This is a genomic window from Flavobacterium sp. 316 (assembly GCF_000967805.1).
Taxonomy (GTDB): Bacteria; Bacteroidota; Bacteroidia; order Flavobacteriales; family Flavobacteriaceae; genus Flavobacterium; species Flavobacterium sediminilitoris.
The window spans coordinates 115,344-173,014 of record NZ_JYGZ01000002.1 but is presented as its reverse complement, the minus strand read 5'-3'; the positions used below and the strand labels follow the sequence as shown (position 1 = coordinate 173,014).

General features: G+C 29.6%; 54 protein-coding genes and 1 tRNA gene (2 of these 55 cut by a window edge). 24 read left to right on the top strand and 31 right to left on the bottom strand.

Annotated features, from left to right (window positions below):
* Nucleotides 1-238, top strand: the final stretch of a protein-coding gene (locus SY27_RS04475) for a ketopantoate reductase family protein (RefSeq protein WP_045967625.1). It extends 698 nt beyond the left edge of the window; only the last 238 of its 936 coding nucleotides appear in the window; its start codon lies off the left edge, out of view; its stop codon occupies nucleotides 236-238.
* A 255-nt stretch (nucleotides 239-493) separates the two neighbouring features.
* Here SY27_RS04475 and alaS read toward each other — a convergent pair whose 3' ends face one another.
* Nucleotides 494-3,106, bottom strand: a complete 2,613-nt coding sequence (gene alaS, locus SY27_RS04470) for an alanine--tRNA ligase (RefSeq protein ID WP_045967624.1) — start codon at nucleotides 3,104-3,106, stop codon at nucleotides 494-496.
* Nucleotides 3,107-3,391: 285 nt separating this feature from the next.
* Here alaS and SY27_RS04465 point away from each other — a divergent pair, with 285 nt between their 5' ends.
* The 5 genes from SY27_RS04465 to SY27_RS04445 are packed head-to-tail and all read left to right on the top strand — an operon-like array spanning nucleotide 3,392 to nucleotide 6,558.
* Nucleotides 3,392-4,369 carry a M23 family metallopeptidase gene (locus SY27_RS04465; RefSeq protein ID WP_045967622.1) on the top strand — a complete coding sequence of 326 codons (978 nt, stop codon included), beginning with the start codon at nucleotides 3,392-3,394 and terminating at the stop codon, nucleotides 4,367-4,369.
* Nucleotides 4,369-4,698, top strand: coding sequence for a MerR family transcriptional regulator (locus SY27_RS04460; RefSeq protein ID WP_045967621.1), 330 nt, complete (start codon nucleotides 4,369-4,371; stop codon nucleotides 4,696-4,698). The genes SY27_RS04465 and SY27_RS04460 overlap by 1 nt, the downstream gene beginning before the upstream one ends.
* 11 nt (nucleotides 4,699-4,709) lie before the next feature.
* A complete protein-coding gene (locus SY27_RS04455; protein ID WP_045967620.1) occupies nucleotides 4,710-5,309 on the top strand; it encodes a LemA family protein in 600 nt (199 codons plus the stop codon).
* Entirely contained in the window at nucleotides 5,309-5,746 is a 438-nt protein-coding gene (locus SY27_RS04450; protein WP_045967619.1) for a TPM domain-containing protein, read from the top strand. Before SY27_RS04455 ends, SY27_RS04450 begins: the two co-directional genes overlap by 1 nt.
* Nucleotides 5,746-6,558: a YgcG family protein gene (locus SY27_RS04445; protein WP_082084304.1), complete on the top strand. Its 813-nt coding sequence runs from the start codon at nucleotides 5,746-5,748 to the stop codon at nucleotides 6,556-6,558. The genes SY27_RS04450 and SY27_RS04445 overlap by 1 nt, the downstream gene beginning before the upstream one ends.
* Before the next feature lie 276 nt (nucleotides 6,559-6,834).
* On the opposite strand, the gene SY27_RS04440 is transcribed toward SY27_RS04445, so the two are convergent.
* The 5 genes from SY27_RS04440 to SY27_RS04420 form a co-directional block, all read right to left on the bottom strand.
* Entirely contained in the window at nucleotides 6,835-9,618 is a 2,784-nt protein-coding gene (locus tag SY27_RS04440; protein ID WP_045967618.1) for an outer membrane beta-barrel protein, read from the bottom strand.
* Nucleotides 9,619-9,711: 93 nt separating this feature from the next.
* Nucleotides 9,712-10,833, bottom strand: coding sequence for a 3-isopropylmalate dehydrogenase (gene leuB / locus SY27_RS04435; protein ID WP_045967617.1), 1,122 nt, complete (start codon nucleotides 10,831-10,833; stop codon nucleotides 9,712-9,714).
* 13 nt (nucleotides 10,834-10,846) lie between these two features.
* Nucleotides 10,847-11,449 (bottom strand): 3-isopropylmalate dehydratase small subunit, encoded by a 603-nt coding sequence (gene leuD / locus SY27_RS04430; RefSeq protein ID WP_045967616.1) that lies wholly within the window; start codon nucleotides 11,447-11,449, stop codon nucleotides 10,847-10,849.
* A complete protein-coding gene (leuC, locus tag SY27_RS04425) occupies nucleotides 11,450-12,835 on the bottom strand; it encodes a 3-isopropylmalate dehydratase large subunit (protein ID WP_045967615.1) in 1,386 nt (461 codons plus the stop codon).
* 6 nt (nucleotides 12,836-12,841) lie between these two features.
* Nucleotides 12,842-14,008: a 2-isopropylmalate synthase gene (locus SY27_RS04420; protein WP_045968266.1), complete on the bottom strand. Its 1,167-nt coding sequence runs from the start codon at nucleotides 14,006-14,008 to the stop codon at nucleotides 12,842-12,844.
* A gap of 156 nt (nucleotides 14,009-14,164) precedes the next feature.
* Between SY27_RS04420 and SY27_RS04415 the strand changes: the two genes are divergently transcribed.
* The 3 genes from SY27_RS04415 to SY27_RS04405 all read left to right on the top strand — a co-directional run bounded on the left by SY27_RS04415 (nucleotide 14,165) and on the right by SY27_RS04405 (nucleotide 18,777).
* Nucleotides 14,165-15,709 carry a hypothetical protein gene (locus tag SY27_RS04415; protein WP_045967614.1) on the top strand — a complete coding sequence of 515 codons (1,545 nt, stop codon included), beginning with the start codon at nucleotides 14,165-14,167 and terminating at the stop codon, nucleotides 15,707-15,709.
* 137 nt (nucleotides 15,710-15,846) lie between these two features.
* A complete protein-coding gene (locus tag SY27_RS04410) occupies nucleotides 15,847-17,727 on the top strand; it encodes a T9SS type A sorting domain-containing protein (protein ID WP_045967613.1) in 1,881 nt (626 codons plus the stop codon).
* 186 nt (nucleotides 17,728-17,913) lie between these two features.
* Nucleotides 17,914-18,777 carry a T9SS type A sorting domain-containing protein gene (locus SY27_RS04405; RefSeq protein WP_045967612.1) on the top strand — a complete coding sequence of 288 codons (864 nt, stop codon included), beginning with the start codon at nucleotides 17,914-17,916 and terminating at the stop codon, nucleotides 18,775-18,777.
* A 53-nt stretch (nucleotides 18,778-18,830) separates the two neighbouring features.
* On the opposite strand, the gene der is transcribed toward SY27_RS04405, so the two are convergent.
* Nucleotides 18,831-20,141 carry a ribosome biogenesis GTPase Der gene (gene der / locus SY27_RS04400; RefSeq protein WP_045967611.1) on the bottom strand — a complete coding sequence of 437 codons (1,311 nt, stop codon included), beginning with the start codon at nucleotides 20,139-20,141 and terminating at the stop codon, nucleotides 18,831-18,833.
* A gap of 207 nt (nucleotides 20,142-20,348) precedes the next feature.
* Here der and SY27_RS04395 point away from each other — a divergent pair, with 207 nt between their 5' ends.
* Nucleotides 20,349-20,840 carry a hypothetical protein gene (locus SY27_RS04395; protein WP_045967610.1) on the top strand — a complete coding sequence of 164 codons (492 nt, stop codon included), beginning with the start codon at nucleotides 20,349-20,351 and terminating at the stop codon, nucleotides 20,838-20,840.
* 2 nt (nucleotides 20,841-20,842) lie between these two features.
* On the opposite strand, the gene era is transcribed toward SY27_RS04395, so the two are convergent.
* Entirely contained in the window at nucleotides 20,843-21,727 is an 885-nt protein-coding gene (gene era, locus SY27_RS04390) for a GTPase Era (RefSeq protein WP_045967609.1), read from the bottom strand.
* A 115-nt stretch (nucleotides 21,728-21,842) separates the two neighbouring features.
* Here era and SY27_RS04385 point away from each other — a divergent pair.
* The 3 genes from SY27_RS04385 to SY27_RS04375 all read left to right on the top strand — a co-directional run bounded on the left by SY27_RS04385 (nucleotide 21,843) and on the right by SY27_RS04375 (nucleotide 24,094).
* A tRNA-Met gene (locus SY27_RS04385) sits at nucleotides 21,843-21,915 on the top strand.
* Nucleotides 21,916-22,084: 169 nt separating this feature from the next.
* Nucleotides 22,085-22,282 (top strand): hypothetical protein, encoded by a 198-nt coding sequence (locus SY27_RS04380; protein ID WP_045967608.1) that lies wholly within the window; start codon nucleotides 22,085-22,087, stop codon nucleotides 22,280-22,282.
* Between the two features lie 429 nt (nucleotides 22,283-22,711).
* A complete protein-coding gene (locus SY27_RS04375) occupies nucleotides 22,712-24,094 on the top strand; it encodes an SPFH domain-containing protein (RefSeq protein ID WP_045967607.1) in 1,383 nt (460 codons plus the stop codon).
* A 297-nt stretch (nucleotides 24,095-24,391) separates the two neighbouring features.
* Here SY27_RS04375 and SY27_RS04370 read toward each other — a convergent pair whose 3' ends face one another.
* The 4 genes from SY27_RS04370 to SY27_RS04350 form a co-directional block, all read right to left on the bottom strand.
* On the bottom strand, nucleotides 24,392-25,063 hold the full coding sequence (locus SY27_RS04370; protein WP_045967606.1) for a response regulator transcription factor: 672 nt from the start codon (nucleotides 25,061-25,063) through the stop codon (nucleotides 24,392-24,394).
* Nucleotide 25,064: 1 nt separating this feature from the next.
* Complete coding sequence (locus SY27_RS04365) at nucleotides 25,065-25,829, bottom strand: sensor histidine kinase (protein ID WP_045967605.1); 765 nt, start codon at nucleotides 25,827-25,829, stop codon at nucleotides 25,065-25,067.
* Nucleotides 25,830-26,504: 675 nt separating this feature from the next.
* Entirely contained in the window at nucleotides 26,505-26,825 is a 321-nt protein-coding gene (locus tag SY27_RS04355; RefSeq protein WP_045967603.1) for a hypothetical protein, read from the bottom strand.
* 118 nt (nucleotides 26,826-26,943) lie between these two features.
* The gene (locus SY27_RS04350; protein ID WP_045967602.1) at nucleotides 26,944-27,435 is read right to left on the bottom strand and encodes a hypothetical protein; all 492 of its coding nucleotides are present in this window, start codon (nucleotides 27,433-27,435) and stop codon (nucleotides 26,944-26,946) included.
* A gap of 231 nt (nucleotides 27,436-27,666) precedes the next feature.
* Between SY27_RS04350 and SY27_RS04345 the strand changes: the two genes are divergently transcribed.
* Nucleotides 27,667-28,137: a DUF1761 domain-containing protein gene (locus SY27_RS04345; protein ID WP_045967601.1), complete on the top strand. Its 471-nt coding sequence runs from the start codon at nucleotides 27,667-27,669 to the stop codon at nucleotides 28,135-28,137.
* A gap of 76 nt (nucleotides 28,138-28,213) precedes the next feature.
* Complete coding sequence (locus SY27_RS04340; protein ID WP_045967600.1) at nucleotides 28,214-29,359, top strand: GNAT family N-acetyltransferase; 1,146 nt, start codon at nucleotides 28,214-28,216, stop codon at nucleotides 29,357-29,359.
* 41 nt (nucleotides 29,360-29,400) lie between these two features.
* Here the strand turns inward: SY27_RS04340 and SY27_RS04335 are convergent, their stop codons facing one another.
* Nucleotides 29,401-31,320, bottom strand: coding sequence for an ABC-F family ATP-binding cassette domain-containing protein (locus SY27_RS04335; protein WP_045968264.1), 1,920 nt, complete (start codon nucleotides 31,318-31,320; stop codon nucleotides 29,401-29,403).
* 68 nt (nucleotides 31,321-31,388) lie between these two features.
* On the opposite strand from SY27_RS04335, the gene SY27_RS04330 reads away from it, so the two are divergent.
* Nucleotides 31,389-31,772, top strand: coding sequence for a DUF983 domain-containing protein (locus tag SY27_RS04330; RefSeq protein WP_045967599.1), 384 nt, complete (start codon nucleotides 31,389-31,391; stop codon nucleotides 31,770-31,772).
* A 14-nt stretch (nucleotides 31,773-31,786) separates the two neighbouring features.
* Here SY27_RS04330 and SY27_RS04325 read toward each other — a convergent pair whose 3' ends face one another.
* The 9 genes from SY27_RS04325 to SY27_RS18775 all read right to left on the bottom strand — a co-directional run bounded on the left by SY27_RS04325 (nucleotide 31,787) and on the right by SY27_RS18775 (nucleotide 41,906).
* On the bottom strand, nucleotides 31,787-32,842 hold the full coding sequence (locus SY27_RS04325) for an FAD-binding oxidoreductase (RefSeq protein WP_045967598.1): 1,056 nt from the start codon (nucleotides 32,840-32,842) through the stop codon (nucleotides 31,787-31,789).
* Between the two features lie 69 nt (nucleotides 32,843-32,911).
* On the bottom strand, nucleotides 32,912-33,805 hold the full coding sequence (gene gldN / locus SY27_RS04320) for a gliding motility protein GldN (RefSeq protein ID WP_045967597.1): 894 nt from the start codon (nucleotides 33,803-33,805) through the stop codon (nucleotides 32,912-32,914).
* Nucleotides 33,806-33,849: 44 nt separating this feature from the next.
* The gene (gene gldM / locus SY27_RS04315; protein ID WP_045967596.1) at nucleotides 33,850-35,409 is read right to left on the bottom strand and encodes a gliding motility protein GldM; all 1,560 of its coding nucleotides are present in this window, start codon (nucleotides 35,407-35,409) and stop codon (nucleotides 33,850-33,852) included.
* 57 nt (nucleotides 35,410-35,466) lie between these two features.
* On the bottom strand, nucleotides 35,467-36,099 hold the full coding sequence (gldL, locus tag SY27_RS04310) for a gliding motility protein GldL (protein ID WP_045967595.1): 633 nt from the start codon (nucleotides 36,097-36,099) through the stop codon (nucleotides 35,467-35,469).
* A gap of 50 nt (nucleotides 36,100-36,149) precedes the next feature.
* Entirely contained in the window at nucleotides 36,150-37,523 is a 1,374-nt protein-coding gene (gene gldK / locus SY27_RS04305) for a gliding motility lipoprotein GldK (protein ID WP_045967594.1), read from the bottom strand.
* 145 nt (nucleotides 37,524-37,668) lie between these two features.
* Nucleotides 37,669-38,820, bottom strand: a complete 1,152-nt coding sequence (locus SY27_RS04300; protein ID WP_045967593.1) for a formimidoylglutamase — start codon at nucleotides 38,818-38,820, stop codon at nucleotides 37,669-37,671.
* Between the two features lie 3 nt (nucleotides 38,821-38,823).
* On the bottom strand, nucleotides 38,824-41,319 hold the full coding sequence (gene topA / locus SY27_RS04295; protein WP_045967592.1) for a type I DNA topoisomerase: 2,496 nt from the start codon (nucleotides 41,317-41,319) through the stop codon (nucleotides 38,824-38,826).
* A gap of 79 nt (nucleotides 41,320-41,398) precedes the next feature.
* Nucleotides 41,399-41,551 (bottom strand): hypothetical protein, encoded by a 153-nt coding sequence (locus SY27_RS18780; protein ID WP_161794122.1) that lies wholly within the window; start codon nucleotides 41,549-41,551, stop codon nucleotides 41,399-41,401.
* 160 nt (nucleotides 41,552-41,711) lie between these two features.
* Nucleotides 41,712-41,906, bottom strand: a complete 195-nt coding sequence (locus SY27_RS18775) for a hypothetical protein (RefSeq protein WP_161794121.1) — start codon at nucleotides 41,904-41,906, stop codon at nucleotides 41,712-41,714.
* 363 nt (nucleotides 41,907-42,269) lie between these two features.
* Here SY27_RS18775 and miaB point away from each other — a divergent pair, with 363 nt between their 5' ends.
* From miaB to groL, 7 genes are all read left to right on the top strand, one after another.
* A complete protein-coding gene (gene miaB, locus SY27_RS04285) occupies nucleotides 42,270-43,718 on the top strand; it encodes a tRNA (N6-isopentenyl adenosine(37)-C2)-methylthiotransferase MiaB (protein WP_045967590.1) in 1,449 nt (482 codons plus the stop codon).
* A 30-nt stretch (nucleotides 43,719-43,748) separates the two neighbouring features.
* Complete coding sequence (locus SY27_RS04280; protein ID WP_045967589.1) at nucleotides 43,749-45,014, top strand: sigma-54-dependent Fis family transcriptional regulator; 1,266 nt, start codon at nucleotides 43,749-43,751, stop codon at nucleotides 45,012-45,014.
* On the top strand, nucleotides 45,015-45,518 hold the full coding sequence (gene lptE / locus SY27_RS04275) for an LPS assembly lipoprotein LptE (protein WP_045967588.1): 504 nt from the start codon (nucleotides 45,015-45,017) through the stop codon (nucleotides 45,516-45,518).
* Nucleotides 45,519-45,543: 25 nt separating this feature from the next.
* Nucleotides 45,544-46,386, top strand: a complete 843-nt coding sequence (locus SY27_RS04270; RefSeq protein WP_052705134.1) for a hypothetical protein — start codon at nucleotides 45,544-45,546, stop codon at nucleotides 46,384-46,386.
* Nucleotides 46,387-46,755 carry a preprotein translocase subunit SecG gene (secG, locus tag SY27_RS04265; protein WP_161794127.1) on the top strand — a complete coding sequence of 123 codons (369 nt, stop codon included), beginning with the start codon at nucleotides 46,387-46,389 and terminating at the stop codon, nucleotides 46,753-46,755.
* A 140-nt stretch (nucleotides 46,756-46,895) separates the two neighbouring features.
* Nucleotides 46,896-47,171, top strand: coding sequence for a co-chaperone GroES (groES, locus tag SY27_RS04260; protein WP_045967586.1), 276 nt, complete (start codon nucleotides 46,896-46,898; stop codon nucleotides 47,169-47,171).
* A gap of 46 nt (nucleotides 47,172-47,217) precedes the next feature.
* Nucleotides 47,218-48,843 (top strand): chaperonin GroEL, encoded by a 1,626-nt coding sequence (gene groL, locus SY27_RS04255; RefSeq protein WP_045967585.1) that lies wholly within the window; start codon nucleotides 47,218-47,220, stop codon nucleotides 48,841-48,843.
* Between the two features lie 85 nt (nucleotides 48,844-48,928).
* Here the strand turns inward: groL and SY27_RS04250 are convergent, their stop codons facing one another.
* The 8 genes from SY27_RS04250 to xrtF form a co-directional block, all read right to left on the bottom strand.
* Complete coding sequence (locus tag SY27_RS04250) at nucleotides 48,929-49,678, bottom strand: DUF2490 domain-containing protein (protein ID WP_045967584.1); 750 nt, start codon at nucleotides 49,676-49,678, stop codon at nucleotides 48,929-48,931.
* Between the two features lie 320 nt (nucleotides 49,679-49,998).
* Nucleotides 49,999-50,340 (bottom strand): heavy-metal-associated domain-containing protein, encoded by a 342-nt coding sequence (locus SY27_RS04245; RefSeq protein ID WP_045967583.1) that lies wholly within the window; start codon nucleotides 50,338-50,340, stop codon nucleotides 49,999-50,001.
* Nucleotides 50,341-50,360: 20 nt separating this feature from the next.
* Nucleotides 50,361-52,601, bottom strand: a complete 2,241-nt coding sequence (locus SY27_RS04240; protein WP_045967582.1) for a TonB-dependent receptor — start codon at nucleotides 52,599-52,601, stop codon at nucleotides 50,361-50,363.
* Between the two features lie 53 nt (nucleotides 52,602-52,654).
* The gene (locus SY27_RS04235) at nucleotides 52,655-53,062 is read right to left on the bottom strand and encodes a hypothetical protein (RefSeq protein ID WP_045967581.1); all 408 of its coding nucleotides are present in this window, start codon (nucleotides 53,060-53,062) and stop codon (nucleotides 52,655-52,657) included.
* Between the two features lie 45 nt (nucleotides 53,063-53,107).
* Nucleotides 53,108-54,463 (bottom strand): MBL fold metallo-hydrolase RNA specificity domain-containing protein, encoded by a 1,356-nt coding sequence (locus SY27_RS04230; protein WP_045967580.1) that lies wholly within the window; start codon nucleotides 54,461-54,463, stop codon nucleotides 53,108-53,110.
* A gap of 6 nt (nucleotides 54,464-54,469) precedes the next feature.
* Nucleotides 54,470-55,294 carry a restriction endonuclease gene (locus SY27_RS04225; RefSeq protein ID WP_045967579.1) on the bottom strand — a complete coding sequence of 275 codons (825 nt, stop codon included), beginning with the start codon at nucleotides 55,292-55,294 and terminating at the stop codon, nucleotides 54,470-54,472.
* Between the two features lie 31 nt (nucleotides 55,295-55,325).
* Nucleotides 55,326-55,769, bottom strand: coding sequence for an exosortase F system-associated protein (locus SY27_RS04220; RefSeq protein ID WP_045967578.1), 444 nt, complete (start codon nucleotides 55,767-55,769; stop codon nucleotides 55,326-55,328).
* On the bottom strand, nucleotides 55,750-56,301 hold the full coding sequence (gene xrtF, locus SY27_RS04215; protein WP_045968260.1) for an exosortase family protein XrtF: 552 nt from the start codon (nucleotides 56,299-56,301) through the stop codon (nucleotides 55,750-55,752). The genes SY27_RS04220 and xrtF overlap by 20 nt, the downstream gene beginning before the upstream one ends.
* Nucleotides 56,302-56,372: 71 nt before the next feature.
* On the opposite strand from xrtF, the gene SY27_RS04210 reads away from it, so the two are divergent.
* A complete protein-coding gene (locus SY27_RS04210; RefSeq protein ID WP_045967577.1) occupies nucleotides 56,373-56,828 on the top strand; it encodes a GAF domain-containing protein in 456 nt (151 codons plus the stop codon).
* Between the two features lie 39 nt (nucleotides 56,829-56,867).
* Here SY27_RS04210 and SY27_RS04205 read toward each other — a convergent pair whose 3' ends face one another.
* Nucleotides 56,868-57,671 carry the 3' end of a T9SS type A sorting domain-containing protein gene (locus tag SY27_RS04205; RefSeq protein ID WP_045967576.1) on the bottom strand. 879 nt of this gene lie beyond the right edge of the window, so the window shows 804 of its 1,683 coding nt (coding positions 880-1,683); its start codon lies off the right edge, out of view — the gene reads right to left on this strand; it ends in the stop codon at nucleotides 56,868-56,870.

The window sequence follows — 57,671 nt, the reverse complement described above, 5'->3', positions numbered from 1 at the left end:
AAAAATTGCTAAAATGAAAAACATTCCTTTAGCTAATGATGTTATAGCAGCTACTTTTGTAAAAGCTAAAACATTCCCACCTTCTACGCCTACTTCACTTCAATTGGATGTGAACACAAACAAAGAAAATAACGAACTCAATTTGTTCGCTGGTGCCATTATTAACTATGGTAAAACATATAATATAAACACCCAGCATACACAAACTATTTATAATGAAATTATAGAGAAATTATAAATTTCACTAATTCATTTTAACAAATAAATTTAAGTTTCCTCAACTCCATCAACAAGAAGAAAAGATATAATCACCTTTTAATTACCTTATTTGTTTAAAGAAAAATCTAAGAATGATTAGTATTCAAGAATTAAACATTGTTATTTTAACTTTCTTACCAAAATAGCAATAAAATAATATTTTATTGCTATAAAAAAACCACTTTGATTGCTCAAAATGGTTTTTTAGTTTTTTAAGAATATAGGTTACAATTTCTTACTTCACAAAATCAACTGCTTTTTCCAAAGCTTCTGCAATTCCATTTACATTTTTACCTCCAGCAGTTGCAAAGAAAGGCTGTCCTCCTCCTCCTCCTTGAATGTATTTTCCTAATTCGCGAACTACCTGACCTGCATTTAAACCTTTATTTGCTACTAATTCTTTAGAAATATAGCAAGTTAACATAGGCTTATCTTCATTTGCTGTAGCTAAAACTAAGAATAAATTGATTTCATTATTTCCTAATTCATAAGCTAAATCTTTTGCTCCATTAGCATCTAAATCAACTTGTGTAGCTAAGAATTTAACTCCATTTATTTCTTGAATTTGTGCTTCTAATTCTCCTTTTAAGCCTTTTGCTTTATCTTTCAACAATTGCTCCACTTGTTTTTTTAATTTTGTATTTTCATCTTGCAATGAACCTACTGCTTTTAAAACATCTTGCGGATTTTTCAACACTTCTTTAACTTCTCCTAATAAATGGTTTTGTTCCATTAAATGGTTTTTAGCAAAATCATTTGAAATAGCTTCAATTCTTCTTATACCTGCTGCTACTGCACTTTCAGATGTTATCATAAAATGCCAAATATCGGAAGTATTTTGCACGTGAATACCTCCACAAAGCTCCATACTTTTACCAAATTTAATTGCTCTTACCGTATCGCCATATTTTTCCCCAAACAATGCCATTGCTCCTTCATCTACTGCTTGTTGAAATGGAATATTTCTTCGCTCAATTAATGGCAATTGATCTTGAATTCTTGCATTTACAAAATCTTCAACAGCTTCTAATTCTTCTGCTGTTACTTTAGTAAAATGAGAAAAATCAAAACGTAAATATTTATTACTTACTAATGATCCTTTTTGCTCTACATGTGTCCCTAAAATGGTACGTAATGCCTGATGTAATAGATGAGTTGCTGTATGGTTACTCGATACATTTTTTCTGAAATTATTATCAACTACTGCATTGTATATAGCATCTAATTTTCGAGGTAATGTTTTAGTAAAATGAATAATTACATTGTTTTCTTTTTTTGTATCCTCAATATATACTACTTCTCCATTTGCTCCTTCAATATATCCTATATCTCCTATTTGCCCTCCTCCTTCAGGATAAAAAGGGGTTAAATTGAAAACCAATTGGTACATTTCTCCTAATTTTTGATTTTCTACTTTTCTATATCGTGTTATTTTTACATTAGTTGTAATTGTATCGTATCCAACAAATTCTTCTACATCATCATCATATAACACTTCCCAGTCTCCTGTTTTTACTTTTGAAGCAGCTCTAGAACGATCTTTTTGCTTTTGAAGTTCTACATCAAATTCTTTTTCATTTAATGTATAGCCTTTTTCTCTAAGAATAAGCGCTGTTAAATCTATCGGAAAACCAAAGGTATCATATAATTCAAATGCTTTTCTTCCTGAAACTTCAGTCCCTTTAGTAGTATTGATTACATTATCCAATAAGATTAAACCTTGATCTAGTGTTCTTAAGAAAGATGCTTCTTCTTCTTTGATTACATTCCTAACTAAATTGCGTTGTAATTGAATCTCTGGGAAAAATTCACCCATTTGATTGCTCAATATTTCCACTAATTTATAGATAAAAGGCTGTTTTGTGTCTAAAAATGTAAAACCATAACGAATAGCTCTTCGTAAAATTCTACGAATTACATAACCAGCTCCATTATTTGAAGGTAATTGTCCGTCAGCAATAGCAAATGCAACTGCACGAACGTGATCGACAATAACACGAATAGCTACATCTTGTTTTTCATTTGAACCATATTTTGTATTAGTAATGGTTTCAACTTCTCTAATAAGCGGTGTAAAAACATCAGTATCATAGTTTGATTGAACACCTTGCATAGCCATACATAAACGTTCAAATCCCATTCCTGTATCTACGTGTTGTGCTGGTAATTTTTCTAAAGAACCATCTGCTTTACGGTTAAACTCCATAAATACATTGTTCCAAATTTCCACAACTTGAGGATGATCTTCATTTACTAACTCACGACCCGATTTTTTAGCTCTTTCCTCATCTGAACGCAAATCGATATGAATTTCAGAACATGGTCCGCATGGTCCTTGATCTCCCATTTCCCAGAAATTATCTTTTTTATTTCCTAAGATAATTCGGTCTTCTGGTACATATTTTTTCCAAATATCAAATGCTTCTTGATCAAATGGTACATTTTCTGATGGGTTTCCTTCAAAAACAGAAACATATAAACGATCTTTATCTAGCTTTAAAACTTCGGTTAAAAATTCCCAAGCCCAATCTAATGCTTCTTTCTTGAAATAATCCCCAAAAGACCAATTTCCTAGCATTTCAAACATAGTATGATGATAAGTATCAAAACCTACGTCTTCTAAATCGTTATGCTTTCCAGAAACACGAAGACATTTTTGTGTATCGGCTATACGCTTACTTTTAGGGATTCCGTTTCCTAAAAAATATTCTTTGAATTGAGCCATTCCTGAGTTATTAAACATCAAGGTAGGATCATCTTTTAGCACAATAGGTGCAGAAGGAACAATTAAATGTCCTTTGCTTTCAAAGAATTGTAAGTACGCTTTTCTAATGTCTTGTGATTTCATTATTACTATTTATTTTTTTCTGATATGTTTTTTAAATTCTTGATAAGACTAATGGACTTTTTTTACTTATACTTATATATTCCAACTATTTCCGTTGTTTTTCTATTAACTTCATTTAATTTATTATGTCTCAAATTTATTTCTATATCAATTAGATTCATCTGTAAAAAATTAAATATTTAAGTTTTAAAGATAAAAAATAGATTTGAATGAAACATTTTTTAAATTTGTCCGTATAATCAATAAACACCATCCAGTTTGGTGCAAAAATAGTAATTTTAAAACATGTCTAAAGTAAAATATTATTACGATTCTGAAAATTTAGCATATAAACGTATTAAACCTCAACGTCGTAAAAAATTTGGTTATCTTTTTTTATTCTTACTATCGTCTGCATTATTTGGTTTTTTGTGTTTAATTCTATTGATAAACACTCCTTATTTTGAGACTCCAAAAGATAAGTTATTAACAAGTGAACTTGAGTACATGAAGCTTAATTATACACTTTTGAATAAGAAAATGGATTTAATGAGTGAAGGTATAAATGCTATAGGAGAGCGCGATAACAATATTTATCGTATTTATTTTAACACTACACCTATAAGTGAGGAAGAACGCAAGGCAGGATTTGGTGGCGTAAATAGATATAAATCATTAGAAGGCTATAACAATTCTGAATTAGTAATTAATACTACTAAACGAGTAGATCAATTAACAAAAGAGTTAGTTATTCAATCTAGATCACTTGATGAAATTGTAACTTTAGCAAAACAAAAAGAAAAATTATTAGCTGCAATCCCTGCAATTCAGCCTGTAAAAAATGAAGATTTAAAAAGAATGGCTTCTGGTTATGGTTATAGAAGTGACCCTTTTACAAAAATTAGAAAATTTCATTACGGAATGGATTTTACTTCTCCTTCTGGAACGCCTATATATGCAACTGGTGATGGTGTAGTATTAAAAGCAGATAATTCACTTTCTGGCTATGGAAATCATATAGAAATAAATCACGGATATGGTTATGTAACTTTGTATGCCCATTTAAGCAAATACAATTGTCGTCCTGGTCAAAAAGTAAAACGTGGTGACATTATAGGTTATGTAGGAAGCACAGGGCGAAGTGAAGCTCCTCACCTCCATTATGAAGTAATAAAGAATGGTGAAAAAGTAAATCCTATTAATTTTTATTATGGCAGTATTTCAGCCGAAGAATATGTAGCTATTTCAAAATTAGCAACTCAAGAAAATCAATCTTTAGACTAATGCATATTAATTTACCTGATAAATTATATTATAGTATTGGCGAACTTGCTGTCGCTTTTGATGTAAATGCATCTTTAATTCGTTTTTGGGAAAAAGAATTTGATATTTTAAAACCTAAAAAAAATGCAAAAGGAAATAGAAAATTCACACCCGAAGACGTGAAAAATTTACAATTAATTTTTCACTTAGTAAAAGAAAGAGGTTTCACTCTGGAAGGAGCTAAAATACACCTTAAAGAAGGTCAAAAGAAAACCTTAGACAAATTTGAAATTATTAGAAAATTAGAATCAATAAGAACACAATTATTAAATATTAAAAATCAACTTTAAAAACAACAATTATGAAAAAATTCTTACCGTGGATAATTATTGGAGTATTAGTTATAATTGGATATAGCTACTTCAAAGGAATAAATAACACAGCCGTAAAACTAAACCAAAACATTCAGGAATCTTGGGGAAATGTTGAAACGTCTTATCAAAGAAGAAATGATTTAATTGGAAATCTTGTTAAAACAGTAAAAGGAGCTGCTGATTTTGAAAAATCGACATTAGAAGCAGTAGTAAATGCTAGAGCTAAAGCAACAGCAACTACAATAGACCCAACAAACATTACACCTGAGCAATTAGATGCTTTTAATCAAGCACAAGGTGGATTAAATTCTGCTCTTTCTCGTTTATTAGTTACTGTTGAAAAATATCCTGATTTAAAAGCGAATCAAAATTTCTTAAAATTACAAGATGAACTATCTAGTACAGAAAATCAAATTCTAACAGCTAGAACTCGTTTTAATGAAGCTGTAAAACCATATAACAATCATGTTACTGTTTTCCCAAACAATATTTTTGCAGGATGGTTCGGCTTTAAAGAGAAAGCATATTTCAAAGCTGTTGAAGGTGCTGAAAAACCAGTAGATGTTGAATTTGATTTTGGTAAATAATGTCTAAAACAGAAGATTTCTTAACAGCAAGTGAAGAACAAGAAATTGTTCAAGCTATTGTTGAAGCAGAAAAAGACACTTCAGGAGAAATTCGTGTACATATAGAAGAACATTCAGAAAAACCTCCGCTCGAAAGAGCTCAGGAGGTTTTTTTTACTCTTAACATGCAAAATACCAAAGATAGAAATGGTGTTCTTTTTTACGTAGGAGTTGCAGACAAGCACTTTGCCATAATAGGTGATGAAGGAATTAATAAAGTTGTAGATGCTAATTTTTGGAACTCTACTAAAGATATTGTAATTGACAACTTTAAAAACAAAAACAATAAAGACGGTTTAGTAAATGGCATTAGAGAAGCGGGAAAACGCTTAAAAGAGTTTTTTCCTTACCAATCTGATGATATTGATGAACTGTCAAATGAAATATCAAAAGGATAATGGCAAACTTAATTTTTAAAATAATGAAATTTTTGTTGGTTCTTACCACATTACTTTTACATTATATAGGATTTTCACAATTTGACATTCCAAAAAAACCTACTTTCCAAACCTCTATATACGATTATGCAGATGTTTTAAATGAATCTGAAGAAAAATCACTAGAAAACAAATTAGTAACCTATTCTGATTCTACAACTACACAAATTGTTATTATTACTGTTGAAAGTTTAAAAGGAGATGATATTGGTATTTTAACACCTAGATGGGCACAAGAATGGGGAATTGGCCAAGCTGATACTGATAATGGAATTCTAATTTTACTTTCAAAAAATGATCGAAAAATCTGGATTTCTCCTGGTTATGGATTAGAGCATAAATTAACTGCTGGTATAAATGGAGAGCTAATAAGAAATGTAATCCTTCCTGAATTTAAAGCAGGTAGTTATTACAATGGTTTAGACAAAGGAACAACAGCTATTTTTGATGTTATAAAAGGAACTTATAAAGGAGAGAGAAAAGGAAATAAAAGTAAAGGAAGTGGTTTACCTATTTTTATTTTTATCTTATTCTTTATTATCCTAATTATACTGATTTCTAAAAACAAAAACAACCGTGGTAACAATGGCGGATCTGGAAGAACTGGAGGTGTCGATTTAATGGACATTATCATATTAAGCAGTCTTGGTCGCGGTAACGGTGGAGGAAGTTTTGGTGGTGGCTCATCTGGAGGCGGATTTGGTGGTGGTGGCTTCGGTGGAGGATTTGGCGGAGGAGGCTTCTCTGGTGGAGGAGCTGGCGGAAGTTGGTAATTCTTATCTTATAATAATACTAAAACAATATAACTTAAAAAAAAGATGAACAATTATGTTCATCTTTTTTATTTTCACAATACCTATTTTAACATTAAAAAACAAAAACACTCTATATAAAGAATATCTTTCTATATTCAAAAAAGAAAATCATCAAAATAGTTCCCAATACTTATAGAGAACTTTGTGTGATTTTAATCTCTTAACAACTAACCATTAGAAACTACAGCAAAACATTTAAAAAAATGTAGAGAATCATAAAATAAATCATTCTATTTAATCCATCATGAAATGAGTTTTCTTCTTATCTTTTCCTCCAAATTTTTCTAGTTTATACGTTAAAGAAAACATTACATATTGTTGTAAAACTGTATTTTCTGTATCTGTAATAGCAGTAGGAGTAATTGTTCGGGTTGCATTTACATTCTGATTTAATAAATCATATACTTTTACTTTTGCTAGTAATTGATCTTTAAAGAAATTATATCCTAAACTAGCATTCCATAAATAAAAATCTTTTTGGAAACCATCTGCTATATTAGAATTATATGTATATCCAAAATCATTTCCTAGAACAATGTTTTTTGGCCAATATGTTGTGGCTTCAATTTTAAAAATATGTCTGTAGTTATTTGAATTATCAATCACATAGTTCTTAAATGAAGTAGTATTATAACTGTATTTATATGTAGGCGAAATGGTTATAAGATCTTCTATTGAATATGAAAAGTTAACTCTTGGATTTAATTGTATTCCTCTAGCTTCATACAATGCTGCGTTTGTTAATCCTTGATTTAGATTATAATTCACCCCTATTCCTAAACCATATTTTATGATTCTCTTTTCTTTCTTATAAGATTTATTTAAATTAAATCCTGTGTAAAAATTATAAGTCTGATCTATATTTTGATAAGTTGTATTTGCTTTAAAATCGCTATCATAAACTGTTGAACTTACTATTTGATTTTTGTTTAAACTTCCTCCAAAATAACTATAAAAACCAGAACGTGTAGCATAATTATAATTATTAAAATTAAAGTACAAATTATGATTTTCTACAGGTTTTAAGAAAGCATTACCAGTAATAGTATTTAATGGATTGGCTAAATTTTCAAAAGGTAATAATTGCTCCGCGGAAGGCAGATTTACATTATAAGTATAGCGACTGTAAATTGACTTGGATTTGGCTACCTTATAATTCAAATAGGCTCTTATATTAGGATACATATAATTATTCTTTAATATAGTAACTGCACCTAAATAAATGGATTGATTGTCATAATTTAAAAAATCGGTACCAAAATCCATATTCAATTGGTATTTACTTTTTTTGATAGTAATTCCTACCGTACCATTAAAGGTATTGGTTCTTGAAAAAATTTGATTGGATAACAAATCATTATAATCAGTATAAGTATTTGTGGAGGCATCAAAATCAAAAGTAGCTTTATCATTTCTAAAGCGTTGGGTTTTAAAAGAAGTTTCAAAACTCAATTTTAAAGAATCAGTAATCGGTTCTGAATAGCCAACTTCAAACTCTAACATGTCCATTTTATCTGTATCCAATCGATTCTGATTTCTACTATCATCAGGATTTCCTGATTGATAAAAAACGGTATTGGTATTCGTATTTAAATTCGTTTCATTATTACTATATTCATTATTCATAGTAAAACTCATCCCTCTACCCTTACGTTTCAGTTTTTTATAGAGATACAAGTTATTGGTAAAACTAGAACGTTCCACATCTTGGAAATTATTCGTTGTATTTTCGTTCAACAAGACATTCTCACTGTCAAAAGAACTTGAAAAACTGGAGTATTGATCTAAAGTTTTATTTTTAGACACATAGGGAGACAAATACAGTGTTGTTGTAGAATCTATTTTAACTTCTATATCGAAGTTGATTGCATGACCAGTATTGTCTGTTTTTGTATTCGATTCTGAATTAGTACTTGTATTACCAGTAGGTAAAAGATTAATTCTTCCTGTTCGATTTCTGTTTTCTGTGATGGAGTTTGTATAATAATAACTTCCATTTGGGTCTACTTTTTTATTAAACCATTCGTCAGAAAAGTTTACACCAAGCATATTCGATTTTGTAATCCCTGAATTGCCACCAAAACGCATTCCATTAATTCCGAAACTTCCATTACTATTAATATATACCGATTGATTTCTCCCACCACCCATATTATCAAAAATCTCATCCATGGAAAAGCCTACAGAGTTAATATTATTAGAAGAACCTAAAACACTTATCTTTTGAGTGTCTTTAAAATAATTAAATAACACACTGGATTCATAGCGATCATCGGTTCCGTAACCTGCTGTTGCTTTTCCAAACATTCCTTTATTTTTATCTTCCTGAATGGTAAGATTTATGGTACTTGCATTTTCACTTGCTACGGTTCCTGATAGTTCTTCTTCTTTTGTTTTAGTATCTGTTACTTGAACTTTATCTATTATTTCTGCTGGAAGATTTTGTGTTGCAATTTTACCATCTTTTCCAAAAAAGGGTTTACCGTTTACAAGTATATTATTAACTTCTTTTCCATTTACAGTAATCTTCCCTTCTTCATCTATTTCAACACCTGGTAATTGTTTCAATAACTTTTCTACATTAGCATCTGGAGTTACTTTAAATGATGAAGCGTTAAATTCTAATGTATCTGTTTTTATTACAATAGGTGGAATTTCTGATTGTACTACAACTTCATTTAATGAAGATACATTTTCTTCTAAATAAAGATTTCCTAAATCATGGTCCTTTGATAATGTTTCAAATTGTTTTTTATATTCTTTATAGCCATTATAAGAGATCTTTAAAAAAACAGGATAATTGATTCCTTTTAATTTAAAATTAAAATTTCCGTTTTTATCAGAAATTGTATAATCTACTACTGTTGAATCACTTACTCTTGAAAAATAGATTGTTGCCGACTCTAGTGGTAATTTTAAACTTTCATCTAATAATTTTCCTGATACTGAAAAAGAATTTTGACTAAAACTAAAAAAAGAACATAACAATGCTAATAAGAAATAGCAAATTTTAAGCATAAAACAATATTTAGGTTAATTTATCTAATTAACTGCGAAATAAAGACTTTATTCCTAAAATAAGAAAAAACTCATAAAATTTAACTTTTTATTTTATATATATACTGATTTTCCTAATTTGATATTTTCAAAATGTGATTCGCTAATGGTTTCATCTGGTTTTAACAACATTTGAACAATTACATCTCCTATTTGCGATGTTGATGAAGGTGTTTCTTTGTTTATATCTACTGAAACAATATTTCTTTTTAATGTTTTATCTACAGCTATTCGAATTTGTTTCGCTTCATTATTTAATCCGAAATGTTCCAAAAGCATAGACGCGCTTAAAATGGAAGCAATAGGGTTTGCGATATTTTTTCCTGTTGCTTGTGGGTATGATCCATGAATAGGTTCAAACAAAGCAGTTCCGTTTCCTACTGAAGCAGATGCTAAAAGACCTATTGATCCTCCTATTACACTTCCTTCATCTGAAATGATATCGCCAAACATATTTTCAGTTAAAATAACATCAAACTGACTTGGATTTAAAATCATTTGCATAGCAGCATTATCTACAAATAAAAAATCTAAAGTTACATCTGAATATTCTCTTGAAATAGATGTAACAATTCTTCTCCATAATCTTGATGTTTCTAAGACATTAGCTTTATCAATTAGTGTTACTTTCTTTTTTCTAGTTTGCGCTGCTTTGAAAGCTAAATGTGTAATTCTTTCTATTTCTAACTTAGAATACTCACACAAATCGGAAGCAACTGTTCCATCTTCACTTATTTTTTTCTGTCCGAAATAAATTCCACCTGTTAATTCTCTATAAATAACCATGTCTGTTCCTTGAATAATTTCTCGTTTCAATGGAGATTTATCTAGCAATGAATCATAAGCATTAATTGGACGAATATTGGCAAACAACCCTAACTCTTTACGCAATTTCAATAATCCTTGTTCTGGTCTCACTTTAGCATCTGGATTATTGTCATATTTTGGATCACCAATGGCTCCAAATAAAACAGCATCACTCTCTCTACAAAGATTTAACGTTTTCTCGGGTAATGGATTCTCTGTTTCGTCTATTGCAATAGCACCAACTAAGGCTTCTTGAAACTCAAAATTATGTCCATATATTTCAGCTATTGTTTTTAACACTTTTATGGATTCTTGTGTTACTTCAGGTCCTATTCCATCACCTGATAAAACTGCTATTTTTAAATTCATATTTTCTCTGTTTTTAAATAATTGTAGTTGCTATTCTATTTTTTTCAAAAGTTTCAATCTTTTCTTTATTACTGATTAAGAAATCAATATCATCATAACCATTTATCATGCATAGTTTTTTATATGTATCGATTTCAAATGTCTCTTTCAAGGCTGTGTTTTCAACTTCTAAAGTTTGGGCTTCTAAATCAACAACTAATTTAATATCTGGAGTATTTTGTATTACTTCCAAAACATCTTTCAAAAACTCTGGAGAAACTTGTATAGGTAATAATCCATTATTTAGCGCGTTTCCTTTAAATATATCTGCAAAATAACTCGATACAATTACTTTAAATCCGTAATCTGTTAATGCCCAAGCTGCATGTTCCCTACTACTTCCACAACCAAAATTATCTCCTGCTACTAGTATTTTTCCTGAATATTTTGGGTTATTCAAAACAAATGATGTTATCGATTGATTATTATCATTATATCTCCAATCTCTAAAAAGGTTATTTCCAAAACCTATTTTATTCGTCACTTTTAGAAACCGAGCAGGAATTATTTGATCTGTATCTATATTTTCAACTGGTAAAGGAACTGCTGTTGAATATAGTCTTGTAAACTTTTCCATTTAGTTTAAATATTGGGTTATATCAATAATTTTTCCTTCTACAGCAATTGCTGCTGCTAATAAAGGACTTGAAAGTAATGTTTTTGAGCCTTGTCCTTGCCTTCCTTCAAAATTTCTGTTTGACGTAGATACACAATATTCTCCTGCTGGAATTTTATCATCATTCATAGCTAAACATGCTGAACATCCTGGCTGGCGAATTTCAAAACCTGCTGTTTCAAAAATAGTTTTCAACCCTTCCTCTTCTATTTGTTTTGCCACTTGTTGTGAACCAGGAACTATTAAAGCGTTTACATTCTTTGCTTTTTGCTTTCCCTCAATATATTGTGCCGCAATCCTAAAATCTTCAATACGAGAGTTTGTACAACTTCCTATAAAGACATAATTAATAGGTTTATCTATTAAAGATTCTCCTTTTTTAAATCCCATATAGTCTAGCGCTTTTTGAAATGATACATCTTCTAAATCTGGAATAGTTTCATTTACTTTTATTCCCATTCCTGGATTTGTACCATACGTAATCATTGGAGCTATAGATTCTGCATTAAAGTGATATTCTTTATCAAAAATAGCGTCTTCATCTGTAGGCAATGTTTTCCAATAAGAGATTTTTTCTTCTAATTCAATTCCTTTTGGTGCAAATTCTCGACCTCTTATGTAGTCAAAAGTAACCTCATCAGGAGCAATCATTCCGCCACGAGCTCCCATTTCGATGCTCATATTACAAACTGTCATTCTTCCTTCCATTGACATTTCTTCAAAGACGTTTCCTGCATATTCACAAAAATATCCTGTTCCAGAATTAGTCCCGATTTGTGATATAATATATAGAATAACATCTTTTGGTGTTACTCCTTTTCCTAATTTTCCATTTACATTGACACGTAAGCTTTTAGGCTTATTTAATAATAAACATTGACTTGCAAAAACCTGTGCTACTTGACTAGTACCTATTCCAAAAGCGATTGTTCCAAAAGCTCCATGAGTTGATGTATGACTGTCTCCGCAAACCATAGTCATTCCAGGTAATGTTATACCTAATTCTGGAGCTATAACATGAACTATTCCTTGATATTTATGACCTAATTCATAAAGTGTAATATTATTTTTCTTGCAATTTTTAGTTAATTGTTCTAATTGATTCTTAGACAGTTCATCTTTTATAGGTAAATGTTGATTTTTTGTAGGCACATTGTGATCTGCTGTAGCAACGATTTGATTAGGGCGAAAAACAGGAATTCCTCTCTCTTCTAACTCCTCAAATGCCTGAGGGCTTGTTACTTCATGAATTAAATGTTTGTCTATATATAATATTTGTGGTCCATTTGGCACTTCACTAACTACATGACTATCCCAAACTTTATCAAACAAGGTTTTCTTTTTCATTTTTATTTATGCTAAAATTCCTATTTTACTAGTTTCAATAATAAAATGTACATCATCATCTATTATCTCTTTCTTCCTATCCGCTACTTTTAAAAACTCTCTGTATACCACATCTAGCTGAAGCTTAGTTAATTCATATCCTATTTTTTTTGCTCTATAAGCTAATGCTGCTCTTCCACTTCTCGCTGTTAAAATAATTGATGATTCATTTACTCCTACATCTGCTGGGTTGATAATTTCATAGGTTTCTCTGTTTTTTATCACGCCATCTTGGTGAATTCCTGAACTATGAGCAAAGGCATTTGCTCCTACAATAGCTTTATTGGGCTGAACAATCATTCCCATACTATCTGAAACTAAGTGACTTATTTCGTTTAACAGTCTTGAGTTTATATGAGTATCTAGTCCTAATGCTGGATGTTGTCTTAGGATCATCACCACTTCTTCTAATGAAGTATTTCCTGCTCTTTCACCTATTCCGTTAATTGTGCATTCAACTTGCCTTGCTCCATTTATTACACCTGCAATAGAATTAGCTGTTGCTAATCCTAAATCGTTATGACAATGACAAGAAAGAATAGCTTTTTCAATGCCTACAACATTCTCACTTAGGTATTTCATTTTTGCGCCATATTCTTCTGGTAAACAATAACCCGTTGTATCTGGAATATTCAATACTGTAGCTCCTGCTTTAATCACTTCACTACATACTTCTGCTAAAAAATCATTATCTGTTCTTCCAGCATCTTCTGCATAGAATTCTACATCATCTACAAATGTTTTTGCATAAGTTACCGCATTTACTGCTCGTTCAATAATTTCTTCTTTTGAAGCATTAAACTTATACTTCATGTGAGAATCTGAAGTTCCAATTCCTGTATGAATTCTAGGGTTTTTAGCGTATTTTAATGCTTTTGCTGCTACTTCTATATCGTTTTTCACAGCTCTTGTGAGTGCACAAACTGTTGCATTTTTAACTATTTTAGCAATAGATTGAACAGATTCAAAATCGCCTGGACTGGAAACTGGAAATCCTGCTTCAATAACATCTACTCCTAATTCATCTAAATGCTGAGCAATAATCAATTTTTGCTCTTTATTTAATTTACAACCTGGAACTTGTTCTCCATCTCGCAAAGTAGTATCGAAAATTTGTACTTTCTGATTCTCCATAAAAAGAATTATTAAACTTAATTTTAATTTATGAATACAAATTTATACTTTGCTTCTTCTGAGAAGACTATTTAAAAATTCCTTTTACGGTATTAAAAGCAACTAAACAAAAAATAAATTATTGATTTTCAATTATATACATTTAAAAATTTTACAATGGCAAACGGATCTAAAGACAATCTTTTTATATTAATAAAGTCTCTTTCTAGGTCAGAAAAAAGACAATTTAAGCTTTATGCAAACAGGCTTGATGTAAATGAAAATGCGAAATTTTTATTATTATTTAATCTTCTAGATAAAATAGATGAATACAACGAAACTATTATATTAAAGAGTAAAATTGTCACTAAACTTCAATTATCAAACTTAAAAGCACATTTATATAAACAAATATTAATTAGTTTACGAATGAATCCGGTAAATCAAAATATCCGTATTCTAATAAGGGAACAACTTGATTTCGCTACTATTTTATATCATAAAGGGTTATATAAACAAAGTTTAAAAATTTTAGAAAAAGCCAAAATAATGGCACTTGAAAATGAAGAAAAAAATATTGCCTATGAAATTGTTGAATTAGAAAAAGTTATTGAATCTCAATATATAACAAGAAGCATAATAGGAAGAGCAGATGAATTAACCATTCAAGCAAAAGAATTGAGTCAACAGAATGTGATTACTAGTAAATTATCTAATTTATCACTGCAATTATATGGTATCATGCTAAAAAGTGGTTATGCGAAAAGCGATGCTGAAATGAAATTAATAACTGATTATTTTAATAATAGTTTACCAAAATATACCATTTCAGATTTAGGTTTTAGAGAGAAACTTTGGCTTTACAAAGCTCATTTATGGCATAGTTTTTTAATTCAAGATTTTTTATCTTGTTATAAGTACTCTAAAAAATGGGTTGATTTATTTTATTCTAATTCTAAAATGATTTCTTTAAATCCGGTTTGGTATATTAAAGGAATTAATTATTTATTAGAGTGTTTATACTTGATAAAACACAAAACTTTTTTTAAAGAAACTTTAGAAAAATTTGAAGAAACCATCAATCATGAATCATTTCCTAAAAATGATAATATTAACATCTTAACTTTTTTATGTATTTATAATAGTAAGTTTAATTTACACTTTTTAGAAGGCAATTTTGAAGAAGGTTTATATTTGGTAAATGAGGTTTTAAAAGATCTGAAAAGCAAACAAGATAAAATTGATGAACATCACGTTATGGTTTTTTACTATAAAATTGCTTGTCTATATTTTGGAATAGGAAATAATTTAAAATGTATTGAATTTCTTCAAAAAATTATTGACAATCGAAATTTATCAATGAGAGAAGATTTGATGTGTTTTGCTAGGGTTTTAAATCTTGTTGCGCATTATGAAGCTTGTTTAGATTATAAATTAGAAATTCAATTAAAAAGTACTTATAAATTTTTAATAAAAATGAATGATCTTCATGAAGTTCAACGAGAAATGATTAAATTCCTAAAAGGATTAGGCTCCATTTATCCACATCAATTAAAAGGTGAGTTTAAAAAACTTCATACTTGTTTAAAACAATATGAAAATCATCCTTATGAAAAAAGAGCCTTCCTTTACTTAGATATTATATCATGGTTAGAAAGTAAGATTGACAACAAACCATTAATTAATATCATCAAAGAAAAAGCTGCAAATACTATTCGATAAACCTAAAAATCTTTTAATTAAGGTCGTTTAACCCTAAAAAAAGGGGGAATTCATCTTGAATTGTTTTTTAAATATTTCCAAAATTTGCACTGTGTACACAACAGAACAAATAATAAATAATTTAATTCAATTTTAAAATGAAAAATCTATTTACTAAAATTTTATTCCTCATTTGGGGAGTTACAAATGCGCAATGCATTACAAATGGAACTTTAAATAGTACTTGTCAAGGTGATGGATACAACTCCTCATCATGTGTTCAAGGTTGGCAAGCTAGTCATGGAAGCCCTAGTGTTTTTGGAACTGTAAATGCAAACACTTGGGTTTGGTTATGGTCTCACTCAAACATAGGTGAAGGAATTTTCACTAATTATAACTTTGTAGCTGGTAGAACGTATCAAATTTCCTTTAGAGTAAGGACAAGTACTAACGTTAGCAATCCAAATAACACAGTATTAAATTCTACTGCAAATGTAAGAGCTGTAAGTGGTTTAACAACAACTACATCAACAACCATTCCTGGAGCGCTAAGCGGAGGACAACTTGTATGGCAAAACACAATAGGCTCAAATATTAATAATTGGTCTACAGTAAATGTTAGTTACACACCTTCTCAAAACAACACTCAACTTTGTTTCTATCCATTAATGACAGCCAATTCTGGTTCAAACGGAAGAGCACAAATTCAAATGGAAGTAGATGATATTACAATTACACCACCTGTAACTTCTGTATTTCACTTTGAAGATGCTAATAACAATATGAAAACAGACTTTTGTTTTGGAGAATCTATCTTTTTAGACGGAACAGCTTCGTTTGGTGAAAATCAATACTATTTAGATGTATGGAGAAGACCTATTGGTTCAACAGGCGCTTTTCAATGGCAAGCTCAATTAGGAGGAAATGGTTGGACACAAGGGCAATTAGGCACTTTAAACTTAACCTCTATTTTTAATGGTCAAGGCTATTCTTTTGTGGCTGGATATGAATATCAAATAAAAGTAGCAACATCTTCTTCTCCGTGTGTAGGTTGGGTTCCTACTACTCATGAATTTAGAGTTTTAAATTCAGATGCTTCTTCTAACTTTACTTTTAATTCATTTTGCGCACCAGACGGGACGATTACTGTAACAGTAACAGCAAGTGATACATCTGCAGGTTTAAATCACTGGTGGGGATTAATTGAAACATCAATTCCAAATTCTACAACTGATCCTAACAGTTCACAAGTAGGTGCTACACAAAGTGGAAACACAACTACTTTTACAGGATTATCAAAAGACAAAAACTATTATATAAAACATGGTGTCTATAATAGTTGTGTTGCTTGGAGAGAATCTAGAACAGCACTACCGAAAACAGCTTCTTGGTCTGGTTATACAACTAATTTCACAATTAACGCATCAAATGTTGGAAATAATGTATCTGTCACAGCGATTGCTAATTCAAATCCTGTTTTTGTAAATCATCATTGGTCTATTTCATACGCTCCAAATGGGAATACATCAGGAAACAACCCTGTTCCAGGAAATCCTATTATATGTTGTAACTCTTCTTCTGCTACATTTAATACAAACTTAATTATAAATGAATGGTATTATATTAAGCATGGCATTTGGAATGATTGTGCTGAATGGGGAGAAACAAGAAAAGCTTTTAGAATTGTTGTTCAAAAATTATCTACAAATGGAACACCTAATTATGTTGTAGAAACAAAAGATGTAAAAGAAGTTTCTATAGAAAATTTAAACAAGAAATCAGATAATACTATTATTGAACAACTTTCACCTAATCCTACTACAAAAGGGAGTACTTGCTCTTTTACAACAGACTCTAAAAATGTAGATGAAGTTATTATAATGGATTTATTAGGGAAAACAAGTTCAGTAAAATTTTCTATTAAAGATTCAAATACAATTACATTTTCATTAAACGATTCTTTTACAAAAGGAATTTATGTAATAAAAGTGGTTAAAAAAGATAATACTGTATCTACTAAAAAATTGATTATAGAATAATTACTTCTTATTAACTTTCAAAAATAAGAGCTGGCTAAATAGTCAGCTCTTATACTTTCATATAAAGACAATCCTATTAAAAAAAGGGTGTTTTTCCCCTTTTAAATAGGTCATTTCCATTGGTATTCTCTCATTAAAAGTCACAATATTTGTAATGTCAAACGAAAAAACTAAAATTCCAATAAAATGAAAAAAATAATCTTTACTTCAATCTTCTTTATTTTCTTTATAACAAGTAATTCCCAACAATTAACAAACGGAACCCTTAGTGGGACTTGTACCGGTAATGGCTTTAGTATACCTAGTTGTATTAAAGGTTGGTCTGCAAGTCATGGAACACCTACTGTCTTAGGAAATTTAGAAAATAATACTTGGGCATTATTAAGTGCGCATAAGAATAAAAGCGAAGGAATATTTACAAATTACAACTTCATTGCTGGAAAAACATATTATATTTCTTTAAAAATGAAAACTTATTCAAATATTAAAGAATACGACGGAAAGAATAACAGTATTATGGCAAACATAATTGCTACACATAAATTAGTGGCTTCATCTAATGAAAAAAAGCCTATAGCTTCTTCAAATAGTGAGATCATTTGGTCTAAAGCTATTACAAACGGGAAAGAAAATTGGGAAATTATAGAAATTGTTTTTAAACCTACAAAAAACAATACACAACTATGGTTTTTTCCTTCTATTAAAAACAACACTAAATTAAATGAAGAAGTAAAAGCTCAAATGGAAATTGATAATATTGCGATTAAAACTAATGAAAATCAAGAAATAACTATTAATACTAATGACGATTTTATCTTTCCAAATCCGATTCATAAAGGACAAACACTTCGCTTTTTAACAAATACAAAAACCATTAATGAGATTGTATTATTTAACTTCACAGGAGAAAAGCAAAATATAAATTTCAACACTGATGATGAAAAAACGATAAGTTTCTTAATTGATGATACTATTAAAAAAGGAATTTACACTCTTAATATTACTAGAAAAGATAATACAACTAGTAGAAAAAAATTAATTATTGAATAACTTAATGATTTCCCAATAAAAGAAAGGGCTTCCAAATTTGGAAGCCCTTTCTTTTATTTTTGTCTAAAATAAATATCAATTGGTACACCTGAAAAATTATAATTTTCACGCAATTTATTTTCAATAAACCTTTTATATGGATCTTTTACATACTGAGGCAAATTAGCAAAAAACACAAATTGAGGTGTTGGAGTTGGTAATTGCATACAATATTTAATTTTAACATATTTCCCTTTTAGTGCAGGAGGAGGAGTTGCTTCAATAATTGGCAACATTAAATCATTAAATTTAGAAGTTGCAATACGTTGTTTTCTATTTTCATATACTTCAACTGCTGCTTCTAATGCTTTCAATAAACGTTGTTTTGTAAGTGCTGAAACAAATAAAATAGGAACATCTGTAAAAGGCTGTAATTCTTCACGAATTTTTCTTTCATAATCACGTGTAGACATAGTATCTTTTTCAATTAAATCCCATTTATTAACTAAGATAACAATCCCTTTTCTGTTTTTTTCAGCTAACCAAAATATACTTTGATCTTGCCCTTCAAATCCTCTTGTGGCATCTATCATTAAAATACAAACATCGCTATGTTCTATAGCTCTTACTGATCGCATTACAGAATAAAACTCTAAATCTTCTTTTACTTTTGCTTTTCTACGAATTCCAGCAGTATCAACTAATTTAAATTCAAACCCAAAACGATTATAAGTAGTATCAATAGCATCACGAGTTGTTCCTGCTATATCAGTTACTACAAAACGATCTTCACCTATTAAAGCATTTATAAATGATGATTTTCCAGCGTTTGGTCTTCCTACAACTGTGAATCTTGGTAATGGATTTTCTTCTTCTACTACTTCTGGCAATTCTGGTAAAACTCTGACTAACTCATCTAACAGCTCACCTGTTCCACTACCATTCATTCCTGCAATAGTAAAATATTCCCCTAACCCTAATGAATAAAACTCTACAGCATCTTTCTCACGAGCTCCATTATCAACTTTATTTACTGCTAATATAATTGGTTTTGTTACTTTACGAAGTAACTTTGCTACTTCTGCATCCATTGGAGTTACACCTTCTTCAACATCAACGACAAAGATAATTGCATCTGCTTCATCTATTGCTAATTCAACTTGACGGCGAATTTCTCCTTCAAAAACGTCATCAGAACCTTTAATATAACCACCTGTATCAATTACAGAAAACTCTTTTCCATTCCACTCACTTTTTCCATAATTTCTATCACGAGTAACTCCACTTACAGAATCAACAATAGCATCTCTTCGTTTAATTAAACGATTGAAAAATGTTGATTTACCCACATTTGGTCTTCCTACTATGGCTACAATATTGTTCATATATTTATTTTTGAATGTGCAAAGATAATGATTAGAAATTATAAATTTGATGTTAGAATTATAAGTTTACATTATAACTCTGATAATTATTAGAAGTAGATGGTTATTTTTGATTTTAAAAAGATCACTTGAAAATATTCTAAGAAATATTAGTTTAGAAAATATTTTTGTAATTTAGTATCATGGATTAATCCTATTAACATATTTATGGATAAGAGCCTTAAACTTCGTTTTCGTTTTTACAATGTAACTAATAAGTCTATCGATATCATTAAAAAAGAGTTTGAGGATTTAAAAACTACTATTGAACCTGACTTTAAGATTAAAATAATAGACAATCATATTTGGCTAAGTATTGGTGTTTTAAAACGAGAAAAACATTCTCCACAACTACATCTTGAACTTGAAGAAATGGAAGACGGAAACACTGCAATAACTGGACTATATGGTCCTGATCCTGTTTTATGGACTTTCTTTATGTTCTTACATTTTATTATTGCAGGTGTTTTTATTATTTTTTCTATAATAGCTTATTCCAAATGGAAATTAAACCAAAAATTTATTCTAGATATAACAATAATGACATCTATGATTATTTTATGGATTTTTCTTTATTTTTTCGCAAGATTAAATAGAAAAAAAGGGATTCCGCAAATGGAAAAGCTAAAAGTTTTAATGGAAAAAGTAATTACTCCTTAAAATTATTTTTGATTGTAGCCAAATCTACGTAATTGGTATGCACTACTTCTCCAGTCTTTATTCACTTTAACATAAGTTTCAAGAAAAATTTGTTTTCCAAAGAATTTCTCTAAATCTTCACGAGCTTGAATTCCTACTTTTTTCAAAGCTCCTCCTTTATGACCAATTATAATTCCTTTTTGAGTTTCTCTTTCTACCATTATTACAGCACGAATTCTAATAATGTTATCATCTTCTTTAAACTCTTCTGTTTCTATCTCAACTGCATAGGGAATCTCTTTATCATAATTCAATAAGATTTTTTCACGAATTGTTTCATTAACAAAAAAACGTTCTGGTTTATCTGTTAAAGTATCTTTTGGATAAAAAGGTGGTGAAACAGGCAACAAAGCTATTATTCTATCAAAAACACCTTGGACATTGAAATTTTCAAGTGCCGAGATAGGGAAAATTTCTGCATTCGGTACTTTTTCAGTCCACAATGCTACTTGTTCTTCTAATTGTTCTTGATTCGATTTATCAATTTTATTCAGTAATAGTAATACTGGAATCTTAGAATGAACTATTTTATTAAAAAAAGCTTCATCTTTAAGTTCCTTCTCTCCTATTTCAACCATATAGATTAACACATCTGCATCTTCAAATGCGTTTTTCACAAACCCCATCATTGAACTTTGTAATTCATAAGCAGGTTTTATTATTCCAGGAGTATCAGATAATATCATTTGAAAATCATCTCCGTTCACAATTCCTAAGATTCTATGACGAGTTGTCTGTGCTTTACTTGTAATAATAGACAAACGCTCTCCTACTAATGCATTCATCAATGTAGATTTCCCAACATTTGGATTCCCGATAATATTTACAAATCCTGCTTTATGTTCCATGTGATAAAATTTATTTTACAAAGGTAGTCATATCAACTGAATAGAAGAAATTTTAAATTTTTATAGTCAAATATTTGTTTTTAAATATAATCGTTGTACTTTTGCACTCACAAATCGCGGGATAGAGCAGTAGGCAGCTCGTCGGGCTCATAACCCGAAGGTCACAGGTTCGAGTCCTGTTCCCGCTACTAAGAAACTCCAATTGAAAAATCGGAGTTTTTTTTATTTAAAAATATCTTCAATCCTACTCTCTTTTTGTGTTTTAACAAAATTTAACGTATTATTAAAAGAACGAATAAATTTACAATTCATTTTTTTATTATATTTATGTAATATAAATCTTAAATTTTTTAAATTATGTTACAAAAAATTTCAAAACTAGGTACTACATTAAACAGAGTAGAACAAAAAGCAATTCTTGGAGGAAATGGTCCAATTTGTCCAATAGAAGGAAACTATTGTCCTAATGATGCTGCAACTAGACCAATTAATTGTATTCCTCCAATTGCATTGTGTTGTCAAAACAACATTTGGGTTCCTTGCTATAATGTTTAGTTTATTTTTTTACTGCTCAATTAACCAAAAAAATTAAAATAAATATAAAGCTTCATATTTTTATGAAGCTTTTTTTATACAACATATCTATATTATCACTATTATTTATCATTTATTTCAACTAAACAACCATTACATATATTACTAAAAAACAAATACTTAATGTATTATTCAAAAATATTTCGCCTCTTATTGTAACTTTTTTATAAAACTTAACGTACAATATATACAAACCATTCTTTAATTTTTTTCAACACAAAAAATACTTAACCACTAGAAATTAATTTCTAAATCATACCAAAATCTCAATAAAAAAACAAAATCAAATATAAGTTTGACATGCTTTATATTGTCCAAAATTAACCAATATCAAAATTTCAACTAACACATTTTAATACAATCATTTATTAACCAATTAATTTATTTTATATGCTAACATTTTTAGGCTTTTTATTTGTAATTTTTGCAATTACTTTAACTTTTATGTATCCTTATTTCCGTAAGAAACATGAAGAGTTAAGCAAGAATAATATGAAAATCCCTCCTCATTTAACCTTCTTAACAATATGGGATTTTAAGTTAAGAGCTAGCCTTTTCGGTTTTGGTGTATTCATGCTATTATTAAGCGAATCTGTTATTTTCGCAAAAGAAGGTCACCAATATTATATCTTAAGTCCTACTGGTGCTAGATCGACAATTATGTCTCCAGGTATTAAATTTATTGTTCCTTTTAGTAAAATTCAAGAATGGGAAAAATTCATTGACATAAAGTGTGTTGCTTTAGACAAAAAAGGAAATTATAAACAAGATGTAACAGGGATTGAAGGTGTAATTCCAAATGGAATTAATGTCCGTTTTATTGACAAAGTAGATGCTAATGTTTATGCCTCTGTACGATTTGAAATGCCTAGTGATGATGAATCTTTTATTAAACTTGTTGAAACTTATAGACAACCTTCAAACTTAATAAATAACACTCTACTTCCTACTGTTTCAGAACAATTAAAAAATGTAACATTCATGTATTCTGCTGAAGATTATGTTTCAGGTTCTGCAACTGACTATAGAATGACGATTGAAGACGCTTTAAAGAACGGTGGGTTTGTTGTTAAAAAAGTAGAAGTTAGAGACACGATATATAATGAAATCGGTGTTGATTCTATTCTTAAAAAGAAAAGAGGAATAAAGGAAATCAATAAGTTTATCAGAAATGAAAAGATTTTTGTAAATGGTATTCCGAAACGAATCCCACATGAGATTAATGTAAATAAAATTATCACAGCTCAAGTAATCATTGATGATGTTGATTTAAACAAAGCTTTTGAAGATAAATTAAAACAACAACGTGATATTTCTGCTGAAAAAATCATTGAAATTCAGAAAGTTGAAACCGCAAGAGCTGCTCAACAACGTATTGTAGCAGAAGGAGAACGCGACAAAGCTGCTGAACGCGTAAAACAAGAAAAAATGCAAGTAAACACATTGATTGCAATTGAAACGAGAGTAAAAGAAGAAGAATCGAATAGACAATTAGCTGAAATTGCAGTAAAAACGGCAGAATTAGAGGCTAAAGCATTATTGATTAAAGAAAAAGCAGAAGCAGATGCTAATCGACTTAAAGTTAATGCAGGTTTAACACCTCAAGAAAGAGCTCAAATTGAAAAAGAAACACGCATTGGTGTTGCTCATGAATTGTCTAACATGCAAGTTCCTACAAATATGATTATAAATGGGAATAATGGAAACTCAAATTCAACTGAATCTTTATTACAAATAAAATTATTAAATGATATTACTAAAAAGCAGCAGTAATATTCTAGAAAATAATTATCCTTAATTTTAACACAGAAAAGCTTCATTTTATAAATGAAGCTTTTTAGTTTGTATAGGAAATCTTTTCTATTAAAAACAAAAAGCCCAACTCAAAAATGAGTTGGGACTTTGTAGCAGCTTGTATTTATAAAACATCTTAAACCACTGCTAAAAAACACTTAACTATCACTCCAAAGGTAAGTAGTATTATTATACTATGCAATACGTATAAATACGTATTTTTGGTGTTTTTTTGTACGTATAAATACGTACTTTTAGCAAAAAGGCGCTTTTTTTTCAAATTTCATCAATTGTAATTAACTGATGTCTTAAAGCAAAAATTACAACTCCAATAAAATTTTTTGCAGATGTTTTATCAATAATATGTTTTCTATGTGTTTCAACCGTTCTCACATTTATCCCTAAAACTTTAGAAATTTCTTTACTACTACTTCCCTTTGAAACTAACTTTATAATTTCAATTTCTCTTGTTGTTAAACAATTTTCATCAATTTCTACTAAATCCGTTTCTTCTCCATTGATTTTTTTATTATCCCAAAGCATAATTTCTCTAATTATACTTCCTAATTCTTGTCCAAAATAATAACCATTATCTTTAATACTAATAATTGCGGTTTGCAATTGATCTGGATCTGAATTTTTGGTGAAAAAGCCATGAGCACCTAATTCCATTACTTTATGAATACTTTCTTTTGTTGTTAATTGAGAAATAATGAGAACATAGATATTTGGATACTTCTCTCTCAAAACTTTACATGTTTGAAATCCATTCATTTCTGGCATTTGTATATCGAGTAATACTAAATCAATATCAATATCTTTTAAACTATCTAAGAATTCCTTCCCGTTGTTTGCCTGAAAGACAACTTGAATATCTTCAAATGAGTTTAACAAATGTGCTAAACTCTTTCTAAAAAGCTGGTGATCGTCTACAATTGCTACTTTCATTTTATTTCTTTTTTATGGAAATTAAAAATTGATTCCCTGTACTCACACTACTCTGTTTTAAACTAGCCTCAATAACTTTAAGCCTTGAACTTATATTCTTTAATCCTGTTCCTTTTGAAGTAGTATAAAGTGTTTTGAAATCATAAGGCTTACCATCTTCTGTAATTATAAGGTTATAAAAATCATCTATTAAATTTAGTTCAACATTACATTTTGTAATATCTCCATATTTAATCATATTTGTTGTAAACTCTTGTATAACTCTAAAAAGTTCATATGATACTTCATTAGACATTTCAAAAAAACTTACTTCAGAATGTATAAGGAAACAAGCACTTGTTTTTTTATTTATTCTATCAAAATAATCTTGAATTGCAACAATAAATCCTGCTGATTCTAACAACGGAGGCATTAATTTATATGAAACTAATCGTGTGTTTTCTAAAGCAGCTTCTACTCCTATCTTAATTTCTTCAAACAATGCTTTCTTTTCATCATCTTTCTCGCTTTTATACAGAACAGATAGAAAGTTACGAATTGCATTTAAATCACCTGAAACTCCATCATGAATATCTGCTGCAATTCTCTTTCGTTCTAATTTTTCGGATTCTAATGAAGTTTTAAGTAATAACTCAGCCTCTTTTCGTTTCATTTTCATAACATGTGTTTGATAGAAAACCGCTAAAAATAAAACAATTAGAACTAATAATGTAATTAATCCTGTGCCTATAAATATTAATGTATCGATTTGATTTGTGCCTTCCAAACTGCAAAAATTAATGTAACCCTAAGAATGAGGTTAAAAATAACGATTAAAACCCAATAATCAAGCAATTTTATTGAATCATCATTTATAATATAATCAGTCATGAGAAAAACCCAAAAGGTTCCTGTAAAATAAATCAATAGAGCAGAAACATAATAAAATTCAGGTCGAAGATACAAAGGTTTATCATCCCCTTTTTTGAAGACATCTAAAAACCACAAAAAACTGCTAACTAAAACCAGTAAAGTAATCGCAATATTCAAAGGTAAATCGTTCATTTCTCTTGACGAAGGAGACCAATTTATAAGTAAAAAACAAAATAGAGCCAAATAAATTATACCGTAAAAGATATATGTCTTTTTATATTGAAGAAATTTAAAATAAAAATACCAAATTGTGCAAAACTCAAGCAAAGAATATAATCTAAACCAATAGCTTGTATTTATTTTAAAAATATCTGTTCCTAAAAATTCATAAAAACTAGCAAATGCTAATAAAAAAATAAAAGGCAAAAAACACTTTGTTTCAATACTTACTTTTCTATTTAATAAATAAATAACAAAAGGAATAATTCCTAAAACACATACAAAATTTACAAAAACCTCATTATTCATAGATTTATAGCATAAGAAGAGTTACACAAAAAGAGAGTCATATGACTCTCTTTTTTTACCATTATTTTTCAAGAAAAAACGGACTTGTTGGATCACAATACTGCGGACATGGTTTTAGTTTATCCATTACAATGCCATCTGACATATCTTCTCCTTTTTCATCAACCCCAACAAGGACTGGTGCTAACCTTTCAGAAACTGCATCATATCCGTAATAAATACGAACTCCAATGCATCCTTCTTGCTTCAAAATTAAGTTTAAACTCTCTGACCCTACAAAAGAAGCTTTTATTTGTTCTGGAAACTTATATTTAAAAGTTTCTACTAATTTTTTTGCTTCATCTAAAGCAATTTCCGATCCTGAGCTTTGGCTAATCGACATATTTTTAAAAGTTTTGGATTAATCCCGACTAAGATATTCAATTTTCACAAGCTATTAAAAGAATAGTTTATTAATTTTAACATTTTTTTAAGTTTTTTAAAAAGCAAGTAATAATCTTTTAAATCTTAAAAAAAACCGTAAACAATGTGTAAAATTTAAAATGATTTTTTTTTAAAATTAAAGATTTCATTATCACCCACAATACACGAATTGAGATAAAACTAAATGAATAAATTATAAAATACTCAAAATCATAATCTAATAAAAAATTCAATAACATTGAACAGCTAAGATATCCTATTGAACAGAACATCGAATTAATGAAGATTCCAGATGGATTATCATTATATTTTGTATTTGAATGATGAAACATCAATACAAATGCAGAAATACTCACATTTATTAAGAACCAAAATGATGACATTATAAAACTAATACAAAAAATATAATAGAAATGTTTATCATATAAAAGTCGTTCATCTAGCATATCTATTAATTCTCCTTTAAAAAGAAAAAAGGCTATAAGGAAATAATATGTTTGTCCTAGTACAGAAAAAAATATTGTTTTCTTACTAATTTGTAATTCTTTTATTATTGAAATTAAATTCATTTTATAATTTAACACTATTACGTTTCTCCAAAGCTAAACACAATATAAACACAAATCAATACGTATAAATACGTATTTTTGGGTGTTTTTTATACGTATAAATACGTACTTTTCTATTTTTAACGGATTTTTTGTAAAAAAATAGCACTTAAAAACTCAACCATTTTTAGTGTTATTTTGCTTTTCTTTTTTAATTATATTTGATATAACTAATCATTAAAATCTAGTATCATGAATTTTTTAGCAATTTTAGTAGCTGCTTTAAGCACTTTTGCACTAGGTGCAATTTGGTATAATCCAAAAGTATTTGGAACTATTTGGATGAAAGAATCTGGAATAACTGAAGAACAAGCAAAAAAAGGAAATATGATTAAAATTTTTGGTTTTGCCTTTTTATTTGCTTTTCTAATTGCCTTTTTAATGCCTACAATTGTTATACATGAAACAGGTGTTATTCAGGCGGCAGGAGGAAATGAAAATGATCCTTTAGTAATTGAATTTTTAAAAACTCATGCTGGAAAGTTTAGATCTTTTAAACATGGTGTTTTACATGGTACAATTTTAGGTGTTTTTATTGCTTTACCTATTTTAGGAACTAATGCTTTGTTTGAACAACGTTCATGGAAATATATTTTTGTTAATGCTGGATATTGGATTGTTAGTCTTGCAATAATGGGTGGTATTATTTGCGCATGGAAATAAAATATTACATTTGTTTATATTTTAACATTTAATTATACTTTAGTCGTCCTATTTTTGTAGGGCGATTTTTATTACATTGGAAAACATATCATTTAATATATATACTGAAGTTTCTACTCTTCCAAGCAACTGGGACATTGTTTCTTCATCAAATCATTTCTTACAAAAACCTTACTTACAGGTTCTTCAGAATGCAGCACCATTAAATATGGAATGCTTTTACATTGGCGTTTTTGAAAATTCTGAATTAATAGGAGTTTCAATTGCTCAGTATTTAAATGTAAATAAACTTGAATCGTTTGGAGAAAGAGATAATTATTTAAAAACGTATATAAGGAATTTTATTTTTAAGAATTTCTGTTCTCATGTCCTCTTTTTAGGAAATAATATGATAACTGGTGAAAATAGTTTTACTTTCAAAAAGCAAGTTGAAACTAAATTAATCAGTAAAATACTAATAGATTGTACTGAGTATCTAATTCATTATTTTAAAAACAAAAAAACAAAAATTCACATTGTAACATATAAAGATTTTTATAAGGATTTTACTCAAGATTTGAAAAAATTTGATTTTAAATCGATTTATGAATTTAACACTCAACCTAATATGATTTTCAATTTACCCAAAGAATGGGAAAATAAAGAAAATTACATTAGTTCGTTTACCAAAAAATATCGCGATCAGTATAAAAGAGCACATAAAAAAATTGAAAAAATAAATACACAAGAGTTATCTTTAGAAGAAATTATTATACATGAAGAAAGAATATACAGTTTATATTATCATGTGGCTTTAAATGCTCCCTTTAATACTTTTTTCCTTTCTAAAAATCACTTTTCTTATTTTAAAAAACAATGTGGGAATCGTTTTAAACTTTTCGGATATTTTAAAGATGATCTTTTAGTTGGTTTTCATACTGTTTTATTAAATGAAGAAACTCTCGAGACTTATTTTTTAGGCTATGATGAGACATTTCAAAAGGAGCATATGCTATACTTAAATATGTTATACAACATGACAGAATTTGGTATAGAAAATAATTTCAAAAAGATTGTTTTTGGAAGAACAGCACTCGAAATAAAAAGCTCAATAGGCGCTAAACCAGTAGTGATGACTGGTTTTATTTATCATACTAATAAAATTATCAATAAATTAATGCCTAAAATATTTAGCAAGTTAGAACCTGAAATTACTTGGCAACAAAGACATCCATTTAAATAATCTACAAAACAAATTTGAACAAATCTATCTTATTTAATAGCCTAGCTTAAACCATCTATTTCTTCTTGTACTACCTCCCAATCTTCAAGTAGCTGATCTAATTCTTTCTTTTTCTTTTCATAAGCTGTAAAAAATGAAGCATTTTCAATCAATTTGTCATAGTTAGACGCTAATTCTTTATCATCTTTTTGAATACCTTTCTCTAACTCTTGAATTTGGCTTTCAATTTTACTTAATTTATTTTGAAGTGATTTCTGCTTTTTTTGCTCTTCATAAGATAAATTTTTCTTCTCTATTATTGCAGAATCTTTTTTATTTGGTTCAACATCTTTCTTTTCAATAGCTCGCATATCATTCGCATTTCGCTGTTCTAAAAAGAAATTAATATCACCTAGATATTCTTTTATTTTTTGGTCTTTAAATTCATAAGTAACATTTGCCAAACCTTGTAGAAAATCTCTATCATGCGAAACTAAAAGCAAAGTTCCTTCATATTTATTTAAAGCAGCCTTTAAAACGTTCTTAGATTTAATATCTAAGTGATTTGTTGGCTCATCCATTAAAAGCACATTTATAGGCTGTAAAAGCAATTTACATAGCGCTAAACGGTTTCTTTCTCCTCCTGAAAGCACTTTAACCTTTTTCTCCACATCATCACCTCTAAACAAAAAAGATCCTAACATATCACGAACTTTTGACCTATTTGAATCTAATGCTGCTTCAAGCATTGTATCTAGCAATGTTTTTTCACCGTCTAAATATTCCGCTTGATTTTGCGCAAAATATCCAACTTGAACATTGTGGCCTAATTTTATTGATCCTTGATATTCAAATTCGTTTACTATTGCTTTTATAAATGTTGATTTTCCTTGACCGTTTTGACCTACAAATGCTATTTTACTTCCTCTTTCTACTAAAAGTGAAATATCTTTTAAAATAGTTTTATGACCATAAGCTTTAGTTACATGTTCAGCTTCTATTACAACTCTTCCTGGAACTTGAGAAACTGGAAATGAAATATTCATAACCGAATTATCATCTTCATCAACTTCAATGCGTTCTACTTTATCTAATTTTTTAATTAAAGATTGTGCCATTGAAGCTTTAGATGCTTTAGCTCTGAATTTTTCAATTAACTTTTCTGTTTCTTCAATTTTTTTAGCTTGATTTTTCTGAGTAGCTAATTGTTTTTCTCTAATTTCTTCTCTTAAAACCAAATATTGTGAATACGGCTTATTGAAGTCATATGCTTTACCTAGTGAAATTTCAATTGTTCTATTAGTAACATTATCCAAAAACATTTTATCATGCGAAACAATAACTACAACACCTTGAAAATTTCTCAAAAATCCTTCTAACCAAATGATACTTTCGATATCCAAGTGATTTGTAGGCTCATCTAAAAGTAGAATATCATTAGACTGTAACAACAATTTAGCTAATTCAATACGCATTCTCCATCCTCCAGAAAATGTATTAGTTAAATTACCAAAATCTTCTCTTTTGAAGCCAAGCCCTAATAATATTTTTTCAGTATCACCTACGTAATTATAACCTCCTAATACTTCATAATGATGCGTTACATCGCTTAACTCTTCTATTAAAGCAGAATAGCTTTCACTTTCATAATCTGTTCTTGTGCCTAATTGATGATTAATTTCATCTATTCTAAGCTCAGCTCTTTTAATATCTTCAAAAGCTTGATAAGCTTCTTCCAAAACTGTTCTTCCTTCTTCAAAATCAATATCTTGACGAAGAAACCCCATTCTTACTTCTTTTTCTGTTGCAATTACACCTGAATCTGGTTTAAAATCACCAGCTAAAATTTTTAGCATAGTTGATTTTCCTGCACCATTTTTACCAACAAGTCCAACTCTGTCTCCTGAACCTAAACGAAATGTTACTTCTTCAAAAAGATAAGTACCACCAAAAGAAACCGATAAATTATGTATATTTAGCATTGTAGTTTTGTTACAATTGTTACTCATTTACTTTATGTAAATAGTATCTTTGTATAAATTTTTTGCAAATGTTAAAAAAAGGATTGAAACTAAATAGTATTTTAACAGGAAGTTGTCCAAAATGTCATGAAGAAAGCATGTATGAAGACAAAAATCCTTATAATTTATCGAATATTTACAAAATGCATGAAAAATGCAGTCATTGTAACACCAAATATAAAATTGAACCTTCCTTTTTTTATGGTGCAATGTATGTGAGTTACGGACTTGGTATTGCTTTTTCTGTTGCTGCTTTTATTATTTCGTATTTATTCTTTGGAACAGGTTTAAAAACTTCATTTATTGTAATCATTATTACTCTAATTGTTTTCATGCCTATTATAATGAGACTATCTAGAAATATTTGGATAAATATTTTTATACATTATGATAAAGATTGGAAAAAGAAATAACCCGATTGTCTCTTTTACCCCCTTTTTTTATAAAAGCGATCTACGTCTATTTCTTTCTCTAATGGCTTATTATTTTCAATGTTATCAAAAAGTTGCTTTGCCAAAAATGGTCCTAGCATAACACCTCTTGTCCCTAAACCATTTAAAACATGAAAGTTTTTGTTTTCAAAATGAGTTCCTACTAATGGCCTTCTATCTTTAACTGTAGGGCGAACACCTGCTAAATGCTCAATAATTTCATACTCACAATTAATAACTTCTTCTAATTTTTCAATAAGCTCATCTTTACCTTCTTTGGTTGGAAGATTCGTTTTATCCACCCAATCATAAGTAGCCCCAACCTTATAAAAATCATTCCCTATTGGCAAAATAAAAACACTTGACTTTATAGTTACATCAACTTTTAAATCTTTTGCTTTAATCAACAAAAGTTCTCCCTTCGTACCATCTAATGGCAATTCATTAAAAAATGGATTTGAATGCATACCAAAGCCTTCAGCAAAAATAATATGTTTTGTTTTATACTGATTGTATACTACTTCATTATCTAAAAACTTAATTTTAGAATAATCAAATGATTCCTTGATAAGTATTCTTTTTTCTTCTAAAAAAGCAGCATATCTAGAAACTAATAATTTAATATCTACATATCCTGTATTAAGAACTTCTCCATAACCAAGAGGAGCATTAACATATTGAAACGAATTAGATAATATAGAAGTAGATAAAAATGAAGATAAATTAGGTTTATCAGCAGCTTGAAACCAATTATTCTGTTCTTCAATAGATGCAAACTTTCTATATATTGGAACCTTAAAATTTATTTTAACTGAAAGGTTTTCTTCAATTTTAGTATAGAACAGCATAGCTAATTCTAACTGTTCTTTGGCTTTCCAAACTTCACTAAATCTCTTTAAGACAACTGGATTGTACAATCCAGCAGCAACTCTAGAAGAAGGCTGAGATTCATTTTCAAATACCACAATTTTTTTCTCATTCTTTAATGCAAATTCTGAGAAACAAACTCCTGCTATTCCTGAACCAACAATAATATAATCTAAGTCTATCATAGTGCAAAAATAAATAAACTCTTATCAAATAAATGATAAGAGTTTATATTAAATTGGAGAAAATTTATATTAATAATTCCACATATCTTGTTCAAAATCGCGTATTTTATCTTTAACACGCTCTGACTCTAACAATTGCATTTGTGCATTTTCTTTCATGTAATCTTTAATCTTACGATCTCCGTAAACATTTTCTTCAAGATAAATAACACTTGTAAATCTTCTTGAATTTAGCAAATGATCAAAAGAAAATGGCATTGCAGAATTCTTATTGTTAAAAGATTTTGCTTCGTGTAAAACATCTCTTGAAGCAGGGAAATATACCCAAAATAATTCAATATAATCTTTTTCTTCAGAATTCATTGTGTACACATCTGGTACAACAGGACAAATTCCTAACATACGATATTTCAATTCACCTTGACGTTTATCAAAATACCAATATCCTACAGTTTTATATGCATCAACATGATACGCTTCAATAAGTGTTTTTGTAATATACTCTTCAGGAATTGCTTCACCTGCGTTATAATACTCTCTACCAACATCAGAAGTATCGATTAAAACTAAAGAAGATTCTATGTCTGAAAGCGTTTTCTTATCTTGAAAATAACTATCACTATAAACTTCAGTAATTCTACCATCTTTTATACCATTAATTAAAACGTTATAAAGAGGTTGTCTCTCTTTAGTTGACATAACATCTCCTTCTACAGGAAAATATAAAGGAAAATTAACTCTTTCATCTAAATCGATATATTCCCATACACGTTTCCCCATAAGGATATCCCTATCCATAACATATCCGTAAGGAAGAGGTTTATCATTATCAGCTATTAATTCAGCTTCTGTTTTTTCTCCTATTTGATCAGGAGTTTTTGCGTTTAAAAGATTAGACTGTGCAAAAGTATAAGTTGAACCTAAACCTAATGCAACTACTAATATAAGTTTTCTCCAATTCATTTTTTATTCTATTTAGTTTATATATAAACTCAAAAAAGTAATAATTATTTTATTTCATACGTACATGGAGCCGTTTTAGGTAATTTATACCCACTTGCGCCAACTAAGCTTGTTTCAATATTGTTAATAATAACCATATCTCCACGTTGTGCTTTTGCGATAGCAGCTTTTGCTCTACCGTCCATTCTATTTCCAGAAACTTTAACTGTTGGCTGACCTGGAACTTTAATTGTAAATCCAGTAACATTTAGACCAACTTCAAAATCAAAATCTTCTAATTTTGCTCCTACAGTACATACTTCAAGATTACTTTTAGCACCTGTAGCTGCATATTCACCTCTAACAGTTCCTAAAGGACCTGGAATACCTTTAATACGAAAAGTTTTCTTATCTGAAACTGGAGTTCCATCAGGTAACTTTCCTGTAACATTGATAGTAACTTCTCTTCCTTGACCTGGACTCATATTATATTTTCCAACACCTGAACCTTTTGATAAACCAGGAGCAGAAGCCGAAACTTTATCATCTGAAATTCCTGCAAAAGAAATTGTCATTGGGTTAACAACACCACGATAAACAACATTCATTTTATCCGCAGAAATTGTAGCTGAGTTTGGTTTTGGAACAACTACATAATTTCCAGTAATATCAACAGGTACTGGCTTACCATCTTCCATGAAAGTGAATTTACCTTCAATTTTATGTTCACCAATATTCCCAGAAGGAATACTAAAATTAGCAGCTCCATTTTCCATTGCAGTAGCTAAATCTAATTCAGTTCCATTAACAACAACTGAAGAAGGTACTGTTTTGTTATCATATTTACCTAATACAATTTTACCTTTTACAGCTTCACCTGCAAAAAATGCACTTTTATCTAAGATAACAATACCTTGATAATTCTTCATAGAAGCAGCTTCTTTAAAAGTATTTCCAAGAAACACATTATAAGCTCCTGTTTCAGTTGACTTAACATCATTCTGTAATGCAGTTAATTTTGAAACTGTAGCGATTGCAGGAAAACCTTTAAAATGATAATCTAAATATTTTTTCTTAACGCCTTCTCTATCTTTTACATCTTTTGTAGAAAACTTATTCTCAATTTCTTTGATTATTGGTTGATACTTAACATCAGAACCAAAAACTTTTTTCATTGAATTGATATAAGCTTCAAATTTAGCTACAATTTCAGTCCCTTTTGGAGAATAACCATCACCTTTAAACCACTCTTCATCAATTGTACTTTTATCCATTGCCTCAAAAGGAAGATTCCCTGTTTTTGGATCAACTTCAAATTTACTATTTATATCTTTTTTTAAAGTTTCAAGATATGCATAAAAATCATTTGAAATTTTAGAAACTTCATTTGCCATCTTATTTGGACCAGCAAATTTCGAAGCATCTTCACTTGCCTTTTGATCAAGAACAGATAATAATTTCTCATTAGACTGTGTTGCTGATTCATTAGAAGAAGTGAATTTTTCATTCATTAATCCAAATGCTGTTAATACTTCTTTTGACATATTCAATGCCAACATTGCGATGAAAACCAAGTACATTAGGTTAATCATCTTCTGTCTAGGGGTTAATTTTCCTCCTGCCATTTTTGTAATTAGTTTTTTTTAATTAATAAATTTTGTTAATTTAAATGATAAAACTAATTATCCTCTTGTATTCATAGCAGTTAACATACCTCCATAAACAGCATTTAAAGATGCAATGTTTGATGTCATAGATTGCATTTGTTCTTTTAATTTAGCTGCATTATCAGCAATTTCTTTATTTGCTTCAGCATTTCTAGAAGCGCTTTCTAATTGTACTTTATATAAGCTATTTAATGCTTCCATTTGAGCAGCAGCTTGAGACATTTCTTCAGAATATTTCTTTTGAGAAGCGATAGAATCTACTGTAGGAGAAATGCTTTTTGCAGCTCCTTCAAAGTTTCTAATACTACTTCCTAAGCTTTCCATTAATGCTCCATCAATTTTAGCATCTTTTAACATGCTATCTAATTTTTGAGACAATAATCCTTGAGCTTCAGCAGGATTTTCTGCTTTCTTTTTTCCAGCAGCTTCGCCACCAGCTAATTCAGGATAAACTAAAGACCAATCTAAGTCTTTTTCAGGTGCTTCAAATGCTGATAAACCGAAAATAAACGCTTCCGTTAAAAGTCCGATAATTAACATTTCGTTTGCAAATACCCAGTGTTGTAATTTGAATAAAGCTCCAACAATTACAACTGCTGCACCCATTCCATAAAGGAAGTTCATCATTTTTTTACTTAAAATTGCCATAATAAAATTTTAGTTAGTTAAGTTAATATAATTAAAAATTGGTTAAATATTTATTTAGGACTTGTTGCAGTTGCTGCAGTTCCCATGTAATCTTGTACAGTTCTAAACCCGATGTAACTTCTAGCTGAATCAGCATATTCGAAATCACGAGTTGACACTTGCAAGAAGTAAGCAACATCTTTCCATGATCCACCACGAACAACTTTTCTTTGGTTTTTACGATCTGGAACATTTGGATTCATAGTAGAAACGAATTCATAAGCAGTAACATCATAAGATGATTCTGTCCATTCTGAAACGTTTCCAGCCATATTGTAAAGATTAAAATTGTTTGGCTCGTACGATTTTGCTTCTACAGTATATAAAGCACCATCAGCTGCGTAATCACCTCTATTTGGCTTAAAGTTAGCCATAAAACATCCTCTATCATTTTTAGCATAAGGACCACCCCAAGGGAAAGCTCCTGACTCAATTCCGCCTCTAGCTGCATATTCCCATTCAGCTTCTGTAGGCAAACGGAAAGAGTTTACTTGATCTCTTCCTTTTTTCTTTTTGATATATGCATTTTTATATAAAGTTCTCCATGCACAAAAAGCTTTTGCTTGATTCCATGTAACACCAACTACAGGATATTCACCATAAGCTTGATGCCAGAAATAATCATTATGCATTGGCTCATTATATGAGTAAGCAAAATCTTTAATCCAAACTGTTGTATCAGGATATATTTCTACTGGTTTATTCTCTTCATATAAACCTTTACGTCCTTTTTTAGTTACAGCTTTATTCCAATCTACTTCTCTAAACTTAAATTTAAGCTTAGAAACATCAATTGTTTTTAACCCATTATATGATTCTGATTCAGGAAGATACATTGAGTCCATAACTTCAACATAGTACTCATCTGGATACTTCTGTGGATCATTTAAAAGTTTCACTTTTTTATTCAATTTTCTTCCAGCATAAGGATCATCATCAGTACCGATACTGTAGTAATTCTCATACATATATTTATCATATGGAGACATTTCTTCCACATTTGCATCTGCAAATGCATAATCTCCAATTCCACCAGCTCCGTCTGTAGCGGTTTGACCAACTTCGTCAGCCAACATCGCAAGTCTAGTTCTAATGGTTGAGTCTTTCACCCACTCCACAAATTGACGGTATTCACTGTTTGTGACTTCCGTTTCGTCCATATAAAACGAACGAACAGTTACTGTTTTTGTAGGGGCATCTTGAATACCAGCTAAATCATCATCTGATTTACCCATAATGTAAGCGCCGCCTGGCACTAATGTCATCCCATAAGGTTTCTCAGGATTCCATCTCTTTCCTTTTACTCCTACTAATTCACCTCTATCTCCTTTACCACAACTGATAAACAATGATAAGATTGCTGTAAATACAACTAACTTCTTCATATAAATTTGGGTTAATATAATTTTACTTTTAAGGGCGTAAACCTATTCAATAATTTTGAAAAAAACAATTATTTTAGATAATTTCTTAAAAAAATATTAAAATTAATATAAAAAAACTGGTATAATTTCTTAAAATTACTTTGATCTACAATAAATTACGTCGATATGCCTTCCACCATCTATTAGGCACTTCTTGCTCACATGCTAACAAATAATCATCATGAGTGCAAGGTAATAACGTATTTCTTTTTAATTTATTATTTACATTATCTAAAAATGGTATTTCAATCCACCATCTTTCTGTTTTATTACTCTTAAAAAAGATTAATTCATCTTCATCAATCAATACAATATATTTCAAATAATCTTCCTTACTTCCAAATGGATATTCTTTTGAACGAAAACAATATCCTTCAATAAAATACCATACACTTTGCGCTACCAGTAATGATTCACTATCATTAGGCTCAAAGTTAAATATTCCAAAACTAGATACTTTATCGCTAATTCCTGAATATCTAGCCAATGTACAAATTTCTTTACCATCAAACCCATTTGAGTTAAACTCTTGAAGCTTTCCCGAAAAGGAAGATTGAACCGCATTCATATCAATACTAACAATATCTGCGTCTCTGAAAACAGGTTCTGCTATTGCTATCTTATTTGAAACCTCTCCTAATCGATACGCTTCGAAAAATAGTTTTTCAATTAAGTCAATTTCTTCTTGAGAATTATAATATGTTTGATAGCCAATATTACTAAAATTAAATAAATTATTTGGCTCTTCGACAATAATTTTTGTTAAATAGGATTCATAAAGGTAAACATTCTCTTTCTCAAAATCAAATTTACTATCAATTGCTACTAAATTTACCATTTGATCTAAATTATCATAAGCCCTATAAAGTGCATATGTTAAATCTTGAGTTCCTCCTATAATAATAGGTAAAATATTTTTCCTTAATAAGTCTTCATTAATCGTTTTAACTAAAAAATAAGTATCCTCTATTGTTTCTCCAGCAATAACATTTCCTAAGTCGACAAGTGAAACATTCCAATTTCCAGGAAATAACGAATAAAATTTTCTTCTAAACGCATCAAAGTTATTACTATTATTGTTATCAATTCCTCTTCCTCTATTTTCATTCACACATATAATAGCAATATTTACATTGTCTATATCTGGAAAATTCGTTTCAGTATGAAACAATGTCTTTTTCCCTAATGTTTGACTTGAAAGTGTTTCATTAAATTCAAGATAATTTGAGCTTACAGGTTGTAAAAAATCAAAAACCATTCACTATTTCTTTTTTGTAGTTGCTTTCTTTGCTGGTTTTTTAGCCGTTTTCTTAGCAGGTGCTTTTGCTTCAATCATTTCTTTCGCTTTTTCTAAAGTTAATTTAGAAGCATCGAAATCTTTACCTAATTCGATTTTCACCTTCCCTTTTAAAATGACAGATCTTCCCCATCTAGCTTTTTCAACTCTAATTCCTTCTTCTGACCAATCGTGGATTACTTTATCTATTTCCTTTTGAATTTTATCTGCAACTAATTCATTGATATCTTCTTGAGATAAATTATCAAAATCATATTTTTTATTAACATTGATAAACATTCCATTCCATTTTATAAATGGACCAAAACGCCCTACTCCTTTTTGAACAGGTAAGTTATCATAAGTTCCTATAGGAGCGTCTGCTTGTTTTTTCTCCTCAATTAACTCAATAGCTCTACCTATTGTAACATCTAATGGCTCTTCTCCTTTAGGAAGCGAAATAAAAACCTTACCAAACCTAACATAAGGTCCGAAACGCCCATTATTTACCTCAACTTCTTCATCTTCATAACTTCCTAATGACTTCGGTAATAAAAACAACGTCAAAGCTTCTTCTAATGTAATTGTTCCAATGTTTTGTTCTGGCAATAAACTCGCAAACTGCTTTTCCTCATCTTCTTGTTCTCCTATTTGAACCATTGGTCCAAATTTCCCTAATCTAACTGAAACTTGTCTTCCACTATCAGGATGTTTTCCCAATATTCTCTCTCCTGTTTCTCTTTCAGCATTTTTTTCAACATCTATAACAGTAGGATGAAAATGATTATAAAAATCACTCATCATTTTTACCCAATCTTCATTTCCTGAAGCAATTTCATCAAAATCTTGCTCTACTTTTGCTGTAAAATTATAATCTAAAATAGTTTTAAAATTAGCTACTAGAAAGTCATTTACAATCATTCCAATATCTGTAGGCACTAATTTTCCTTTATCTGAACCAGTATTCTCAGTCAAATCCTTTGAAACAACCTTTCCTCCTTCTAGAACTAATTGATTATAATTTCTTTCCTGCCCTTCAAAAGTTCCTTTTTCCACATAATTACGATTAATAATCGTAGAAATAGTTGGTGCATATGTTGATGGACGACCGATTCCTAATTCTTCTAATTTTTTCACCAAAGAAGCTTCCGTATAACGACTTGGTGGTCTTGAAAAACGCTCCGTAGCTGTAATATAATTATTCAACAGCTTTTCATTAATTTTCATTGCAGGAAGCATTCCTTCTTGCTCTTCTTCGTCATCATCATGCCCTTCAAGATAGACTTTTAAAAATCCTTCAAATTTTATAACCTCACCAGTAGCTGTAAAATACTCTGAATGATTATTTGCTTCTATTTTAACATTTGTACGTTCTAATTGCGCATCACTCATCTGTGATGCAATCGTACGTTTCCAAATTAAATCATATAATCTTGCTTGATCTCTATCTATATTAACGGTATGACGAGACATATCTGTAGGACGAATTGCTTCGTGAGCTTCTTGCGCTCCTTTAGATTTTGTATTATAATTTCTTGGCTTACTGTATTCTTTTCCGTAGTATCCTTCAATCTCAGCTTGAGTAGCATTCATTGCCTCATTAGACAAATTAACACTATCCGTTCTCATGTAAGTAATTAAACCGGCTTCATACAAACGTTGAGCAATTTGCATTGTAATTCCAACAGGTAAATACAATTTTCTTGCTGCTTCTTGTTGTAATGTGGATGTAGTAAATGGAGCTGCAGGAGATTTTTTAGTTGGTTTCGTTTCTAAATCTGCAACTTTATATTTTGATTCTATATTTTGTTTAAGAAAATCTTCTGCTTCTTTTCTTGTTTCAAAATTTTTAGGCAATTTCGCTTTGAATGATTTTCCTGCTTCATTAGTAAATTCCGCAGCTATACTATATGACGCTACAGATTTGAAGTTTTGAATATCTCTTTCTTTTTCTACAATTAATCTAACAGATACTGACTGAACTCTACCCGCTGACAAACCTCCTTTTACTTTTTTCCACAGAACAGGAGACAATTCATATCCTACTAACCTATCTAAAACTCTTCTTGCTTGTTGCGCATTTACTAAATTATAATCTATACTTCTAGGATTTTCAATTGCCTTTTGTATAGCTGTTTTAGTAATCTCATGAAAAACAATTCTTTTTGTCTTATTTTGGTCTAATTTCAATTCTTCTGATAAATGCCAAGCAATTGCTTCTCCTTCACGGTCTTCATCGGAAGCAAGCCAAACCATTTCAGCTGATTTAGACAAGTCTTTTAGTTTCTTAACCAATGCTTTTTTATCGCTTGATACTTCATACTTTGGTTTAAAGCCATTTTCAACATCTACCCCTATTTCTTTTGAAGGTAAGTCTGCAATGTGCCCAAAGCTAGACTCAACTTGATAATCCTTTCCTAAAAATTTTTCGATCGTTTTTGCCTTTGCAGGTGACTCTACAATAACTAAATTCTTTGCCATTATCCATTTTTTATTTGGAACAAAAGTATGCTTTTTTTTAAATTAAACATTCTTGAAATAACAATAATTAAATTTTATCCTATTCATAACCTCGAATTTTATCTAGCTCATCATATCCTTTATAACCCGTTGCATCTTTATAAATAAAGTATTGTGGGATTAAAATTATTGCAAACGTGAAAAAGAAACCTATACCACAAAGGAAGAGTCCAAAATAGGCAATAAAACTCATAACAATTCTTAATAAAAAAGTAACAACTCAGTTTTTATTTCCAATTGCAAAAGCTATTTTCACTACTTCTGTCGTATTCATATTTTGGTTAAAAGCGTACACTATAATAATATAACTTATAGGTATTATTGTATATAAAATTGGGAAGAAACACATCATATTAAGAAACCAAAACAATTCCTAAAGTGATAGTTGAAATTTTAAAAGTCTTCACAAAAGTGTTTTTCCTTAACAAAACAAAAAAATCACTAGTGCTATAATTTTCATTCTTATCTGCTTTTTCATAAATAACATACAGACCTCCTAATAATCCTGTAAAAAAAGTCATCAAAAACAATAGAAATATAATAATCATAAAAAAGCACAATATACCAAAAAGAGAAAAACCAAAATTATTCGTAATGTTTATTCCATCATTGAATTCTGAAATTATTACAAAAGGAAAAACAAGTATAGCTCCAAGGCTAAAATATGTAAGTATAAAAAAATCAACAATAAAAAACCTTGAGACCACGTTTTTTTAAACAACTCTACAGACCTATTAAACACATTACCAAAATCAGCACTATTACTAGCGTCAATTTTATTTTTTATATCTGAGGATTCCATTTTACTTTTTTGCAATAATAAAAAACTTATGTTAAACATTATCTGACATCTTGTCATAATTTATAATTTAGTATTATCTTTGCTGACTGAAAATACACGAATTAGTATTATGGAAAAGATTATCGAAGAAAACAAACAAGGTACAAGTCTTGTTTTAGAACAAAAAGAAGAAAACGCAAAAAAACTTTTTATAGAAAGTTACGGCTGTCAAATGAATTTTTCTGATAGCGAAATTGTTGCTTCAATATTAGCAAACCAAGGTTACAATACTACTCAAAATCTAGAAGAAGCTGATTTAGTATTAGTTAACACTTGTTCTATTCGAGATAAAGCGGAACAAACCATTAGAAAACGCTTAGAAAAATATAATGCTGTCAAAAAGATTAACCCTAACATGAAAGTAGGAGTTCTTGGCTGTATGGCAGAACGATTAAAAGACAAATTTTTAGAAGAAGAGAAAATTGTAGACATGGTTGTAGGACCAGATGCTTACAAAGACATTCCTAATCTTTTAAAAGAAGTGGAAGATGGTAGAGATGCCATAAATGTAATCTTATCTAAAGAAGAAACCTACGGAGACATTGCTCCTGTTCGATTAAATTCTAACGGAGTAACAGCATTTGTATCCATTACAAGAGGTTGTGATAATATGTGTACTTTTTGTGTTGTTCCTTTTACCCGTGGTCGTGAACGTAGTCGTGAACCACAAAGCATTATAGAAGAAATTCAAGATCTATGGTCGAGAGGATTTAAAGAAATCACATTATTAGGACAAAATGTTGATAGCTATTTATGGTATGGAGGTGGTTTGAAAAAAGATTTTGTAAAAGCAACCGAAATGCAAAAAGCAACTTCAGTAGATTTTGCACAATTATTAGACATGTGTGCTTCACAGTTTCCAAAAATGCGTTTTCGTTTTTCAACATCTAATCCTCAAGATATGCATGTTGAAGTAATTGAAATTATGGCAAAACATCATAATATTTGTAATTATATTCACTTACCTGTACAATCTGGAAGTACTAGAATTCTAAACGAAATGAATCGTCAACACACTCGTGAAGAATATATGACTTTAATTGATAACATTAAAAGAATAATTCCAGATATTTCTTTGTCACAAGATATGATTACTGGTTTCCCAACAGAAACAGAAGAAGATCACAAAGATACTCTTTCTTTAATGGAATATGTAAAGTATGATTTTGGTTTTATGTTTGCTTATTCTGAAAGACCTGGAACGATGGCTGCTAGAAAAATGGAAGATGATGTTCCTGACGAAGTAAAAAAACGAAGATTAACTGAGATTGTAGATTTGCAACAAGTCCATGCATTAGAAAAAACAAAAAGGTTTGTAGGTCAAATTGTAGAGGTATTAATAGAAAAAGATTCAAAACGTTCTAGTGAACATTGGTCTGGAAGAAACTCTCAAAATACAGTTGTTGTGTTCCCAAAAGAGAATTACAAACCGGGAGATTTTGTAAATGTAAAAATTACTGATTGTACGGCTGCTACATTAATAGGAGAAGCAGTTGAATATTCAACAATTATGCAATAACGAAACGACCTCAATATAATTATCAAATTAATGGAAACAGTACAAGCCATAAAACAACGATTTGAAATCATTGGAAATGACCCAAAACTCAATCGTTCCATAGAAAAAGCTATTCAAGTTGCACCTACAGATATTTCTGTATTAGTAACAGGAGAAAGTGGTGTTGGTAAGGAAAGTATTCCTAAAATCATTCACTCACTATCACATAGAAAGCATGGAAAATACATTGCGGTCAATTGTGGAGCTATTCCAGAAGGAACTATTGATAGTGAACTTTTCGGGCATGAAAAAGGAGCTTTTACAGGAGCTACATCAACTCGAGAAGGATATTTTGAAGTAGCAGATGGCGGAACTATTTTCCTTGATGAAGTAGGAGAATTACCATTAACTACACAAGTTAGATTATTACGTGTACTTGAGAATGGTGAATTTATAAAAGTAGGTTCTTCACAAGTACAGAAAACAAATGTAAGAATTGTTGCGGCTACAAATGTTAACATGTTTGATGCTATTGAAAAAGGAAAATTTCGTGAAGACTTATATTATAGATTAAGTACAGTAGAAATATTACTCCCTCCTTTACGTGAAAGAAAAGATGATATTCATATTCTATTTCGTAAATTTTGTTCAGATTTTGCACATAAATACAAAATGCCACCTATTAAACTAACAAGCGAAGCCGTACAACATCTATTGAAATATAGATGGAATGGAAACATTCGTCAATTAAGAAATATTGCTGAACAAATTTCAGTTTTAGAAACAAATAGAGATATTAATTTACAAACATTACAGCATTATCTACCAACTGAAGGAAGTAATTTACCTTCAGTTATCAATACTAAAAAAAATGAAAATGATTTTAGTAATGAACGAGAAATTTTATATAAAGTTCTTTTTGACATGAAAGCAGATTTAAATGATCTGAAGAAATTGACACTAGAATTAATGCAAAATGGCACTACTAAAGTACAAGAAACAAACAAAAATTTGATTCAACGAATTTATGGTCAAAACGATGATACTGTACATTTTGAAAAAGAATCTAAAAATGAATTAATCCCTTTACAAAACCCTATTGATTCTGAAGTTTATGAAGACGATTTAGATGACGAAGACTATCTTTTTGCAGAAACAGTTGAAGAAGTTGAAGAAACATTAAGTCTTGAAGCTAAAGAAATTGAGCTAATTAAAAAATCATTAGAACGAAACAAAGGAAAACGTAAAGCTGCTGCTGACGAATTAGGAATATCTGAACGAACATTATATAGAAAAATTAAACAATACGATTTATAAATGAGGTCATTTTTAAAAATATTTGCTCTACTAACGTTATTTTCAATAAATAGTTGTAAATATTATAATTTCACAGGAGCGAAGCCGATAAATGCAGAGACATTTCAGGTGAATTATTTTCAGAACAATGCAGAACTAGTTGAACCTGGAATTGAAAGAACATTCACACTAGAACTTCAAGATATAATTCAAAGTCAAACTAATTTAAATTTAGTTCCACAAGGTGGTGATTTACTATATGAAGGTGAAATTGTTGATTATAGAATTTCTCCAATGACTGCAACTGCAGATCAACGTGCTGCTCAAAACAGACTAAATATAACTATCTTAGTTCGTTTTTCTAACAAAAATAATGAAGAAGACGATTTCGAAAAACGTTTCTCATTCTATCATGATTATCCTGCTAATGAACAAATGACAGGAAGCAGATTAACAACAGCATTAGATGAAATTTTTGAACGAATTACTCAAGATATTTTCAATGAATCACTAGCAAAGTGGTAAATTTCTATAAAAAACAAAAAATAAATTGAACACAAGCATCCTAACATATTTATTAAATAAGCCACAATTAATTGATGAAAAACAAACAATGGCGTTAGAAATTGCTTTACAGCAATTTCCATACTTTCAAAGTATAAGAGCATTACATCTGAAAGGTCTATTTAATCAAAATAGTTTTAGGTATAATTACGAATTAAAAAAAACGGCTGCGCACACAAATGATAGGAGTATCCTTTTTGATTTTATAACTTCTAATCATTTTACAACATTACAAAAAAACAACATTGAAGAACAAAGTGAGCCTATCAAAGAGTTTCCAGTTCTAGATAAAGATTCAAAAAAAGAAGAATTACTACAACATCAACCTGAAGCTAATCTTACAAATGTTGATCTAAAGAAAATTGAAAATACTGAAGAGGTTGAAAATGTAGAGCAATTTTTATCTCAAACTGAAGAAAAATTAGAGATAGGAAAACCTCTCGAATTTAATCAAAATGAAAAACACTCTTTTCAAGAATGGTTACAATTAACTAAATTTAGTCCTATTGAAAGAGAAAATGTTGAAGAAAATGAAATTTTAGATCCTGAAAAATTAAAAAAAATAGACATTATTGATCGTTTTATAGAATTAAATCCTAAAATTTCACCTGTTAAAACGACAACTCCCATACCTTCAAATATAAAGAAAAGTATAGAAGAACCAACACATTTAATGACTGAAACACTTGCCAAGGTATACTTAGAACAAAAAAAATATCTAAAAGCAATACAAGCATATGAAATTTTAATTTTGAAATATCCAGAAAAAAGTAGTTTCTTTGCAGACCGAATAAATGATATTAAAGATTTACAACAAAATAATAATTAGATTATGGGATTTACAGGTTTTTTAATTGCAATAACAATTGTTTGCTTTTTACTAATTTTAGCTATCATGGTACAGAATCCTAAAGGAGGAGGTTTATCTTCTTCATTTGGTGGTTCACAACAATTAGGTGGCGTACAAAAAACAACAGACTTTTTAGATAAAAGTACATGGACTTTAGGTGGAATTTTAATTGCACTTATTTTATTATCTACATTAGCATTTAATGGAGGCAGTACAAATGATTCAAAAATATTAGGTGACGATGAAATAAGCATCCCTACTACAACTGTCCCTGTTACTCCTGAAGCAACTACACAACCAGCTACAGAAGGAACAGCTCCTGCTAAAACAGAAGAAAAAACTAAATAGGTTACAAAACTATATTACATTACAAAATGCCAGCCTGTCAGTGCTGGCATTTTTACTTTAAGAAAAAATGGCACAAATACGATTTGGCATAATTTCTGAAATCATATTACAAGAAATAACTAATTAAAAAAACATTAAATATGTCATTAAACATTAAACCAATTTCAGATCGTGTCGTGATTGAGCCTATGGCAGCAGAAACAACAACTGCCTCAGGAATTATTATTCCAGATACTGCAAAAGAAAAACCGCAAAAAGGGATTGTTGTAGCAGTGGGTAATGGTAAAAAAGACTATACTATGACTGTTAAAACGGGAGATGTAGTACTTTATGGAAAGTATTCTGGCACAGAATTTAAATATGAAGGGAAAGATTTCCTTATTATGAGAGAAGATGAAATTTTTGCAATTCTTTAATCACTTCTAAGAAAAACTTTAAAAAACAATTTAAATAAAAAGAAAAATGGCAAAAGATATAAAATTTGATATAGAAGCACGTGATGGATTAAAACGTGGAGTAGATGCATTAGCAAACGCAGTAAAAGTAACATTAGGTCCAAAAGGAAGAAATGTTATAATTAGCAAATCATTTGGTGGGCCAACAGTAACTAAAGATGGTGTTTCAGTTGCAAAAGAAATAGAACTGCAAGATCCATTAGAAAACATGGGTGCTCAAATGGTTAAGGAAGTTGCTTCAAAAACAAATGATTTAGCTGGAGATGGAACAACAACTGCAACTGTACTAGCTCAAGCTATCGTAAAAGAAGGATTAAAAAACGTTGCTTCAGGTGCTAACCCTATGGATTTAAAAAGAGGAATTGACAAAGCTGTTGAAGCACTAGTAGCTGACTTAGGAAAACAAACTGTTGCTGTTGGAGATTCTTCAGAAAAAATCAAACAAGTAGCTTCAATTTCTGCAAATAACGATGAAACAATAGGAGAATTAATTGCTACTGCTTTTGGAAAAGTAGGGAAAGAAGGTGTTATCACTGTTGAAGAAGCAAAAGGAACTGATACTTACGTTGATGTTGTAGAAGGAATGCAATTTGATAGAGGTTTTCTTTCTCCATATTTTGTTACAAATGCAGATAAAATGATTGCAGAATTAGAAAATCCTTACATCTTATTATTTGACAAAAAAATATCAAATCTACAAGAATTACTACCAATATTAGAACCAGTTGCTCAATCAGGTCGTCCTTTATTAATTATTGCGGAAGATGTTGATGGACAAGCATTAGCTACATTAGTAGTAAATAAATTAAGAGGAGGCTTAAAGATTGCTGCTGTAAAAGCACCTGGATTTGGAGACAGAAGAAAAGCAATGTTAGAAGATATTGCTATTTTAACTGGAGGAACAGTTATTGCTGAGGAAAGTGGATACTCATTAGAAGCAACTACTCTAGACATGCTAGGTACTGCTGAAAATGTAACAATCGATAAAGACAACACTACAATTGTTAATGGCTCTGGTAATCCAGAAAACATTAAAGCAAGAGTAAACCAAATTAAAGCTCAAATTGAGACTACTACATCTGATTACGATAAAGAAAAACTACAAGAACGTTTAGCTAAACTAGCAGGTGGAGTTGCTGTATTATATGTTGGTGCTGCTTCTGAGGTAGAAATGAAAGAGAAAAAAGACAGAGTTGACGATGCATTACATGCTACTCGTGCAGCAGTTGAAGAAGGAATTGTTGCTGGTGGTGGAGTTGCATTAGTTAGAGCTAAAGATGCTTTAAAAAATATCAAAGCTGAAAACGCAGATGAAACAACTGGAATCCAAATTGTAAATAGAGCAATTGAAGCACCACTAAGAACAATTGTTGAAAATGCTGGTGGAGAAGGCTCTGTTGTTATTGCAAAAGTATTAGAAGGTAAAGATGATTTTGGGTTTAATGCTAAAACTGGAGAATATGTTCAAATGCTAAAAGCAGGAATCATTGATCCTAAGAAAGTAACGCGTGTAGCTCTTGAAAACGCTGCTTCTGTTGCTGGAATGATTTTAACCACAGAATGTGCTTTAATTGATATTAAAGAAGATACTCCTGCAATGCCAATGGGCGGAGGAATGCCTGGAATGATGTAATAATATCATAACTGATATCTATAAATCAAAAAAAACCGATTAGAAATTCTAATCGGTTTTTTTTAACAAATAACTAATAAGAGGTTTATAAATCAAAATTCCTTACAAATGTAGTCTGTAAAATAGGTGTTGAAATATAAATATTATTTCCAATAGCATCCCATTGATTCATATATCCTATTTGTAAATTTGTCTTTGAATTGAATTTATATCCAAAACCTAAATACAACCAATTTCGCGATAAACTTTTTAATGCTAATCCATCCGTTTGTGGCAACCAAAGCTCATCAAAACCATTAAAAAATAACTCTTTCCCATTTTCAAAAGTTTTAATTGGTGTACTTATAGTTATTCTATATCTAAATCTATTAGCATAATCTGTGCCCGTTTTATAGTAAGATCCTTCTGCGTCTACTCCTACTTTATCAAACCATCTATGTTCTTGTCTTAAACGGTGTTGAAAAAAAACCTTTCCTATATCGTGCTTTAATAAAACTTGCTCCCACATATTATTCTCTATTGCTCCAATTTTTGGACTTGGATTTGGATCGTTTGGCTTATTATTAATATAAGAATATCCAACGCTAAATTCAACATTTTTATTCAAATGGTAATCTACAGATGGACGCCATAAAAAAGTACCATGTTCATCTAAAAAAGCACCTGTACGCTCATGTAGTTCATTTGAAACACTCCATTTCGAATTTAAACTCAATCTATTTAGTATAGTAAACCATGTATTCACATCATCATGATGTATTATTTCTTGTGCAGAGGTTACTAAACTTGAACAAAACAAGATTGTTAAAATGGCTATTTTATTAACTTTTCCCATCTTTTATATTATTTTTTTACATAAAAAATCCCTATTGATAAGCAAATGGTTACCAACTAAAAATTTTAATTAAACTTTTGATTAATCTTTTCTAACTTTTCCTGAAAGTGGATATTTTTAAAACCGATTTAAAAATTCTCTAGCTTTACAAAATTAAAAAATTACCTTGACATCTATAGTTAAATTATAAAAAAAAGTAAGTTTTAGATTACAATGGTTTATTATCAACATTACTATTAGCATAAATGTCTCCTATAAAAAACACTGCCTCCAAAAAGCTGAGTACTATTTGGAAGCAGTTAAATCATCTGTAATTTATGTTATTCTCTTTTATATTGACAACAGCCGTGTAATTCTTCATACATTGCATCAGTTGTTTTAACTAAATCTGTGTCGTGTCCTACTTTTGCAATAGCTGTTGCTACATCTTCTTTTGTACATTTGTTTTCATCAAGAATTAAATGAATATCTTGACAATCAGAATGCCATTCGGCACTTTTTACTCCTTTAATAGAAAATGCTGCTTTCTCAATACGCTTTTCGCACATTTCACAATTACCTGCAACTTTTAATATTACTTTTTTATTTTTGCTTTTCTTCTCTTGAGAAAAACTTGCTAATGAAACCAATCCTACTAGCAAAAGCATAACTATTTTTTTCATTCTTTTTATTTTTAAGTTACTTATTTTATTTTAAATCGTAATCCTGCATAATACATTTGTCCGAAAACAGGTCCATATATCATACTACTGTCAAAATATGTACCAAAAGGGTTTTCAGCACTTACAATTGCATTATTTTGCTTATAATTTCCTAAATTTTCTCCACCAATATATACTTCAAAAGTGCCTGAAAATGTCCTTGTAATTTGTGCATTTACTACTGCAAATGAAGGAGCATATTCTACTAAACGATATTCTGGAATATTACTTGACGTATTTGGTAATCTTTGTTTTCCTAATAAGTTATATGTTGCATCAAATTTCCATTGTTGTCCTTTTTCTTTAATATGAGTTTCAAAAGATATATTTGTAAAAAAACGATGTTTTGCTTGCAAAGCTCTCTGCAATTGACCTGCTGCAAATTGAGTTTGAACATCATAATATTTATAAGCTGATTTTATATTGAAATGTTTAAAAGGCTCAATACTAAATTCTGCTTGAAACGAATTTGCAAAACTTTTTCCGTTCAAATTAGAAAATAAGACTTGTTGCGGACTAAAATCTAAATCTACTACTGCTTGGTTTTCAAAATCTGATCTATAGTAATCTAAAACAATTTCAGAATCAGCTCCAAATAATTTAAAAGATTGAATAAAACTTAATCCATAATTCCATGCAATCTCTGGGTTTAATCCATATAATTTTCCATCATTATTTAAAATTGAAAAATTACGAGATGATGCAAATAGTTGTTGATTTTCTGCAAAAATATTTGCAGCTCTCTTCCCTCTTCCTACTGAAGCTCTTACAACAGCTTCTTTCCACGGATTATATCTTATATGTAACCTAGGTGTAACAAAAGCTCCTAATCTATTATGATTATCTACACGTGCTCCAGCTACCAAACTAAAGTTATCCAAATTGTCATAAGTATATTCAAAAAAAGCACCTACTGAATTATCAATCCTTGAAAAATCTTTAGTAAAATTAACAGCTACTAATTCATCATAAGAATCGTAATTAAAATTTACTCCTGTAGCAAATTTATTTCTGGTATTGCTGATTATTGAATTAAATATTAAATTCGAATAATAACTTTTTTGATGAATATTATATTGATTTAAACCAAAATAAGATTCTTGTTTATGCGATTGAAATGAATTTTGGAAACCAATACTTTGATAAGGCATATCTGGAAAAACATATCCTATTTTATTTGAAAGTTCAATTTTTTCTGTATTAATTTCACTTCCCCATGCATTTGTTGTTAATCTGTCTAATTTTGGATTAAAATTAACTTGCCCTGATTGTTTTTCGTCTTTCATATAACGCAAATTAAGAAAACTTACAAACCCATTTTCTACATCATTATATTGCCAACGATTTAAAATATTAATCTGTTTCCCAATAGGATTATCCAAGAAACCATCATTGTTCATATCATTTTTACTCTGACGAGTATTTCCATGAACAAATAAAGTAGAACTTAATTTATCTGAATATTTTTGATTAAAATGCGTGTTCAATTCAAATCTACTATCTTGCGAACCGTAGACATTTAAGAAAAAAGGAATATCGTTGGATGGTTTTAAAATTTCATAATTAATTTGTCCCGAAATACTTTCATAGCCATTAATAACGCTTCCAGCTCCCTTTGTTATTTGAATACTTTCTACCCATGTTCCAGGAACGAATGATAATCCATAAGCTTGTGAAGCTCCACGAACTGAAGGAATATTTTCTTCTGCAATTAAAATATAAGGACTTGTTAATCCTAACATCTTAATTTGTTTATTTCCTGTTACTGCATCAGAAAAATTCACATCGATAGATGGGTTTGTACTAAAGCTTTCTGAAAGATTACAACAAGCCGCTTTTAGTAACTCTTTTTGCTCCATTGTATGAACATTAGTTACTTGAAATTTTGAATGCTCTGTGCTTTTTTTAGTTTTTGAAACGGTTACTTCATTCAATGTTGTTACAGCTTCTAGCTTTATAGTTATATTTTCAGTTGAAGTAATTTCAACTTTTTGTGTTTTATATCCAATATAACTAACTACTAAACTTGTTGTTTCATCTACTTTTTTAAGTGTAAAATTTCCGTTTATATCAGTTGTTGTTCCAACTGATGTGTTGATCCAAAATACATTGGCTCCTAATAATTCTTCATTATTCTCATCTATTATTTTTCCTTTAATTTCATCTTGTGCTTGAACAAATGAAACAAAAAACAATAGTAAAGCTGTTATTTTATTATACATTCATTTTATTTTAATATTTTTTATTCTCTTTTAAAGCTAAAAAAATATTAAAATTATGCATAGAACACTAGTTGACAATATAGTTTATAGAAAGGTGGTGCATTCGAATTGCAATAAGAAGAAGGAGATTCTTTTTTAACAAAATAAACACCTTTAAGATTCTCAAAAACTTCAGTAGTGTTTAGGGTATAATATTGTTGCACATCAAATTGAAAAATTTTAGTCAGAATATCATCTGATTTTTTTTCAACTTTTACAATTTCATCTAAGCAACAATTTTTAGAAGCTTCACTTGTAATGCAGCATGATTTTACTACTTCAACACATGATTCTTTTTCTTGAGTGCTTAATGAAATTCCTGCAATTTTGTTTTTACAATAATGTACATTAAAAGCCAATCCTAAATTGGAAAACAGGATAAAAAAGGCTAAAAATATTGATGTGCTTTTTCTAAATTGCATGGTGCAAAAGTATAAAAGTTTTTAATTTAAAAGGTTAAATTGTTACTAAATTTCTATAATTTGACCCAAATACGGAATCATACAATCTATCTTTTGTTTTTCCTCAATTTTCGATTGAAGTCCTTCAGCTGCATCGGATTCTCCGTGAACCAAAAATATTTTTTGAGGTTTTGCTTCCAAATCGGATAGCCAATTCAACAAATCACTTTGATCGCCATGCGCAGACAATCCGTCGATTAAATGAATTGCCGCTTCAACTGGATAATACTTACCATACATTTTTATTTCCTTTGCTCCTTCTAATAATTTTCGCCCTCGTGTTCCTTCTGCCTGATATCCAACCAAGGCAACTAAATTCTCTGGTTTCCCAATGTAACGTTCTAAATACGAAAGCACCCTTCCTCCTGTTATCATGCCACTAGCTGCAATAACAACTTTAGGTTGCTTATCATAAATTGTTTCTATCGTATCTTTAAAATTGGAAATAAGTGTAAACATTTTGCTCATTTCAACACACTCTTCATAATTTAACTTATGCCAATTTCTATATTCTTGAAAAACCTGCAACACACTTATTCCCATAGGCGTATCAATAATATAAGGAATATCTGGAATTCGATCCTGTTTTTTAAGTTGCCAAAGCAAGTACATTACTGTTTGAACACGTTCCACTGCAAAACTTGGTATTATAACATTTCCGCCCCTTACGAAAGTGTTATTGATAAAAATTTCCAAATCAAAAAGCGGATTACTATTAGTATGCAAACGATTACCATAAGTACTTTCTAAAAAAACATAATCTGCTTTTTTAGGTTTTACAGGCGGATAAAGTAAAACATCATCGTCTTGACCAATATCTCCCGAAAATACAAGTGTTTTTTCTTCAACTTGAAGCGAAACGGAACAGGCTCCTAAAATATGAGACGCATAAAAAAAAGAAAACGAAAAACCTTCCTTTAAAACTACTGTGATATCTTTTTCAACAACTCGAAGCAATGGAAAAACGAGCTCTGCATCTTTAACGGTATACAACGGAAGTGCTGGATTATGTTTCGAATAAAGCTCCTCATTTGCTTTCTCGGCTTCTTCTTCTTGAATTTTAGCGCTATCCAATAAAATCAGTTTTGTAATTTCTTTAGTTGGGGCTGTACAAAATATTTTACCGCTAAAACCATCGGCAACTAATTTTGGTAACCATCCGCAATGATCCAAATGCCCGTGCGTTAGAATTACAAAATCAATCGCTTCAGGATTAAATGATAATGGCTCTCTATTTAAATTACGCAATTCTTTTAACCCTTGAAAAAGACCGCAATCTATTAAAACGGTACCCTTTTCAGATTCGATTATAATTTTGGAACCTGTAACCGTTCCGGCCGCTCCTAAAAAATGTACTTTCATAAATTATTAACTTAAAAGTTGTTGACACTCATTTAACACCTTTTTTATTCTTGATTGACTCAATTTTAATTTAGCAAATCCGTTTTCATGATGGACTAAATTATATACTGTTAGAATTTCCTGCAACAATAAAATTTCTTTCTCAGCTATTGTTAACGTAGTTAAACATGTAATTGGGTAGACTTTAAATTGAGTAACCAATTCTTTCAATCCATTTCCCATTGGATAATCCCAACTTAAAAGATTTAACCCCGAACACTCTCCAAATTTTATAGCTTCAGATGTAAACCTATTATTGGTAACAATCCAACATTTTGTAATTTTTTCATCTTCAGAAAAAAAACTATGATTAACACTTTTTAAATCATTAAATCGGGATAAAATATACATTGGAACTTTAACATCTGTTTTCACTTCCTTGCTGCCATGAAACTTACATTCAACCATTGCCACATGATTATTTTTTTTAACCACAACATCAAGTTCATGAGATATACAAGCTCCTTCAACCTCTACATTGGTTTTGGTTTGATATCCTTGCAACTCAAAAATCCTAGCTATAAATTTTTCAAAATAAAATCCAGCAGGTCCTAATGCCATAATTCCATTTTTTAAATTATAGCGCGCTGCATGTCCTTTTGAATAATTTTTTAATTTTAAATATGCTAAACGGAAAACTTTTTGAGACGAAATACCATCATATAATTGCAGTTTTATATCGTCAATTATATGATTTGCAGTTTCTTTTGTAGCTCCAGAAGCAATTAGCGAACGAATTAATTTTTCTGTATCGAATTGTACTATTTCTCCAGACTTCTTTTTAATTCTCATAATCGAAAGGATAAAACACTAAGGTAGTGATTTATTTGATTACTTTGTTATAGTAAAATGCAGGAATAAAAAGTATTAAAAATAAAGGTTGGATTAAAAATCGTCTTACATAAAACAACATTAGATAATTAGGTTTTGCATCAAACATCAAAATACTAAAAAAGATGAGTATTAAAATTACAAATAACCAAAAGTATAACCACGAAGAAAAAACAACTATTTTTTTCTGTTTAAATAATAAATAGAGAATTGATAGTGAAAGTATTGTATTAAGCGTATATCTAATTAATAGATTTAAAAACAATTTTAAAGTATTAAATTCAGGTAATTCTTTTTTATGATATTCCGATTTAAAAAATGACAAAAAGGGATCGTAAAATAGTGTTCTTTCAAATGTTCTAATCATCACTATGAAAAGTAACAAAATAAATAACCACAATATTTTTTTTTTATCTTTAAACAGTTCTTTTACCATTTTCTGAAAATTTTGTTACCCAAAAAAACCATAATAAAAACATGATACCATAGATTATGAGCGGAAATATTGTTCCATGAAGAAATTCTTTATATTCTGGATAATGATACAATGCATAAACTAAAAAAGCAATTCTTATAATGTTTAAAACATGAAGAAGTACAAGTCCAATTATAATATAAGTAATTGTTCTAATAAAACTTGTAGAAAATGCAAAAACAAAAGAAACAAACAATATCATTACACTTATTGCATTACAACCTTCAACAACCCTTGCAACAAATTTTCCGTTGTATATTAATCTTACAAATGGTTCTTGTTGTTTTTCTATAATTTGACAATCAAAGTTAAAAAAATGCATTAAAGCATACACTTGTTTAGCTACACTTTTAGTAAATCCGTCTACTTCATTTAAATCTACGTTAAATTGATTTAAATAAAGTGCATACAAAAAAGCAGAAACTACATAGAAGAGTAAAAACTTTATTAAAAAAATAAAGAAAAATCGATATTGCGAAAAAAGTAACTTCAAAGGAGTAATTTTTAACAAAAATATGTATTTTTTGATAGCGAAGATTAAATACTTTTGTAAAAAAATAAATTATGTCATTTGAAACTTTAAAACCTCAAGTAATTAATATAATAGAGAATTCCGATTTTTCTCGCGATGATAAATTAAAGCGTATTTGCCAACTTCTTCAGGATAATATATCTTATTACAACTGGGTTGGTTTTTACTTTGCCAATCATGATACTAAAACATTACATCTTGGACCATATGTTGGAGCAGAAACAGATCATACTGTAATTCCTTTCGGAAAAGGAATATGCGGACAAGTTGCTGAATCAAATGCTAATTTTGTTGTACCAGATGTTGCTGCACAAGACAATTATATAGCTTGTAGTTTTACAGTAAAGTCTGAAATTGTGGTACCTTTATTTGTAAACGGACAAAACATAGGACAAATAGATATTGACTCTCACGTTATTGATCCTTTTACTGAAGCTGACGAGCGTTTTTTAGAATTTGTGAATGAGCAAGTAGCTACTTTATATTAAAAAACAAATCCTGCTTTTTAGCAGGATTTGTTTTTTAAACTATTCTTTTATAATCTTTTTTACATATACCTTCTGACTTGCACTTGCTGTCATCTTTAAAATATAAATACCCGAAGCATATTCTTCAAAGCTTATTCTTTTTTGGTTTTTCAAATTCAACAATTCTTTCCCTGAAATATCAAATAATTGTATTTGAAAATCATCCAAATCAGTACTAAAAGTAATAAAATCAGTTGTTGGATTTGGATAAATAGTAATTTTATCCTCTGAAGTAAAATCTTCACTTGATAAAATGCTGTCTGTAATTTTCCAAAGTTCAACACCTTGTGTAGGGTAATTTCCACCAAAATAAATTTCATTATTGTAAACTATAGGTTGAAAAGCTGTAACTCCTGTTGGTACATTTAATGCTCCAGTATTTGTCAGTTGTTGAGTACCCGAATTTGTGCCATCAGTTACCCAAATTTGCTGAACATTATGTTCAAAAATAAGTTTGTTATTTAACACTGTGAATTTTTTATCTTGAACAGAAAAATTAGGAGATTCATTATTAAGAGAACTGGTATTAATTACTTTTATAGTTCCATTTTCTGTGCCATCCGTTTTCCATATTTCAAATTGATTTGCACCAGCTGTGCCATCTTGAGCTGCCAAGTATAATTCATTATTTAGCATAAAAAAAGGATTATTTGAACCAATGCCACTATTCAAATTTCCTGGATAAATATCTTTTATTCTATCCCAACCATTAGTATTTGAATATTTATACAATTCGTTTCCTGTTATCTGATTTAAACCCACATCATACCCTCTTGCAGCAAAATACAATTCATTATTAAATTC

Excerpts from the sequence above, each read along its gene's own strand:
- SY27_RS04230 (WP_045967580.1), bottom strand. The coding sequence starts at position 54,463 with ATGAAAGTACATTTTTTAGGAGCGGCCGGAACGGTTACAGGTTCCAAA.
- SY27_RS04220 (WP_045967578.1), bottom strand. The coding sequence starts at position 55,769 with ATGGTAAAAGAACTGTTTAAAGATAAAAAAAAAATATTGTGGTTATTT.
- leuC (WP_045967615.1), bottom strand. The coding sequence starts at position 12,835 with ATGAAAAAGAAAACCTTGTTTGATAAAGTTTGGGATAGTCATGTAGTT.
- groES (WP_045967586.1), top strand. The coding sequence starts at position 46,896 with ATGTCATTAAACATTAAACCAATTTCAGATCGTGTCGTGATTGAGCCT.
- miaB (WP_045967590.1), top strand. The coding sequence starts at position 42,270 with ATGGAAAAGATTATCGAAGAAAACAAACAAGGTACAAGTCTTGTTTTA.
- SY27_RS04440 (WP_045967618.1), bottom strand. The coding sequence starts at position 9,618 with ATGCTTAAAATTTGCTATTTCTTATTAGCATTGTTATGTTCTTTTTTT.
- SY27_RS04465 (WP_045967622.1), top strand. The coding sequence starts at position 3,392 with ATGTCTAAAGTAAAATATTATTACGATTCTGAAAATTTAGCATATAAA.
- gldK (WP_045967594.1), bottom strand. The coding sequence starts at position 37,523 with ATGAAGAAGTTAGTTGTATTTACAGCAATCTTATCATTGTTTATCAGT.
- SY27_RS18780 (WP_161794122.1), bottom strand. The coding sequence starts at position 41,551 with ATGAGTTTTATTGCCTATTTTGGACTCTTCCTTTGTGGTATAGGTTTC.
- gldN (WP_045967597.1), bottom strand. The coding sequence starts at position 33,805 with ATGAATTGGAGAAAACTTATATTAGTAGTTGCATTAGGTTTAGGTTCA.
- SY27_RS04300 (WP_045967593.1), bottom strand. The coding sequence starts at position 38,820 with ATGGTTTTTGATTTTTTACAACCTGTAAGCTCAAATTATCTTGAATTT.
- der (WP_045967611.1), bottom strand. The coding sequence starts at position 20,141 with ATGAACAATATTGTAGCCATAGTAGGAAGACCAAATGTGGGTAAATCA.
- SY27_RS04280 (WP_045967589.1), top strand. The coding sequence starts at position 43,749 with ATGGAAACAGTACAAGCCATAAAACAACGATTTGAAATCATTGGAAAT.
- groL (WP_045967585.1), top strand. The coding sequence starts at position 47,218 with ATGGCAAAAGATATAAAATTTGATATAGAAGCACGTGATGGATTAAAA.
- SY27_RS04330 (WP_045967599.1), top strand. The coding sequence starts at position 31,389 with ATGTTAAAAAAAGGATTGAAACTAAATAGTATTTTAACAGGAAGTTGT.
- SY27_RS04420 (WP_045968266.1), bottom strand. The coding sequence starts at position 14,008 with ATGGAGAATCAGAAAGTACAAATTTTCGATACTACTTTGCGAGATGGA.
- alaS (WP_045967624.1), bottom strand. The coding sequence starts at position 3,106 with ATGAAATCACAAGACATTAGAAAAGCGTACTTACAATTCTTTGAAAGC.
- SY27_RS04370 (WP_045967606.1), bottom strand. The coding sequence starts at position 25,063 with ATGAAAGTAGCAATTGTAGACGATCACCAGCTTTTTAGAAAGAGTTTA.
- SY27_RS04345 (WP_045967601.1), top strand. The coding sequence starts at position 27,667 with ATGAATTTTTTAGCAATTTTAGTAGCTGCTTTAAGCACTTTTGCACTA.
- SY27_RS04235 (WP_045967581.1), bottom strand. The coding sequence starts at position 53,062 with ATGCAATTTAGAAAAAGCACATCAATATTTTTAGCCTTTTTTATCCTG.
- SY27_RS04460 (WP_045967621.1), top strand. The coding sequence starts at position 4,369 with ATGCATATTAATTTACCTGATAAATTATATTATAGTATTGGCGAACTT.
- SY27_RS04245 (WP_045967583.1), bottom strand. The coding sequence starts at position 50,340 with ATGAAAAAAATAGTTATGCTTTTGCTAGTAGGATTGGTTTCATTAGCA.
- era (WP_045967609.1), bottom strand. The coding sequence starts at position 21,727 with ATGGAACATAAAGCAGGATTTGTAAATATTATCGGGAATCCAAATGTT.
- SY27_RS04350 (WP_045967602.1), bottom strand. The coding sequence starts at position 27,435 with ATGAATTTAATTTCAATAATAAAAGAATTACAAATTAGTAAGAAAACA.
- SY27_RS04450 (WP_045967619.1), top strand. The coding sequence starts at position 5,309 with ATGTCTAAAACAGAAGATTTCTTAACAGCAAGTGAAGAACAAGAAATT.
- SY27_RS04325 (WP_045967598.1), bottom strand. The coding sequence starts at position 32,842 with ATGATAGACTTAGATTATATTATTGTTGGTTCAGGAATAGCAGGAGTT.
- SY27_RS04240 (WP_045967582.1), bottom strand. The coding sequence starts at position 52,601 with ATGTATAATAAAATAACAGCTTTACTATTGTTTTTTGTTTCATTTGTT.
- SY27_RS04375 (WP_045967607.1), top strand. The coding sequence starts at position 22,712 with ATGCTAACATTTTTAGGCTTTTTATTTGTAATTTTTGCAATTACTTTA.
- SY27_RS18775 (WP_161794121.1), bottom strand. The coding sequence starts at position 41,906 with ATGATTATTATATTTCTATTGTTTTTGATGACTTTTTTTACAGGATTA.
- SY27_RS04335 (WP_045968264.1), bottom strand. The coding sequence starts at position 31,320 with ATGCTAAATATACATAATTTATCGGTTTCTTTTGGTGGTACTTATCTT.
- SY27_RS04445 (WP_082084304.1), top strand. The coding sequence starts at position 5,746 with ATGGCAAACTTAATTTTTAAAATAATGAAATTTTTGTTGGTTCTTACC.
- leuB (WP_045967617.1), bottom strand. The coding sequence starts at position 10,833 with ATGAATTTAAAAATAGCAGTTTTATCAGGTGATGGAATAGGACCTGAA.
- lptE (WP_045967588.1), top strand. The coding sequence starts at position 45,015 with ATGAGGTCATTTTTAAAAATATTTGCTCTACTAACGTTATTTTCAATA.
- SY27_RS04380 (WP_045967608.1), top strand. The coding sequence starts at position 22,085 with ATGTTACAAAAAATTTCAAAACTAGGTACTACATTAAACAGAGTAGAA.
- SY27_RS04355 (WP_045967603.1), bottom strand. The coding sequence starts at position 26,825 with ATGTCGATTAGCCAAAGCTCAGGATCGGAAATTGCTTTAGATGAAGCA.
- SY27_RS04225 (WP_045967579.1), bottom strand. The coding sequence starts at position 55,294 with ATGAGAATTAAAAAGAAGTCTGGAGAAATAGTACAATTCGATACAGAA.
- SY27_RS04415 (WP_045967614.1), top strand. The coding sequence starts at position 14,165 with ATGGCAAACGGATCTAAAGACAATCTTTTTATATTAATAAAGTCTCTT.
- SY27_RS04410 (WP_045967613.1), top strand. The coding sequence starts at position 15,847 with ATGAAAAATCTATTTACTAAAATTTTATTCCTCATTTGGGGAGTTACA.
- gldM (WP_045967596.1), bottom strand. The coding sequence starts at position 35,409 with ATGGCAGGAGGAAAATTAACCCCTAGACAGAAGATGATTAACCTAATG.
- SY27_RS04210 (WP_045967577.1), top strand. The coding sequence starts at position 56,373 with ATGTCATTTGAAACTTTAAAACCTCAAGTAATTAATATAATAGAGAAT.
- SY27_RS04455 (WP_045967620.1), top strand. The coding sequence starts at position 4,710 with ATGAAAAAATTCTTACCGTGGATAATTATTGGAGTATTAGTTATAATT.
- gldL (WP_045967595.1), bottom strand. The coding sequence starts at position 36,099 with ATGGCAATTTTAAGTAAAAAAATGATGAACTTCCTTTATGGAATGGGT.
- SY27_RS04405 (WP_045967612.1), top strand. The coding sequence starts at position 17,914 with ATGAAAAAAATAATCTTTACTTCAATCTTCTTTATTTTCTTTATAACA.
- topA (WP_045967592.1), bottom strand. The coding sequence starts at position 41,319 with ATGGCAAAGAATTTAGTTATTGTAGAGTCACCTGCAAAGGCAAAAACG.
- SY27_RS04395 (WP_045967610.1), top strand. The coding sequence starts at position 20,349 with ATGGATAAGAGCCTTAAACTTCGTTTTCGTTTTTACAATGTAACTAAT.
- leuD (WP_045967616.1), bottom strand. The coding sequence starts at position 11,449 with ATGGAAAAGTTTACAAGACTATATTCAACAGCAGTTCCTTTACCAGTT.
- SY27_RS04250 (WP_045967584.1), bottom strand. The coding sequence starts at position 49,678 with ATGGGAAAAGTTAATAAAATAGCCATTTTAACAATCTTGTTTTGTTCA.